The sequence below is a fragment of the Bartonella sp. AP280QHHD genome (assembly GCF_042196125.1).
Lineage (GTDB): Bacteria > Pseudomonadota > Alphaproteobacteria > Rhizobiales > Rhizobiaceae > Bartonella.
This window is the reverse complement of sequence record NZ_JBHIPQ010000015.1, coordinates 120997-178667: the sequence shown is the minus strand read 5'-3', so window position 1 is coordinate 178667 and position 57671 is coordinate 120997. Positions and strand designations below refer to the sequence as shown.

53 protein-coding genes, 1 tRNA gene and 3 pseudogenes are annotated in these 57671 nt (G+C 39.7%); 27 read left to right on the top strand and 30 right to left on the bottom strand.

Annotation, left to right across the window (positions count from 1 at the left end):
- Positions 1-191 precede the first annotated feature (191 nt).
- The 8 genes from ruvC (at position 192) to tolB (ending at position 9495) form a co-directional block, all read left to right on the top strand.
- Positions 192-707, top strand: coding sequence for a crossover junction endodeoxyribonuclease RuvC (ruvC, locus tag ACFIMK_RS01900; protein ID WP_375613206.1), 516 nt, complete (start codon positions 192-194; stop codon positions 705-707).
- A gap of 13 nt (positions 708-720) precedes the next feature.
- On the top strand, positions 721-1335 hold the full coding sequence (gene ruvA / locus ACFIMK_RS01895; protein WP_375611757.1) for a Holliday junction branch migration protein RuvA: 615 nt from the start codon (positions 721-723) through the stop codon (positions 1333-1335).
- 13 nt (positions 1336-1348) lie between these two features.
- On the top strand, positions 1349-2443 hold the full coding sequence (ruvB, locus tag ACFIMK_RS01890; RefSeq protein WP_375613207.1) for a Holliday junction branch migration DNA helicase RuvB: 1095 nt from the start codon (positions 1349-1351) through the stop codon (positions 2441-2443).
- Between the two features lie 211 nt (positions 2444-2654).
- Positions 2655-3095, top strand: coding sequence for a tol-pal system-associated acyl-CoA thioesterase (gene ybgC / locus ACFIMK_RS01885; RefSeq protein WP_375611759.1), 441 nt, complete (start codon positions 2655-2657; stop codon positions 3093-3095).
- A gap of 1734 nt (positions 3096-4829) precedes the next feature.
- The gene (gene tolQ, locus ACFIMK_RS01880) at positions 4830-5543 is read left to right on the top strand and encodes a protein TolQ (protein ID WP_375682906.1); all 714 of its coding nucleotides are present in this window, start codon (positions 4830-4832) and stop codon (positions 5541-5543) included.
- Positions 5544-5558: 15 nt separating this feature from the next.
- Positions 5559-6011 (top strand): protein TolR, encoded by a 453-nt coding sequence (tolR, locus tag ACFIMK_RS01875; protein ID WP_375674840.1) that lies wholly within the window; start codon positions 5559-5561, stop codon positions 6009-6011.
- A 926-nt stretch (positions 6012-6937) separates the two neighbouring features.
- Positions 6938-8131, top strand: coding sequence for a cell envelope biogenesis protein TolA (locus ACFIMK_RS01870; RefSeq protein WP_375682922.1), 1194 nt, complete (start codon positions 6938-6940; stop codon positions 8129-8131).
- A gap of 38 nt (positions 8132-8169) precedes the next feature.
- Entirely contained in the window at positions 8170-9495 is a 1326-nt protein-coding gene (gene tolB, locus ACFIMK_RS01865) for a Tol-Pal system beta propeller repeat protein TolB (RefSeq protein WP_375645667.1), read from the top strand.
- A 1077-nt stretch (positions 9496-10572) separates the two neighbouring features.
- Here tolB and ACFIMK_RS01860 read toward each other — a convergent pair.
- On the bottom strand, positions 10573-11319 hold the full coding sequence (locus tag ACFIMK_RS01860) for a YebC/PmpR family DNA-binding transcriptional regulator (RefSeq protein WP_254492472.1): 747 nt from the start codon (positions 11317-11319) through the stop codon (positions 10573-10575).
- Positions 11320-11687: 368 nt separating this feature from the next.
- On the opposite strand from ACFIMK_RS01860, the gene ACFIMK_RS01855 reads away from it, so the two are divergent.
- From ACFIMK_RS01855 to ACFIMK_RS01805, 11 genes and pseudogenes are all read left to right on the top strand, one after another.
- On the top strand, positions 11688-12383 hold the full coding sequence (locus ACFIMK_RS01855) for a DUF1013 domain-containing protein (RefSeq protein WP_375611764.1): 696 nt from the start codon (positions 11688-11690) through the stop codon (positions 12381-12383).
- 202 nt (positions 12384-12585) lie between these two features.
- Positions 12586-13107: a peptidoglycan-associated lipoprotein Pal gene (pal, locus tag ACFIMK_RS01850; protein ID WP_375611765.1), complete on the top strand. Its 522-nt coding sequence runs from the start codon at positions 12586-12588 to the stop codon at positions 13105-13107.
- Positions 13108-13159: 52 nt separating this feature from the next.
- A complete protein-coding gene (locus ACFIMK_RS01845) occupies positions 13160-15370 on the top strand; it encodes a tol-pal system protein (RefSeq protein WP_375693510.1) in 2211 nt (736 codons plus the stop codon).
- A gap of 18 nt (positions 15371-15388) precedes the next feature.
- Positions 15389-16876: a tRNA lysidine(34) synthetase TilS gene (gene tilS, locus ACFIMK_RS01840; protein WP_375682905.1), complete on the top strand. Its 1488-nt coding sequence runs from the start codon at positions 15389-15391 to the stop codon at positions 16874-16876.
- A 114-nt stretch (positions 16877-16990) separates the two neighbouring features.
- Entirely contained in the window at positions 16991-19153 is a 2163-nt protein-coding gene (ftsH, locus tag ACFIMK_RS01835) for an ATP-dependent zinc metalloprotease FtsH (protein ID WP_375682904.1), read from the top strand.
- A gap of 551 nt (positions 19154-19704) precedes the next feature.
- Positions 19705-21078: a phosphoglucosamine mutase gene (gene glmM / locus ACFIMK_RS01830; protein WP_375668265.1), complete on the top strand. Its 1374-nt coding sequence runs from the start codon at positions 19705-19707 to the stop codon at positions 21076-21078.
- A gap of 957 nt (positions 21079-22035) precedes the next feature.
- A pseudogene (locus ACFIMK_RS01825) lies at positions 22036-22236 on the top strand (HigA family addiction module antitoxin).
- Positions 22237-22433: 197 nt separating this feature from the next.
- Positions 22434-22622: an antitoxin VbhA family protein gene (locus ACFIMK_RS01820; protein ID WP_375638282.1), complete on the top strand. Its 189-nt coding sequence runs from the start codon at positions 22434-22436 to the stop codon at positions 22620-22622.
- Positions 22609-24126, top strand: coding sequence for a type II toxin-antitoxin system protein adenylyltransferase VbhT (gene vbhT, locus ACFIMK_RS01815; protein ID WP_375668264.1), 1518 nt, complete (start codon positions 22609-22611; stop codon positions 24124-24126). The genes ACFIMK_RS01820 and vbhT overlap by 14 nt, the downstream gene beginning before the upstream one ends.
- A 168-nt stretch (positions 24127-24294) precedes the next feature.
- On the top strand, positions 24295-24414 hold the full coding sequence (locus ACFIMK_RS01810; protein ID WP_375674852.1) for a type II toxin-antitoxin system RelB/DinJ family antitoxin: 120 nt from the start codon (positions 24295-24297) through the stop codon (positions 24412-24414).
- 599 nt (positions 24415-25013) lie between these two features.
- The gene (locus ACFIMK_RS01805; RefSeq protein ID WP_375613217.1) at positions 25014-25157 is read left to right on the top strand and encodes a hypothetical protein; all 144 of its coding nucleotides are present in this window, start codon (positions 25014-25016) and stop codon (positions 25155-25157) included.
- A gap of 181 nt (positions 25158-25338) precedes the next feature.
- Here ACFIMK_RS01805 and virB11 read toward each other — a convergent pair whose 3' ends face one another.
- From virB11 to ACFIMK_RS01720, 17 genes are all read right to left on the bottom strand, one after another.
- Entirely contained in the window at positions 25339-26391 is a 1053-nt protein-coding gene (gene virB11 / locus ACFIMK_RS01800; RefSeq protein ID WP_375622633.1) for a P-type DNA transfer ATPase VirB11, read from the bottom strand.
- A 17-nt stretch (positions 26392-26408) separates the two neighbouring features.
- Positions 26409-27587 (bottom strand): type IV secretion system protein VirB10, encoded by a 1179-nt coding sequence (virB10, locus tag ACFIMK_RS01795; protein ID WP_375682903.1) that lies wholly within the window; start codon positions 27585-27587, stop codon positions 26409-26411.
- Between the two features lie 27 nt (positions 27588-27614).
- The gene (gene virB9 / locus ACFIMK_RS01790; protein WP_375682902.1) at positions 27615-28466 is read right to left on the bottom strand and encodes a P-type conjugative transfer protein VirB9; all 852 of its coding nucleotides are present in this window, start codon (positions 28464-28466) and stop codon (positions 27615-27617) included.
- Between the two features lie 2 nt (positions 28467-28468).
- Positions 28469-29140 carry a virB8 family protein gene (locus ACFIMK_RS01785; RefSeq protein WP_375613221.1) on the bottom strand — a complete coding sequence of 224 codons (672 nt, stop codon included), beginning with the start codon at positions 29138-29140 and terminating at the stop codon, positions 28469-28471.
- Positions 29137-29424 (bottom strand): type IV secretion protein VblB7, encoded by a 288-nt coding sequence (locus ACFIMK_RS01780; protein WP_375632018.1) that lies wholly within the window; start codon positions 29422-29424, stop codon positions 29137-29139. The genes ACFIMK_RS01785 and ACFIMK_RS01780 overlap by 4 nt, the downstream gene beginning before the upstream one ends.
- 6 nt (positions 29425-29430) lie before the next feature.
- A complete protein-coding gene (locus ACFIMK_RS01775) occupies positions 29431-30366 on the bottom strand; it encodes a type IV secretion system protein (protein ID WP_375682901.1) in 936 nt (311 codons plus the stop codon).
- A 26-nt stretch (positions 30367-30392) separates the two neighbouring features.
- Complete coding sequence (locus ACFIMK_RS01770; protein ID WP_375641196.1) at positions 30393-30797, bottom strand: EexN family lipoprotein; 405 nt, start codon at positions 30795-30797, stop codon at positions 30393-30395.
- 294 nt (positions 30798-31091) lie between these two features.
- Positions 31092-31496: an EexN family lipoprotein gene (locus ACFIMK_RS01765; protein WP_375682900.1), complete on the bottom strand. Its 405-nt coding sequence runs from the start codon at positions 31494-31496 to the stop codon at positions 31092-31094.
- A gap of 295 nt (positions 31497-31791) precedes the next feature.
- Positions 31792-32196: an EexN family lipoprotein gene (locus tag ACFIMK_RS01760; protein WP_375682898.1), complete on the bottom strand. Its 405-nt coding sequence runs from the start codon at positions 32194-32196 to the stop codon at positions 31792-31794.
- Complete coding sequence (locus ACFIMK_RS01755) at positions 32196-32576, bottom strand: EexN family lipoprotein (protein WP_375682897.1); 381 nt, start codon at positions 32574-32576, stop codon at positions 32196-32198. Before ACFIMK_RS01755 ends, ACFIMK_RS01760 begins: the two co-directional genes overlap by 1 nt.
- Entirely contained in the window at positions 32576-32983 is a 408-nt protein-coding gene (locus ACFIMK_RS01750; protein WP_375631996.1) for an EexN family lipoprotein, read from the bottom strand. Before ACFIMK_RS01750 ends, ACFIMK_RS01755 begins: the two co-directional genes overlap by 1 nt.
- 2 nt (positions 32984-32985) lie before the next feature.
- Positions 32986-33366, bottom strand: coding sequence for an EexN family lipoprotein (locus ACFIMK_RS01745; protein WP_375682896.1), 381 nt, complete (start codon positions 33364-33366; stop codon positions 32986-32988).
- Positions 33366-33632 carry an EexN family lipoprotein gene (locus tag ACFIMK_RS01740; protein ID WP_375682895.1) on the bottom strand — a complete coding sequence of 89 codons (267 nt, stop codon included), beginning with the start codon at positions 33630-33632 and terminating at the stop codon, positions 33366-33368. The genes ACFIMK_RS01745 and ACFIMK_RS01740 overlap by 1 nt, the downstream gene beginning before the upstream one ends.
- 24 nt (positions 33633-33656) lie before the next feature.
- Positions 33657-34427 (bottom strand): type IV secretion system protein, encoded by a 771-nt coding sequence (locus ACFIMK_RS01735; RefSeq protein WP_375612515.1) that lies wholly within the window; start codon positions 34425-34427, stop codon positions 33657-33659.
- A complete protein-coding gene (locus tag ACFIMK_RS01730; protein WP_375650061.1) occupies positions 34424-36784 on the bottom strand; it encodes a VirB4 family type IV secretion/conjugal transfer ATPase in 2361 nt (786 codons plus the stop codon). The genes ACFIMK_RS01735 and ACFIMK_RS01730 overlap by 4 nt, the downstream gene beginning before the upstream one ends.
- Positions 36781-37107: a type IV secretion system protein VirB3 gene (locus tag ACFIMK_RS01725; RefSeq protein ID WP_375668252.1), complete on the bottom strand. Its 327-nt coding sequence runs from the start codon at positions 37105-37107 to the stop codon at positions 36781-36783. The genes ACFIMK_RS01730 and ACFIMK_RS01725 overlap by 4 nt, the downstream gene beginning before the upstream one ends.
- 18 nt (positions 37108-37125) lie before the next feature.
- Positions 37126-37476 carry a TrbC/VirB2 family protein gene (locus ACFIMK_RS01720; protein WP_375613238.1) on the bottom strand — a complete coding sequence of 117 codons (351 nt, stop codon included), beginning with the start codon at positions 37474-37476 and terminating at the stop codon, positions 37126-37128.
- Positions 37477-37634: 158 nt separating this feature from the next.
- Between ACFIMK_RS01720 and ACFIMK_RS01715 the strand changes: the two genes are divergently transcribed.
- Complete coding sequence (locus tag ACFIMK_RS01715) at positions 37635-38378, top strand: nuclease (protein WP_375682894.1); 744 nt, start codon at positions 37635-37637, stop codon at positions 38376-38378.
- 733 nt (positions 38379-39111) lie between these two features.
- On the opposite strand, the gene ACFIMK_RS01710 is transcribed toward ACFIMK_RS01715, so the two are convergent.
- From ACFIMK_RS01710 to ACFIMK_RS01700, 3 genes are all read right to left on the bottom strand, one after another.
- A complete protein-coding gene (locus tag ACFIMK_RS01710; RefSeq protein WP_273758902.1) occupies positions 39112-39276 on the bottom strand; it encodes a hypothetical protein in 165 nt (54 codons plus the stop codon).
- A 1338-nt stretch (positions 39277-40614) separates the two neighbouring features.
- A complete protein-coding gene (locus ACFIMK_RS01705; protein WP_375682893.1) occupies positions 40615-41058 on the bottom strand; it encodes a hypothetical protein in 444 nt (147 codons plus the stop codon).
- Between the two features lie 3 nt (positions 41059-41061).
- Positions 41062-41388 (bottom strand): YqjD family protein, encoded by a 327-nt coding sequence (locus tag ACFIMK_RS01700; RefSeq protein ID WP_375612522.1) that lies wholly within the window; start codon positions 41386-41388, stop codon positions 41062-41064.
- Positions 41389-42394: 1006 nt separating this feature from the next.
- Between ACFIMK_RS01700 and ACFIMK_RS01695 the strand changes: the two genes are divergently transcribed.
- Positions 42395-43297: a MotA/TolQ/ExbB proton channel family protein gene (locus ACFIMK_RS01695; protein WP_375638298.1), complete on the top strand. Its 903-nt coding sequence runs from the start codon at positions 42395-42397 to the stop codon at positions 43295-43297.
- Positions 43294-43887: a biopolymer transporter ExbD gene (locus ACFIMK_RS01690; protein WP_375638299.1), complete on the top strand. Its 594-nt coding sequence runs from the start codon at positions 43294-43296 to the stop codon at positions 43885-43887. The genes ACFIMK_RS01695 and ACFIMK_RS01690 overlap by 4 nt, the downstream gene beginning before the upstream one ends.
- Before the next feature lie 835 nt (positions 43888-44722).
- On the opposite strand, the pseudogene dut (ACFIMK_RS01685) reads toward ACFIMK_RS01690, so the two are convergent.
- The 3 genes and pseudogenes from dut (ACFIMK_RS01685) to ACFIMK_RS01675 form a co-directional block, all read right to left on the bottom strand.
- Positions 44723-45280 (bottom strand): annotated as a pseudogene (dut, locus tag ACFIMK_RS01685) (dUTP diphosphatase).
- A gap of 89 nt (positions 45281-45369) precedes the next feature.
- A complete protein-coding gene (dut, locus tag ACFIMK_RS01680; protein WP_375682892.1) occupies positions 45370-45900 on the bottom strand; it encodes a dUTP diphosphatase in 531 nt (176 codons plus the stop codon).
- Between the two features lie 259 nt (positions 45901-46159).
- The gene (locus ACFIMK_RS01675; protein WP_375682721.1) at positions 46160-46969 is read right to left on the bottom strand and encodes a VIT1/CCC1 transporter family protein; all 810 of its coding nucleotides are present in this window, start codon (positions 46967-46969) and stop codon (positions 46160-46162) included.
- A gap of 1331 nt (positions 46970-48300) precedes the next feature.
- On the opposite strand from ACFIMK_RS01675, the gene ACFIMK_RS01670 reads away from it, so the two are divergent.
- The 3 genes from ACFIMK_RS01670 to ACFIMK_RS01660 all read left to right on the top strand — a co-directional run bounded on the left by ACFIMK_RS01670 (position 48301) and on the right by ACFIMK_RS01660 (position 50501).
- Positions 48301-48939 (top strand): hypothetical protein, encoded by a 639-nt coding sequence (locus tag ACFIMK_RS01670; protein WP_375682891.1) that lies wholly within the window; start codon positions 48301-48303, stop codon positions 48937-48939.
- A gap of 294 nt (positions 48940-49233) precedes the next feature.
- Positions 49234-49446, top strand: coding sequence for a hypothetical protein (locus tag ACFIMK_RS01665; RefSeq protein WP_375682890.1), 213 nt, complete (start codon positions 49234-49236; stop codon positions 49444-49446).
- A gap of 848 nt (positions 49447-50294) precedes the next feature.
- Positions 50295-50501 (top strand): hypothetical protein, encoded by a 207-nt coding sequence (locus ACFIMK_RS01660; protein WP_375630961.1) that lies wholly within the window; start codon positions 50295-50297, stop codon positions 50499-50501.
- 42 nt (positions 50502-50543) lie between these two features.
- Here ACFIMK_RS01660 and ACFIMK_RS01655 read toward each other — a convergent pair whose 3' ends face one another.
- Positions 50544-51068: a type II toxin-antitoxin system PemK/MazF family toxin gene (locus ACFIMK_RS01655; protein WP_375613249.1), complete on the bottom strand. Its 525-nt coding sequence runs from the start codon at positions 51066-51068 to the stop codon at positions 50544-50546.
- 164 nt (positions 51069-51232) lie between these two features.
- Between ACFIMK_RS01655 and ACFIMK_RS01650 the strand changes: the two genes are divergently transcribed.
- Complete coding sequence (locus ACFIMK_RS01650) at positions 51233-51367, top strand: hypothetical protein (protein ID WP_375613250.1); 135 nt, start codon at positions 51233-51235, stop codon at positions 51365-51367.
- On the opposite strand, the gene ACFIMK_RS01645 is transcribed toward ACFIMK_RS01650, so the two are convergent.
- Both ACFIMK_RS01645 and ACFIMK_RS01640 read right to left on the bottom strand, forming a co-directional pair.
- Positions 51364-51936, bottom strand: a complete 573-nt coding sequence (locus ACFIMK_RS01645) for a disulfide bond formation protein B (protein ID WP_375668247.1) — start codon at positions 51934-51936, stop codon at positions 51364-51366. The genes ACFIMK_RS01650 and ACFIMK_RS01645 overlap by 4 nt on opposite strands.
- A 12-nt stretch (positions 51937-51948) precedes the next feature.
- Positions 51949-52554: a YqaA family protein gene (locus ACFIMK_RS01640; RefSeq protein ID WP_375638304.1), complete on the bottom strand. Its 606-nt coding sequence runs from the start codon at positions 52552-52554 to the stop codon at positions 51949-51951.
- A 221-nt stretch (positions 52555-52775) separates the two neighbouring features.
- Here ACFIMK_RS01640 and ACFIMK_RS01635 point away from each other — a divergent pair.
- A tRNA-Leu gene (locus ACFIMK_RS01635) sits at positions 52776-52860 on the top strand.
- 2142 nt (positions 52861-55002) lie between these two features.
- Here the strand turns inward: ACFIMK_RS01635 and ACFIMK_RS01630 are convergent.
- The 3 genes and pseudogenes from ACFIMK_RS01630 to ACFIMK_RS01620 all read right to left on the bottom strand — a co-directional run bounded on the left by ACFIMK_RS01630 (position 55003) and on the right by ACFIMK_RS01620 (position 57598).
- Positions 55003-55890 (bottom strand): outer membrane protein, encoded by an 888-nt coding sequence (locus ACFIMK_RS01630; protein ID WP_375621582.1) that lies wholly within the window; start codon positions 55888-55890, stop codon positions 55003-55005.
- 625 nt (positions 55891-56515) lie between these two features.
- A pseudogene (locus ACFIMK_RS01625) lies at positions 56516-56734 on the bottom strand (lyase family protein); the annotation flags it as partial.
- Between the two features lie 672 nt (positions 56735-57406).
- Positions 57407-57598, bottom strand: coding sequence for a hypothetical protein (locus ACFIMK_RS01620; RefSeq protein WP_375682889.1), 192 nt, complete (start codon positions 57596-57598; stop codon positions 57407-57409).
- Positions 57599-57671 lie beyond the last annotated feature (73 nt).

Sequence of the window (57671 nt, the reverse complement as noted above, 5' to 3'; positions counted from 1 at the left end):
TTGATTGATTTCAGTTATGCTTCATAAAGTGTATTCCATAAAGATGCTGTTCGTTGTGTGTTATAATTGTATAAATTTGGGGGATATGATTATCTTTTTACTGGTTTTGTCTTGGGTTGCTGGTTTCTTTGTGGTCTTGTCTTTATTCACATCTTTATTCACAGGGGGGAAAAGTGTATAGACTGTAGTTTATGGCAGAGACGATTCGTATTATAGGCATTGATCCCGGATTACGGCGTACAGGGTGGGGCGTTATCGATGTTGCGGGTAATCGTCTTCAGTTTATTGCAGCAGGGACGGTTTCTTCTGATGTACAGTGTGAGCTGGCTTCCAGACTATGTCAGATCCACAAAGGTCTTTCAGAGGTTGTGCATCAATTTATGCCCCATGAAGCCGCTGTAGAACATGTATTTGTCAACAAAGATGCTACAGCAACTTTAAAACTTGGCCAAGCGCGTGCAATTGCACTGCTGGTTCCTGCGCAAGCAAATCTTCCTGTTTTTGAATATGCGCCCAACAAAGTGAAAAAATCAGTTATTGGGGTTGGACATGGGGCTAAAGAACAAATCCATATGATGGTCAAAGTTCTCCTCCCACGGGCTGAATTTGATAGCAGTGATGCGGCTGATGCTCTTGCTCTTGCTCTTTGTCATAGTATGCACCGTAACAGTATTGACCGATCTTATCAGGCAAGGATGGCGATATGAGTGGGGTGGAAGCATGATTGGCAAATTAAAGGGCACTCTTGAACATATCTTTGATGATCATATCCTTCTTGATGTTCACGGTGTGGGGTATGTTGTTTTTGTGTCAAATCGGCTGCGTCCTTCTTTACCCTCTGTTGGGGAGGCGTTAAGCCTTTTTATTGAAACGCATGTTCGGGAAGACGCAATCCGCCTTTTTGGTTTTGCTACAAGAGCTGAACAGGAGTGGTTTTGTCTTCTACAAAATGTTCCTGGAGTAGGGGCAAAGGTTGCTTTGGCAATCTTGGGTACTTTATCGCCAGATGAACTTGCACAGGCTATTGCTTTAAACGATGTTGCGATGATTAGTCGAGCGCCAGGCGTTGGTAAAAAAGTCAGTGAAAGAATTGTGGGTGAACTGAAAAGTAAAACACTCCCCTTTGAACAAGCTGTCAAGACTGTTTCGGTTTCTCAGCGTGAGATGACCAATCAACCTGCGCATGATGCGCTTTCCGCGTTGATGAAGCTAGGGTTTGAACGGGAGCATGCATCTCGTGCTCTTGCTCTTGCGATGAATGCTCTTGAGGGGGAAACTGTTTCTTCTGCCCTGCTGATCCGCCATAGTCTCAAATTGCTTTCTTCTCCTACTTAAAATCAAGGTAACAATGCATAAAGATGAAGATAAACGCCTTCTGGGTTCCGCCCCCCTTCCTAACGATCCAGATCGTTCCTTGAGGCCACAAGTTCTCGATGACTTTATTGGTCAAGAAGCGGCGCGGGCTAATTTAAAAATATTTATTGAAGCAGCAAAAACGCGGCAAGAAGCGCTGGATCACGTTTTGTTTGTAGGGCCACCGGGGTTGGGAAAAACAACGCTTTCACAGATTATGGCAAAAGAATTAGGCGTTAATTTTCGCTCTACTTCAGGGCCGGTCATCGCTAAAGCAGGAGATTTAGCCGCTCTCTTGACCAATCTTGAAGAACGTGATGTCTTGTTTATTGATGAAATTCATCGCTTAAATCCGGCGATTGAGGAAATTCTTTATCCAGCCATGGAAGATTATCAACTTGATTTGATCATTGGGGAGGGGCCGGCCGCACGCTCGGTGAAAATTGATCTGGCTAAATTTACTTTGGTGGCAGCAACCACACGTTTGGGGCTTTTAACCACACCTCTACGAGACCGTTTTGGCATCCCAATTCGTCTCAATTTTTATACGATAGAAGAATTGGAATATATTGTGCAGCGTAATGCACGACTTTTTGCCGTTAAGATCAGTGATGATGGTGCTCATGAAATTGCACGCCGAGCACGCGGGACGCCTCGTATTGCCGGACGGCTTTTACGGCGCGTTTGTGATTTTGCTCTGGTTAAACAGGCAAAACAAATTGACCAAAAAATCGCCGATGAAGCCCTTTCGCGCCTTGAGGTTGATCATCTTGGGCTTGATCCGCTTGACCGCCGCTACTTGCTCCTGATTGCGGAAACTTTTTTAGGGGGACCGGTGGGGATTGAAACGATTGCTGCTGCTTTATCAGAACCACGCGATGCCATTGAAGATATTGTTGAACCGTATTTGCTCCAACAAGGTTTTATTCAAAGAACCGCTCGTGGACGCATTCTAACTGAAAAGGCTTGGAGCCATTTAGGGCTTTCTGCTCCAGCCTCTACAACGTCTATACAAAGGCGTTCTCAACTTTCTGATGCTCAAGACAATTCATCACTTCAGACGTCTTTATGGGATGGGGAAGATGACTAAGACATTCTCTTTATTAAAAGAAACTATGTGAATATTTTATAGCAAGGTCATAAAATACAAGAGACGTGCCTTCTTTTAGCATATTCTGGCTAAAAAGGTTTGGCACTATTAAAGATTTTTTGCTTTTCACAACTTCAACACAAAAATGTGTTCAATCTTTTGATTGATAGATAATTTGCTATATTAGATGATTTTATGGGATATGAAGTCGATGACAGAAATAACACCTTTTAAGAGCAATCATACAAACGCTTTTCATAATTTTCAGGTCCGCGTTTATGTTGCGGATACAGATTTTTCCGGTGTAGTTTATCATGCGCGTTATCTTGAGTTTTTTGAACGAGGACGTTCAGAGTTTTTACGGGATACCGGTTTTAATAATAAGATGTTAGCAGCAGGGGGTGAGGGGGAAAAACTGTTTTTTGTTGTTCGTCATATGGAAATTAATTTTTCAAGACCCGCTAAAATTGATCATCTTTTAGTCGTTAAAACACGTGTTACTCATATCCAAGGGGCCCGCTTTTTTATGGAGCAATCTATTTTGCATGAGATGACTACGTTGGTAACAGCCAAAGTTGAAATTGCTCTGATTAATGAGGAGGCAAAACCGCGACGTTTACCCAAAGAACTTTTTGCAAAAATGCTTGGTTAAAAGTGTTATTCATTGAAACAGCCGCTTCAGGAGAGATCAGCAGATATAAAGTAATCTATAATCTAAGACTATACATTTATCATAGCCTAGATGTTTTCTAACAAGGTTACACGATACAGCAAAAGAAAGCACCTCTGCTACAATAACTACAATAAATTGAAGATGATATCCCACAAAATTAAACACGCCCTATCCATGTTATGATTCAAAAACAATGTCATATCATCCATTTTCTTCTATAAACTCAAGATATTTTCTTTTTTTTGAAGAAAGGTTTGTTGGCATCGGAAAGCAGCGAAAAAGTACAAAATATAAAAAGAAATAAAAATGGATTAAGATTTATTTTTATAAAAATGCACATACCCAGCGCAATATTGCAATAAAGTGATAATAAGCCATTAGGTCGAAAATTGTCTTAAAAACACCCAAAGGGTGTTTTTAAGCAATTTGATTTGTTTTTTTTACTGGATTGTCATTTGGCATCACAAGAGCGCGTGTTTCATCCATTTCTATCTATAATGCATCACTTTATGTGCGCTTCTAAGCGTAGTAAATGAGTGAGAGATCAATGTATACAAAGCAGAAATGCATTCTTGATTTAAAGTTTCAAAAGCATATTATTCTATATAATATATTGACTTAGAAAGATAAATTATCACTTCTCACGGGTACAAACCCTAATAGAGGAATAGAATAAAATACTTTACATTTCAAATCTGTTCATGTTGAAACAATTAAAATCATTTGCTTACGCATCATAAGAGAGCAATAAAAATCATTGAAAAAATTGTAAAAATGTTCCTTATGTATCATTTTCAATGCAATAATGATCAAATATCGCAAGTGAGCAAAGAGAGCGAAGAAGCTGGTTTTCATGAAGTAAAGACGTGAAAAGGCTTTTTTCATGTCACGGAAGCTTGTACGTTATACCATGGTGCCAGAGAGATGATAGGCATTGAAAGGGGCTAATTCACAACACAATGAGATTACATGAGACTTACACTAGATTATATAGGACTTATAATAGGGGGGGTGCATGGGGGAGGCGCATTGTTGTGAGGTGTGGTAGGGTGGTTTAGTATCGTTTTTTGTGCCCGATGGTGTACCCCGTATTCAATTCGATGGAAAATGAGAGAAATAATAGCCTGAGGCAAAGCGTCATCTTTTATGATGATAACATATTTATTTACAATGATAATTCATTGCGTTGTCACTTTCAGATAATTCTGAAACTTGTAAAATTTTTTCTTTTCAAGCTCTATTGCCGCGAATTAATCAAAAACATTTTCTTACATGTCACAAGCGGAGTTGGTGAGTGGATACAAAAATACTTAAGAAAGGAATAAAATGCTTCTTATGAATCTTTTCAAGTGCTAAGACTTATCGCTGTATTTTAAGCTTAAAACGCGTATGATGATTTAGCGTTCTTTTCATAAGCGTAAAGATGGTGGTGCATAATAGATTTTATATCATGCATTTTTATGTCTTTTATTTTTATAGCATTTATGGAGAAATCCTTATCGTTATATTTTTCATAAATGCTGTTGTGAAATGAGGGGGGTGTGCATTGAGGGATGTCTCTCGTCATAACTTTTTAAGGAAATTTAAGAAACAAGTCTTGTTTTAGCGCATGGATTTATGTGAGACTAGAGTCTTTACTTAAATTTAGAAACTATAAAATAATCTGTTTTATAAATTTTAAAAATGCATCTTTCATTTAGAGGGACAAAAATTATGCCGCATTTAGAACTAACGAATCCAGAAACAATTGGAATGTTGCATTTGTTTATGCAAGCGAGTTGGATCGTGAAAGGTGTTATGATCGGGTTGCTGCTCGCTTCTATCTGGAGTTGGGCAATTATTTTTGATAAAATTTTTACGTATCGGAGAATACGGCGTGAAATAAAGCAGTTTGAACGCACATTTTGGTCTGGCAAAGCGCTAGAAGATCTTTATGCATCATGCAAAAGTCAACGTACCAATAGTATATCCGCAGTTTTTATGGCAGCAATGGTTGAATGGAAAAAATCTCTTGAAAAAGGGACCCATACATCGAAAAGTTTGCAGAGCAGAATTGATAAGGCTATGGATTTGACGCTGGGACGTGAAAGTGAAAAAATAGAATCAAAATTAAGTTTTCTTGCGACACTGGGATCTGCGGGACCTTTTATCGGACTTTTTGGAACAGTTATTGGTATTATGGAGTCTTTTCTTTCTATTTCAGCTTCTCAAAATACATCACTTGCCATTGTCGCGCCAGGGATTGCAGAAGCGCTTTTGGCAACCGCTATTGGTTTGTTTGCAGCAATTCCAGCTGTTATTGCTTATAACAAGTTGACTCATGAAAGTGCGCGCATCATTGCACAAATAGAAAATTTTGCCGATGAATTTTCAACAATTGTATCGCGGCGTATTGATGAAACACGCGCAGCACCTTCCTCTTTATAAAAAGGATCTTATCCCATGGGTTTTTCTGTTGCTTCTTCTTCTCGCAAAAATACACGTAGGCGGCATCATTCACGAAGCCAACTGATGAGTGAGATCAATGTCACTCCTTTTGTGGATGTTATGCTGGTCTTGTTGATTATTTTTATGGTCTCTGCCCCCCTTTTAGTGAACGGTGTTCCTCTAGATTTGCCTCGTAGTCAAGCGGGTCCCGTACGAGCTCAAAAAACACCTCTTACGGTTTCACTTGACGCGCAAGGGCGCTTTGCCATTAATCAAGATTACTATGAAACGTCACAGGCCCTGATTGCACACCTGAAAACTCTTCTGGAAGCAGATGCTACACAAAAAGATCAACGGGTTTTTGTGCGGGTTGCTAAAACTGTTGAATATCAGCAAGTATTAAAACTGCTGGCGGATATTCAAAAAGCGGGGTTTTCTCAAGTTGCGTTAGCAAGTTTAGCACAATAAATAATAAGTAATAAAATTGTGCATAACCGGTTGTTTTTAAGATGTTTTTAAAAGAGCATAGAGTGATTAAAAATGAAAAAATGTAAGGCATAAGTAAGGCATAAAGAATGAACAAAGACTCTTATCATAGTATGAAACGAGGCTTGGCTTTATCCCTTGTGGTCCATGTCATTTTTCTCAGTTGGGGAGCCGTTCAGTTTACAAACTCTGTCTCTTTACCACAACCGTTGGAAGCAATTCCCATCACTCTTGCTCCTTTGGTGGACGAGTTTTCCTCTCAACAAGGAGCCGTGAAGGCTCCTATCCGTGCAATCCCTGCCGTCAAACCAACTATGCAACCACAAGAGAAAGAAGATGCACGCCATATTGGAGAGGGACAAATAGATAGTCTTGCACCGTTTCAACCAGAGGAAAAGCTGCGTCCCGTTGAAACAGCATCGCCACCATCAAGCGAGAACACGTCAGAAACATTTGCACCAGAACTTACAAAACCAGAATTATTAGAAGCAAAAACAGAGGATGCACCCAAGGTTGCGCCTGAGATGCCTTTGGAGGCACCACCGGAGGATGCACCCAAGGCTGCACCTGAGATGCCTTTGGAGGCACCACCGGAGGATGCGCCCAAGGCTGCACCTGAGATGCCTTTGGAGGCACCACCGGAGGATGCGCCCAAGGCTGCACCTGAGATGCCTTTGGAGGCACCACCGGAGGATGCGCCCAAGGCTGCACCTGAGATGCCTTTGGAGGCACCACCGGAGGATGCGCCCAAGGCTGCACCTGAGATGCCTTTGGAGGCACCACCGGAGGATGCGCCCAAGGCTGCACCTGAGATGCCTTTGGAGGCACCACCGGAGGATGCGCCCAAGGCTGCACCTGAGATGCCTTTGGAGGCACCACCGGAGGATGCGCCCAAGGCTGCACCTGAGATGCCTTTGGAGGCACCACCGGAGGATGCGCCCAAGGCTGCACCTGAGATGCCTTTGGAGGCACCACCGGAGGATGCGCCCAAGGCTGCACCTGAGATGCCTTTGGAGGCACCACCGGAGGATGCGCCCAAGGCTGCACCTGAGATGCCTTTGGAGGCACCACCGGAGGATGCGCCCAAGGCTGCACCTGAGATGCCTTTGGAGGCACCACCGGAGGATGCGCCCAAGGCTGCACCTGAGATGCCTTTGGAGGCACCACCGGAGGATGCGCCCAAGGCTGCACCTGAGATGCCTTTGGAGGCACCACCGGAGGATGCGCCCAAGGCTGCACCTGAGATGCCTTTGGAGGCACCACCGGAGGATGCGCCCAAGGCTGCACCTGAGATGCCTTTGGAGGCACCACCGGAGGATGCGCCCAAGGCTGCACCTGAGATGCCTTTGGAGGCACCACCGGAGGATGCGCCCAAGGTTGCACCTGAGATGCCTTTGGAGGCACCGGAGGATGCCTCTAAGGTTGCGCTCAAGCCTGCGCACAAAAATGAAGAAATGATATCGCCAAAAGAATTGGCTCCAACGGTCCCAAAAGTACCAGCAGAGCAGATTGTTCATCAAGCGCCCAAAATTGTACTTCCAGAAAAATCTCTTCTTCCACAGTTTAAACCAAAGTTTGACGGAGAATTTCCAAAGAAGAATGAGGCTGCATTGAATCAAAAGACGCCAAAGCTTAACAAGAAAAACCAAGAGAAACAGACCATTGAAGATATTTTAGCTCTGGAGGAAAATAATTTGCTCAATCGTGCGCGGTCACAAGGAGGGGGAGCAAAACGTTCTCATACACCAGAAGCTTTGGGTGCAAGAAAAAATATTAATGATACCACAAAAATGGCACAAACATTGGTCAATATTGTGGGGGGATGTATTCAACAGAAGCTTAAACTTGTGGCGCTTGGCGGCGATTTAAAAAATCGTCCGGTCGTGCGGTTGCGATTTTATTTAGACCGTGAAGGGATGGTTGTGGGCGATCCTATCATTGATCCCGTAAGCGGCCTTGAGAGTCAACAAGCTATTATGATAAGGCAGGTGTATGCTGCTGTCTTTTCATGCCAACCTTATGCAGATCTCCCACGTGATCAATATGATCTATGGGGGCAAGGTTTTGACTTTAATGTTGATCCCCTCCAAGAAATAAGATGATAAACGAGAAAAAAGCGCTTAACGAAAGGACACATTCCATGATGACTATAACGAGACATAAAGTTTTTGCTTGGTTTATTGTCACTTGTGGGGTGTGGCTTTCAAGTATTTCATCGGGTTATGCGCAATTGAAAGGAACTATTTCGAGCGCTGATTTTAATCCCATTCCCATTGCAATTACAGACTTTATTTCCAATGATTCGATTGGGTTGAAAATATCTGCTGTGGTGACAGCCGATCTCGAACGGTCGGGGCTGTTTTTACCGCTTGATAAAGCAAATTTTTTTGAAAACATTTCTAATCCTAATAAACAACCACATTTTGCTTCTTGGCAGAAAATAAAAGCGCAAGGTTTAGTTACTGGGCAAGTCATGAGAGAAATCGATGGACGTTTGAGGGTCGATTTTCGTTTATGGGATGTGTTTGGACAAAGACAATTGAAAGGACGGCGTTTTTATACTGCGACAGAACGTTGGCGGCGTGTGGCACATATGATCGCAGATGAGATCTATAGTGAGATGACAGGAGAAAGTGGTTATTTTGATACACGAATTGTTTTTATCGATGAAACAGGTCCTCAAAATGCACGCATTAAACGTTTAGCAATGATGGATCAAGATGGAGCAAATTTGATTTATATGTCTGATGGAAGTGAATTGGTGCTTACACCGCGGTTTTCACCAAAAAGACAAGAATTGACCTATATGGCTTACGAGGACAATCAAGTACCTCATGTTTATCTCCAACAAATTGAAATGGGGCAAAGAGAGTTGATCGGAACGTTTAATAACATGACAATTGCTCCGCGTTTTTCTTCTGATGGACAAAAAGTTATCATGAGTTTGTTACAAAATGATGGGAGTGCCAATCTTTACACTATGGATTTACGAACCCGTACGATGACGCGACTTACAACAACTTCTGCTATTGATACTTCTGCTTCTTATTCACCGGATGGAAAACAAATTGTCTTTTCTTCAGATCGTAGTGGAAAGCCGCAAATCTATAAAATGAATGCGGATGGGAGTGATATTCAGCGTATTTCTTCAAACGATGGGAGTTATTCAACACCTATTTGGTCTCCACGGGGTGACTATATCGCCTTTACAAAACAATTAAGCGGACAATTTTCTATCGGTGTTATGCGCCCTGATGGACAAGGAGAACGAATTTTAACCACGGGGTTTCACAATGAAGGACCAACGTGGGCCCCCAATGGTCGTGTACTGATGTTCTTTCGCAAAAATCCCGGTATGGGACCAAAAATTTATACGATTGATATTACGGGTCGCAATGAACGACAACTTCCTACCCCCAATGATGCTTCAGATCCAGCATGGTCGCCTTTGCTCAATGTACAGTAAAACAAAATGCTTAAAAACAGAATATAGAAGGAATATAGTCTACACAGTCTCAAGTTTAAACAATCTCAATAGTTTTTTAATTATTTAAAAGAAGGAATTGATTATAGTGGGCATGGGGAGTTATGTAGGTTTCATCTATCATCTACGGTTGTTGATCGATAATGGAATTTCCTTGGGGGAAAATGCTTAAAAAAATTCAAAACAATACCTTGAAAAAATAGAGCCGAAAATTCTAAGATCTCTAGATTTCAATTTTTTATTCAAAGTGTCGCTATATATATTTTTTTAAACTTCCTCTTCGATTTTGTTTGTGAAGAGTCCTCTTGTCAGGGGGGCTGTTGCTCTTTGATGTGTTTTATTCAAGTACGCGGTTGTTTTAGGTCTGAATATTGATTGATTGGTAAGAGCAAAAGGACAGATTTTTAAGATAAATGACGTTATTTTAGAAATATACGATGCCATAAAGTTAATGCCATAAAGTCAAAAATTTATCCGCAACAGATTAGAGAGATGTACCAGCTTTTTATACAATACTTTGCTAAACAATCAGCTCTGGCTTTCCATTTGCTTATTTTTATTCTGTGATGTTGTAAAAACACTGCTCTTTGAGGTGTGGGGATATAGGGCGTATAAACCTCCTTGATATATTCTAAGTGTTTTTAAGTGCGTGGCGAATATTTAGGGGAGTGCATGTTTGTTGAGCCTTAAGTTTCAAGTGAATTTTATGAGTGATTCGTCATAGGAATACGTTAGGAAAATCCCAATTGTTTAGAGGCTAGATCATTTTCATCACTTGAGGGTGGGGAGAGGAGGTTAATCTTAAAGAACAAAAAGATCAAATAGAGAGGGGATATAGGGATAATCTTTGGGGCATGTAAGAAAGGCGTGAGGCTACAGAGTTTTGTATGCTTTTCTTTTTGGGATTATGTTTTCTGCGATTGATTGTGGTTTCTTGTTGCATCAATGGCTTACCCCGCTATTGACGCGGGGCTTTTATATGTGCGGATAAAGAGGAGGGGTGACAGATGCTTTTGAAGCCCTCATGCATGAAGAGAAGGCTTATGCAAATGATGGGAATTATACAGACAATTTTGCCAAAATCTCATCACTGACATCAAAATTTGCATAAACATTTTGCACATCATCATCTTCTTCTAATGTTGAAATTAGTCGTAAAACGGACAAAGCTTTTTCTTCATCTATTGGTGCAAGGGTGGTGGCTTTCCAAATCGTTTTAATCGATTCTGCTTCACCAAGTTTTGCTTCAAGTGTTTTGGAAACTTCACCAATATCTTCAAATGCGCAGGTAATATGATGTCCGGTTTCTTCTGATTGCACATCTTCGGCACCGGCTTCAATTGCTGCATCCATGATGTTATCGGCTGTTCCTGCTTCTGGCTTATAGATTATTTCACCAATCCGATTAAACATGAAACTGACCGATCCTGTTTCCCCTAAGGCTCCTCCTGATTTTGTGAAGGCGGCGCGCACATTTGAAGCGGTGCGGTTGCGGTTATCAGTTAAAGCTTCAACAATGACGGCAACGCCGCCTGGTCCATAGCCCTCATAGCGTACTTCATCATAATTTTCGACATCGGCGCCTGACGCTTTTTTAATCGCGCGTTCAATATTATCTTTCGGCATCGATTGTGCTTTGGCATTTTGAACAGCCAGCCTTAAACGTGGGTTCATGGCTGGATCAGGAGCACCTTGTTTTGCTGCTACGGTAATTTCGCGCGCAAGCTTAGAAAATATTTTCGAGCGCATTGCATCTTGACGCCCTTTACGGTGCATAATATTCTTAAATTGTGAATGGCCTGCCATAGTTTTCCTTCCTATTTGAGGGCTTTTTTGCCAGTTGGATACTCCTTAGAATTTAAGGCGATAAAGCATGCATCCCACCAGAATAAATGTGCCACAGCATGAGGTGAAATAATCGAATAAACCCTTTATAAGAAAATTCATCTTAAAGGTAAAGACACCTTAGTTGAGGATCATTACAAGAGAGATCTCTTGTCGTTGAGCAAAAATAACGCTATAACAGAATGTAATCTCATAGCAAAATGGTTTATTCCATGCCGCGCTTTGTTTTAGGAGTGGTTGGAGAGACCTAAACATATAAAAAAGTTCCAGTGCTCTTGAGTGGGCGGTAACCTGCCTCATAGAAGAGGCGCAGAAGAGGATTTATAAAAATGGCAACGCAACTTTTGATGCCCAAAGCAACAGCTGTTTGGTTGGTTGATAATACAGCTCTTTCTTTTGATCAGATTGCAGAATTTTGTAAATTGCATGTCTTGGAAGTAAAAGCTATTGCCGATGGTGATGCGGCTTATGGTATTAAAGGTTTAGATCCGATTAGTTCTGGGCAATTGACGCGCAGTGAAATTGCACGGGTGGAGGCTGATCAAAACGCACGATTGAAAATTTCTCAATCGAGGGTGCATATTCCTGAAAAAAAACGTAAAGGGGCGCGCTATATCCCTCTTTCTCGACGCCAAGATCGTCCCAATGGTATCCTATGGTTGGTGACGAACCATCCCGAGTTGAAAGATGCACAAATTGCACGGTTGATTGGGACAACAAAAGCGACAATTGAACAAATCCGCCTTAGAACCCATTGGAATAGTGCAAATTTGGTTCCTCTTGATCCTGTAGGGCTTGGTTTGTGTTCGCAAATCGATTTAGATTTTGAGCTCCAGCGTGCGGCGAAAAATCGCCCTGTTGCTGCAGAAGAAGATAGGTCGTTGCTTCCCGCTTCTGTGACGGAAAACGCTGCTCTAGAGGAAAATGAGAGTGAAGAAAATCTGCATAAGACTTTTGATGCTGATAAAGTTTTTGCAAAGCTGAACGCGCTGCAAAAAAATCGTCAAGATCAAGATGATGCATAAAAAGCCATGACGCATAAGGGAAACATTTCTTATGGAAATGTTAGAGGAATGGCTGAGGAGAAGAAAAATTGGCAGAGACTTAAAAGTAAAAATGAGGACGAAAAAACAGAAAAAATTTCTTCTTCATTAGGAATTAACGGTTATTCTTAAAAATATTTTTAAGAATTGACCCTTCTTTACGAAATTCAAGGAGAAACGGACTATGCGCTCTACCAAAAAAACCATCTCTCATTCCTTAGCTATCCTCTTTCTTTTCTCACTATGCCTGGGTGGGTGTGGCAAAAAAAATGTTGGTGCACTTAACGGTATGAATGGCGCTTATATGAATGATGCTGGTTTGAATCAGGTGTCACCAGGCTCAGGACAAGAATTTACGGTTAATGTGGGTGATCGCGTGTTTTTTGGTCTCGATTCTTCTTCACTTGATGCTGATGCTGAACGTATTTTAACGCGCCAAGCAGAATGGTTGCTTCATTATCCTTATTATTCTATTATGATCGAAGGTCATGCTGATGAGAGGGGAACACGTGAATATAACTTGGCACTTGGACAGCGCCGTGCTGTTGCTGTGCGAAACTATTTGGTGTCTCTTGGTGTGTCCGCACAACGGATTCAAACAATTTCTTACGGAAAAGAAAGACCTGTAGCAGTATGTGATGATATTTCCTGTTGGAATCAAAATCGACGTGCTGTGACAACGTTGAGTGACATGAATAATCATTAAAAAGAAGATTGTTTGTTTCAACTATTCAATAAGCTCTTAAGGGGAAAAAAGAATGTATCGTAAAATCAATTGGAAAACACTCTTTTATATGGGGGTTTTCATAGCTTGTTCTACTTCACTTGTTCAAAGTGCGGCACGAAAGGCTTCCGAATATCCTGCACATGATACGGATAAAGTTGATGCAGTTGATAAGGCAACTGATGACGTGAAGAAAGCACCTGATGCAGCCGATAAAGCAGCATCTGATGTGGTGGAAAAAGCCACTGACGCTGTTAATAAGGCTGTTGATGCTGTGAAGGAAGCACCTGAAGCAGCTGATAAAGCAGCATCTAGCGCGGTGGAAAAAGCCACTGATGCAGTTGATAAGGCAACTGATGACGTGAAGAAAGCGCCTGAAGCAGCCGATAAAGCAGCATCTGATGCGGCGGAAAAAGCCACTGACGCTGTTAATAAGGCTGTTGATGCTGTGAAGGAAGCACCTGAAGCAGCTGATAAAGCAGCATCTAGCGCGGTGGAAAAAGCCACTGATGCAGTTGATAAGGCAACTGATGACGTGAAGAAAGCACCTGAAGCAGCCGATAAAGCACCATCTAGCGCGGTGGAAACAGCCACTGACGCTGTTAATAAGGCTGTTGATGCAGTGAAGAAAGCACCTGAAGCAGCTGATAAAGCAGCATCTAGCGCGGTGGAAAAAGCCACTGACGCTGTTAATAAGGCTGTTGATGCAGTGAAGAAAGCGCCTGAAGCAGCCGATAAAGCAGCATCTGATGCGGCGGAAAAAGCCACTGATGCTGTTGATAAGGCAACTGATGCTGTTAAAGAAGCGCCTGAAGCAGCCGATAAAGCAGCATCTGATGTGATAGAAAAAGCCACTGACGCTGTTAATAAGGCTGTTGATGCTGTGAAGGAAGCACCTGAAGCAGCTGATAAAGCAGCATCTGATGCAGCGGAAAAAGTGACTGATGCTGTGAAAGAAGCGCCTGAAGTAGCCGATAAAGCAGCATCTGATGTGATAGAAAAAGCCACTGACGCTGTTAATAAGGCTGTTGATGCTGTGAAGGAAGCACCTGAAGCAGCTGATAAAGCAGCATCTGATGCAGCGGAAAAAGTCACTGATGCTGTTAAAGAAGCGCCTGAAGTAGCCGATAAAGCAGCATCTGATGTGATAGAAAAAGCCACTGACGCTGTTGATAAGGCAACTGATGCAGTGAAGAAAGCACCTGAAGCAGCTGATAAAGCAGCATCTAGCGCGGTGGAAAAAGCCACTGACGCTGTTAATAAGGCTGTTGATGAAGTGAAGAAAGCACCTGAAGCAGCTGATAAAGCAGCATCTAGCGCGGTGGAAAAAGCCACTGACGTTGTTAATAAGGCTGTTGATGCTGTGAAGGAAGCACCTGAAGCAGCTGATAAAGCAGTATCTGATGCGGTGGAAAAAGCCACTGACGCCGTTAATAAGGCTGTTGATGCAGTGAAAGAAGCACCTGAAGCAGCTGATAAAGCAGCATCTGATGTGGTGGAAAAAGCTACTAGTGTTGCGGAGCACCAAGGGATTATTTTAGAGAATCAACAGGCTTTATTTAAAGATTATGATTTAGATAAGCTTTTGCATAAGATACGAATGGTGCTTGAGCATAACAGTTTAAAAAATGTTAACAAGCAGTTTCACGAGCTCTTTGATACAGAAGTCTCTTCTGTTTATTCTTGTTCTTTTGAAAAGTCTGCTGTAGATGAAAAATCTCAGACTGTAAAGGAAGAGATGGAGCAGGACCATAGTACAGGTGACCAGACAAAGGTTGCTGCTGTGGAAGCTAAGGTGGAGAGCCATGACCATGAAAACAGTCAACCTTTTAACAAAGCGCATGAAGTAAGTGCTCCAATTGAAGCACATCAGAGTGACAATCTTTCTTCTTCTAAAGCTTTGTATAAGGAAGGGTATGATTTTATTCGTTCTGCTAACTATGTTGATGCTGAAAAAAGCTTTTGCGCTTTTCAAAATCGTTACAAAAAAGATTCTTTGAGTGATGATGCTTTATTTTGGTTGGCCGAATCTTTGTTGGGGCAAAAACGCTATCATGAAGCAGCACAAGTTTATCTTACCGCATGGTATGCAGATAAAAAGAAGCTCTATACCTCTGAGATTTTGCTGAAATTAGCAAGAAGTATGGTCGCTCTTGAGCCAAATAAAGACGATTGTGCTCATTTTGTGAAAAAATCAAAACGTCAACAAACATTAGCATCTGTTTTTTGTAAACCTGCAAAATAAACAGCGAGGTCGTTTTCGGTGTGCGTTAGACTGGCAAGAAATCTCTTTAAAACATCGGATTTTATTCAATGTCAGAAGTTGATTCTTGCCGTCTCAGGGGGAAGCGATTCTTTGGCTTTGATGTTTTTGGTCAAAGAGCATTTGGAAACTCTCGCATTTCCTCCAGAAATGATTGTTGTCACGGTTGATCATCAATTGCGTAAAGAATCGATGCGTGAAGCAGAAACTGTTGCGAAAATTTGTCGTGTCCATGATATTCAACATATCACTGTGCGATGGGAAGGCGAAAAGCCAAAGACGCATATTGCTTCCAGCGCGCGTGTTGCACGCTATGATCTCTTGGTTAAAGAAGCACAAAAACAAGGCGCATCACTTATTATGACGGGGCATACACTCAATGATCAGGTTGAGACCTATCATATGCGGTATCAACGTCTCCAAAAGAATAGAGGTGCTTTATATAGTGAAGCTGTTGCTATGCGCAATGAGGTTTATGCCAGTGGTTTTGCTGGTGCTTTGCGCGGTGAAGCCGAGGGTATACGTGATGAGGATCATACCAGAAAAACGAGAAAAAATATTGCCGAAAAAAACTATGGTCCCCTTTATGAGCGCGGTTTATCCTGTATTCCGCGTGAGGCGTTGTTGCATAGAAAAGTGCGTTTGATTCGGCCACTCCTTGGTGTAAAACGCCAAACATTACGGAATTATTTACGCTTACAAGGACAAACATGGATTGATGATCCAACCAATGAAGATCGCAATTTTGAACGTGTGCGCGTGCGTCAATCTCTTTCTCCACAAAAATTGGCTTATATTGCTCAAAAAATAAATGAAGCCGCATTGCAGCGTCGTCAACAAGCCAAAAATATTGCTGATTTGATCTTAGCGCTGGATATTACTGTCCAACATGGGCGTTGTTTCATAGCAAAGCCTGCGCTGTTTTTACAGAAACATTCCAGTTTTCCTTTCGTGGTGGGGCTCTTTGCTGTGCTGATGGGAGGGGGATTTTATTTGCTCCCCAATCAGAAATTAAGCATGCTTGTTCAAAAACTCTGTCTCGATTCTCCAGAAAAGAAGCGTTTTACTTATGCGGGTTCTGTTATTGAATATAACAAGCACGGAATTTCTTTGTGGCGTGAAGGGCGAAATATGAAAGAGGCTATCGTTGAGCCAGATAAAACTTTTATATGGGATGGGCGCTATCATATCACAAATCATGGATATGAGGCTATAAAGGTTGGAGCCGCAAATTTAGAACAGCTGAAATTTTTATTAAAAAATAGCGATTTTGAGCTTGAAAAGCCTCATTTTCCCTCTTTACAATCGCTGCTGATGATCTCAAATCATAAAGGGTATGATATTCCAGAGTTGATTTCTCAAGCAGTTGTTCATAAACATGTTATCGTCAAGCGGATTATGGCACCTTTCGATTGGCTTTCCTCACGAGAAGATGCTGCCTTGGTGAATGTTGTGGAACCTTTTTTTAATATTGAGGTGAAAAGATAAAGGAAAATTACTCTAAAAGAAAATAAACAGCTTCTCATCCCTTGGCAAGGGGCTGACAAGGTTATATGTTAAGGGGAACTGTTTGAAATCTATATTTGATTAAGTGGGCTGAATATGAATTCCAATTACCGCTCTCTCCTTATTTGGGGAGTTATTGCCTTGATTTTGATTGTGTCGTTTTCTCTCTTTAATGGAGATAGCCAACGTTCTGGTGGTGGAGAAGTCTCCTATTCTGAATTTTTGCAAAAAATTGAGAATAATGAGTTGAAATCTGTGACCATTCAAGGTCAAAAATTAACAGGGAAAACCATTGAACATAGAGCTATTTCAACCTATGCTCCTCGCGATCCAGGTTTGATACAAAAGTTGGAAAGCAAAAACGTCAATGTTAAAGCTATTCCTGAAAGCTCTGGAAATAGCATTTTCCTCAATCTCCTCTTTTCCTTATTACCTGTTATTATTATCGTGGGGGCGTGGGTCTTTTTTATGCGGCAAATGCAAAATGGATCACGTGGTGCAATGGGATTTGGGAAATCGAAAGCAAGATTGCTTAATGAAGCGCAAGGACGTATTACCTTTAAAGATGTTGCTGGCGTTGAAGAAGCAAAGCAAGATCTTCAAGAAATTGTTGAATTTTTACGCGAACCACAAAAATTTCAACGCTTAGGGGGGCGTATCCCACGCGGTGTTTTGCTTGTTGGTCCTCCAGGAACCGGTAAAACTTTGCTAGCACGTTCTGTGGCAGGTGAAGCCAATGTGCCATTCTTTACCATTTCAGGGTCTGATTTTGTTGAAATGTTTGTTGGTGTTGGGGCAAGCCGTGTGCGCGATATGTTCGAACAGGCTAAAAAAAATGCACCTTGTATTATCTTTATCGATGAAATTGATGCTGTTGGACGCCATCGGGGGGCTGGTCTTGGCGGTGGAAACGATGAACGTGAACAGACCTTAAACCAGTTGCTTGTCGAAATGGATGGATTTGAGCCCAATGAAAGTATTATTCTTATTGCCGCAACAAACCGTCCTGATGTGCTTGATCCTGCTTTATTGAGACCAGGGCGTTTTGATCGGCAAGTTGTTGTGCCAAACCCTGATGTTTCTGGGCGTGAGCAAATCTTGAAAGTGCATGTGCGCAACGTGCCTTTAGCGCCTAACGTTGATTTGAAAATTTTGGCAAGGGGAACACCAGGATTTTCCGGTGCGGACCTGATGAATCTGGTCAATGAAGCTGCTCTTATGGCTGCGAGCCGTAATAAAAGAGTTGTCACGATGCAAGAATTCGAAGATGCCAAAGATAAGGTGATGATGGGGGCTGAACGTCGTTCAACCGCTATGACACAAGAGGAAAAAGAACTCACTGCTTATCACGAAGCAGGACATGCTATTGTGGCTCTTAATGTGCCGGTTGCTGATCCTGTCCACAAAGCAACAATCGTTCCAAGGGGAAGAGCATTGGGAATGGTGATGCAATTGCCTGAAGGCGATCGCTATTCTATGAGTTATCGGTGGATGATTTCTCGTTTGGCTATTATGATGGGTGGACGTGTGGCTGAAGAATTAAAGTTTGGAAAGGAAAATATCACCTCCGGTGCTTCTTCTGATATTGAGCAAGCAACGAAATTAGCACGTGCAATGATCACACGGTGGGGATTTTCTGATCTGCTTGGAAATGTAGCTTATGGCGATAACCAAGATGAAGTCTTTTTGGGTCATTCTGTTGCGCGAACACAAAATGTCTCTGAAGAAACAGCACGCATGATTGATATGGAAGTGCGTAAGCTTATTGATGATGCCTATAAAAATGCGACAAACATTTTGAAAACAAAAAGAAAAGAATGGTTTGCTTTGGCACAAGGTTTGTTGGAATATGAGACTTTAACGGGAGCTGAAATTAACGAAGTTATTGCAGGAAAGCCTCCTTCACGCACACAGAAAGATGAGGGTGCTGCGCCACGGGGGTCTTCTGTTCCAAAAACTGGAAAAATGAAGACAGAGACAACAGTGGTGGATGAAAAAAACGCTGAAGCAGTCTCTAAAACAGCGCCTCATAAAGTAGAGACCGATAAAGGCGAGGCAGACAAAGCAGAGGCAGCTGTTGGGAAAAAAACAGCAAAATCCAGTAATGTTGCGCTTAAGGAGGCTCAGTCTAAAGAAGTGCAATCGGATGAGACTGAGAAAAAAGCACAAAGCACAAAAGGTACTACAAAATCAGTCAACCGCTCTAAAAGTAATGCTGAAAAGAAGTCCAATACTGCGGGACATGATAAAGAAAAATAAGAATTATTTAATATCGCTTGAGTGACGATGTTTTAGGAAAACTTCTAATTTTTTTGAGAAAGGCGCAAGTTTTGTTTGCGCCTTTCTTGTAATATTTGCAAAAATATGGAAGCAAAAAATTAAGCAAAGCCGTTGTATTATGACGGCTTTAGCATGCTACAAGGCGAGGTGGACTGTTGCTTTTCTAATGTGGTAGGGTTGTGAGGTTAGGCGATAGATTTCCTTGCTGATTTTGTAGGGTATGAGGTTTGGTGCTGGGTTTCTTTACGGATTTAGCAAGTGTGTGAGATTATCCGTTGGTTGTATTAAAGGGGTGTATAGAGCATTTTGAGGAGATAATATTGCTTTTATGTGGAAGGGTGTAAACATAATTGCTTGAGAGTGGTTTAGATGTGTAGATGGTGAATAGGGGGCTTGATTGTTTAAATGCATGAAGGTTTAGATCAATGATCTGATTTTATACGGGGAGCGGGGGGACTATTGTACCAAGGGGGCTTGTTAGGGGTTTAAGGAAAAGCCAAGGGAAGAATTATATATTAAAGGAAAGAGGCATGGTGCAAAAATATTTTGGTACAGATGGAATTCGGGGGAAAGCCAATTCATTTCCTATGACACCCGATTTTGCCATGAAGGTGGGGATGGCTGTAGGGGTTTTATTTCGCTCACAACATCAATCTCATCGTGTGGTGATTGGCAAGGATACACGATTATCTGGTTATATGTTGGAAAACGCTTTGGTTTCAGGATTGACTGCTGCGGGGATGGAAGCTTTTTTATTGGGTCCAGTGCCAACCCCTGCTGTTGCAATGCTTTGCCGCTCTTTGCGAGCGGATCTTGGGGTGATGATTTCTGCTTCTCATAATCCGTTCTATGATAATGGAATTAAACTTTTTGGTCCTGATGGTTTTAAACTTTCAGATGATATGGAAGCCAAAATTGAACAATTGATCGATACAGATCTTTCAAAATCTTTAGCAAGTTCTGCCGAAATTGGTTATGCAAAACGGGTTGAGGGGGATATTTATCGTTATATTGAATATGCCAAACGAACTTTGCCGCGTGATGTTCGCTTAGATACTGTGCGTATTGTTGTGGATTGTGCCAATGGGGCTGCTTATAAAGCGGCTCCCCGTGCTTTATGGGAATTGGGGGCTGAGGTTTTTGCTATTCATGATGAACCCAATGGGACCAATATTAATCAAAAATGTGGATCAACCGATTTAAGCTCTTTAAAACGAAAAGTGCATGAAGTGCGTGCTGATGTGGGGATTGCTCTTGATGGAGATGGAGATCGTGTTCTCATTGTGGATGAAAAAGCACAAACGGTTGATGGAGATCAGTTGATTGCTGTAATTGCTGAAAATTGGCATAAAATGGGACGATTACGGTGCAATGGTGTTGTCACAACGATTATGTCAAATCTTGGACTAGAGCGTTTCTTGAATAGCAAAGGGTTGCACCTTGTAAGGACAAAAGTTGGAGATCGTTATGTTGTCGATGCCATGCGCCAAAAGGGATATAATGTTGGTGGTGAGGCTTCTGGCCATATCGTGCTTAGTGATTTTGGTACCACGGGTGATGGCTTGGTGGCTGCATTGCAGATTTTAGCTTGTATGAAGGAAAGTCAAAGCCCTATGAGCCAATTGTGTAAACGGTTTGAACCTGTACCGCAAATTTTAAAAAATGTAACGATTAAAAATAAAAATATCTTGAAAAAAAATCCCGTCAAAGCGGCCATTGATCAAGCAGAGAAGCGGTTGGGAAAAGAGGCACGGCTGGTGATCCGCGCTTCTGGAACGGAGCCGGTTATCCGCCTTATGGCTGAAGGCGATGCACGAGAAGTATTGGACACTGTCGTGACAGAGTTGATGGATATTATTATTCATCATGATGTACGCATGGGGACTGCACTTGAGGAATCTTGAATTTTTTGAGAAAATTATCAGATCATCTTTGAATAAAGGTCTGATTTTAATGCGGGATTTTGGCAATTACAAAAGGTATGATTATTAACTCTGTTAGTGATGTAATAACGGTAATGGATACTCTATCTACGAACAAATTAAATAAAAAAGGGAAAAGTCTAATTCTAATAACTACAATGCGTATAGATTTCTCTATAGTTCGTAAAATATGAAAAATATGCCTTTTTTTGATTTTCCTTTTTCTTTTACTTATTCGTAAACCGGTTATTAGTTTAACAGAGTTTGTAGGGGGTTATTAGTGTTATTCATTCTTTTTACTGGACATACAGCGGGTGCAGCGCCTCATGAACATCAAACAGCAATGGTCATTGTGGTTATATCATCTTGATGTTTCTAAGTGCCGCTGCCAATTGGGGATATGATACGCTCCTATTACGTTTAGCTCCTCCTAATTATGAACTTATACTTTTCCAATAATTAGTAGAATAATGAGAAAGAGATGAGAATGAGCAATTTTTTCACGACAGTTCTAATGTTTATAAAGTAAAAAAAGCCGTGTGATGTAAAAATAATGAACATTTTTTGTATCTTGGAAGGGTACACTCTATATTCATTTACAATTTTAAGATTTAAACATAAAAGGATTGAAGCCTTCTATAATACTGGTACGACTGAAGGGATTAGAACCGTCCATGCTCAAAAATTAAAGCGTATTCTAAGTGCTCTTGAAGGAGATGTATCGCCAAAAGATTTTGAGTTATCCGTCCTTTTGATTACATCTGCTAAAAGGTGATTTCAAGGATTATTAGTCAATTACTGTAAATGGAAATTGTCGCGTAATATTTCGCTTTGATAGCATAGATGTCGAAATGGTTGATTATCTGGATTGTCATCAAAAAGCAGGTCTAAACAATGATGAAGAATCCTTCACATCCCGGTGAATTATTGTGAGAAGATGTGATCAAAGAGCTTAGTTTATCCGTTAATGAAGCAGCAGAGTAGCTTGGTATATCTCGTGTAGCACTTTCTAGAGTTTTAAATGGAAAAGCCGCTATGAGTGCTAATCTTGCTATTAGGCTTGAAATGTCTGGTGTAAGCACAGCACGTGCTTGGCTTGCTATGCAAACAAATTATGATCTATCAAAAAAAAATCCTTAACAACAGTCCCATGATCAAGATTGCATAAAAGAGTTTCAAATGGCAGTTAAGTTTTTGCAACAGAAACGTATACAAGAGCTAAATCATGCGTATGAGCGTACAAGGTCAAAAGATGTAACGCGGGTAAGACAAGGAATAAAATCTTGTTTCTATAGTCTGTTTGGCTATAATAAATGTAAGCAAATGAGGGTTTTAATATGTTGAGTGAAGAGGAACTTAAGCTGCGTCGCCTCTATGCTGAAAATGCATTGGCAAGCCAACGTTTAGAGGGATTAGAGCCAGATCCGCTGGTTGTTGCACAAATGGAGCGTGTTATTATTGGAGAGCTTGAAACAAGTGATATCCTCAAAGATTATATGGAGAGGGTAAAACGTGGAGAAGTATAAGGGGAGCGGTGATTCTTATACTGATCCTGAAACTGGTGTGATGTATAATCGGCTTGGTATTAAAGACAAAGCCACACTGCAACGTGTAGAATCTACGATTTCTTATGTAAAATCTTTCGAATTTGTACATACTCCTATTGGTGGTAAGTTTGATCTGAATTACATGAAAGAGATTCATAGAAGACTGTTTGGTGACATATATGAATGGGCGGGACAAGTTCGTTTAGTGGATATTGCCAAAGGCAATAGTATGTTTGCTAGTTATAATCAGATTGAAAGTTATGCACCGAAGATTACGCAAAAGCTTGCAAAAGAACAGTATCTGCGTGGTCTTGGTGCTTATGACTTTAGCCAAAGGGCTGGATATTACATGGGCGAGTTGAATGCGTTGCATCCGTTTCGAGAGGGGAATGGGCGTACTCAGCGCGAATTTATGGTGCAACTTGCTCGTGAAGCTGGTTATCATATCAACTGGAAGGGTATTGAGCGACAAGAAATGACACGTGCGTCAATTGAAGCACATTTTGGTAATTCAGAATATCTATCTGCACTCATCTATAAGAACCTTATCAAGTTTACAGAAAATAAAAGGGATGATGTTTCTCAAGGTATTGGCAAAAATATTGCTTTTGGCGTTGATCTTAATAAAGAGTGCTTGGAACAACAAAAAGAGAAGATTGAAACTCCTTGGGATAGAGAAAAGACAAGTTTTGCTAAACGTCAAAAAGAAGAACTAGAACAATTACAAAATGATTTGAATGTTGTTGCAAAAGCAACAGAACGAGAGCCATACCTTGCTGCTTATACGGATAACTCTAATCTAGAACAGAAGGTGTTAAGCGCCCTTAGAAATAAAAAATCTTATGTTAATATGTTTAAGGAGTTAAACAGTCGTTTAGCATTTATTTATAGAGATCCACAAGAGGCTGCGTTTAGGATTGAGCAAACGATTTTAGCAGGTAAAGGCGATAAACTTCCTGATATTTTGGATAGGGCACCTGATAGAGCAGGCGAACTGCGTGGGTCAGATCGTTTTATCGATAAATTGAAGGCTACAGGAAAAGAACGAAAAGAAGCGCTTTATCATGTTCCTCTTGCTATTTCTTCTATTAAACTGCTTCAATCCTTTTATGAGAATTCTTATGAGACGCTGATGGTTAGTGTTACACGGGAGCGTGAACAGTTAAAAGTTGAGGTTCCGTCACTTTCACAAGAAGCAGTGACTTTTATGAAAAATGTTGAAGCTGGTTGTGATAGTTATTCAAAGATACCAGAGCAGGTTAATCAAGAGTTTTTAAAGCTACAAAGTGTTTTAGATAAACGTTTTGGACATGATGCCATTCATAAATATGGTTTTGATTTATCAAAAGCAATCCCCAAAGAACAGTCTTATAATAAAGAACGCATAAAAGAGTTTCAAATGGCAGTTAAGTTTTTGCAACAGAGACAACAGGAGAAAATCAACGCAATAGCGCGTGCAAGATCAATAGATATGATACGGTAAGGGCAAGGATAAAGCCTTATGCTGTATAAGCCCTATTAAGCCATACGGTAAAAGAGAGGTAATCAAAGGAGGTGTTTAATATGGGTGTGACAAAAGATGTTGTATGTGCCTGCATAGATAGGGCGTTAAAAAAAATCCGGTGAAATATTAGCAAGTTTAGGACTTACGGTGTCTGATTTCATCCGTATTGCTTTGACAAAAGTTGTTGATGAAAGAGGATTGCCGTTTGATATGTCTATTCTTCATGAGAAAACGCTTAAAACTTTCGAGAAAAGTAACAAGGGTTAAGAGAAGTAACAAGGGTTAAGAGAAGTAACAAGGGTTAAGAGAAGTAACAAGGGTTAAGAGAAGTGACAAGGGTAAAGAGATATAGCTGAAGATAGGTAAGATTTGTTTTGTCATTTGGATATTTGATATTTCTGATCATTCACTTCAAATTAGCTTTTCATTTACATCGTTATCGTTATGGGTGTTTCCGTATATTGAATGATGTATGCAAACCGTGATTGAAATGGCAGCTTATTGAACTTCTGTGAAAGAAGAAGGCATATCGCCTGAATAATTATTTGATATTGTTTCTTTTATTGCTACTCATTCAGATGCTGGTGGTCTTATGCAAGGTATGAGAGAAAGCCAAGGAAAGTTAGGTTTAAAAGCATAAGAGTAAAAGTGGGGGATATAAAGTTATACCCTTTTTTGGTGGTTAAAATATTCCGGTGTTGATCGAAGATATTTACAGTCAATCATCTTGAGGTAATTTGACAAAATCAGAGAGGAATGCGTTGAAGAAAATTTTTATATTGCGCCTTGATGAATATCGAAAAGAATAATAATGGATAAGGCAAGTAAAGAAGGATCTCGTATATTACAAGGTGCTCGTGAAGCTCTTGTCTGAAGCTAAAGGTGAAGCGGATACTAAATTTGGTATCTATATTCCTGCAAATGTTGATGTCAAAAAAAATCAGAAAAAATATAGGGTTATAGATATCATTTTCGGCACGTTTTGGTTTTCCTGTGGGGCGCATGCGTGATTGGGAATGGGGATGATATTTTTACTTCTTTTTACTTGTTGTTTTCGATTATTGACACTGAACTTGAAGCTATGGTGGTAATTTAGCACGCGATGATATCCGCGGCTTATAATCGTGTTTTTAAGAAAGCTCTATTGGTATAGTTTTTGCTTATAAAAAAGGGTGTGAGGGTGGCGTTTTTTTAAAAAGCATCACGGCGTTTGAAAGGGTCGTAATAGATTTCTGTTACACGAAATTTTCCTTCAAGGCGTTTACATTGGATGATGACATCAATCATCGAGATTAATAAGCCGCGGATATCATCGCGTGCTAAATTACCACCACCGTCACTTTCTTTGACTAAAAGGGTCATTTGTTCAAAGGCTGCAAGTGCTGTTGAGGCGTGGACGGTGGTAATGGAGCCGGGGTGACCAGAATTGACATTACGGATGTAGTAAAAGGCTGTACCATCACGCAGCTCTTGTAGAAGGATTCTGTCGGGGCGCATGCGTAATCCTGATTCAAGCAGTTCTTTTGCGCCTGCTTTTGCTAAGCCTTGGTTATCTTTTGAATAAAAGAGTTGGACTTTGTTGGCGTGCGGAACGACAAGTTCTGGTGTGTCTTCAATGGTGAGAATTCGTTCATAGTCAGGGATTTTTGCAATCAAAGCTTTGGAGAGGGTTGTTTTACCAGAACCGGTTTTTCCCGATATTAAGATATTTTGTTGTGTAATAACGGCTCTTTCTAAAAAGGTGCAAAAATCTTTCGCGATAAAGAGATCTGTTAGCTCTTTGTCTGTATCAGAGAGTTCGGATAACCGTTCTGTCATTTGTTGCGTGGGTGTGAAACTGGTGTTTTGGGCAACAGAAAAAAGATTGTTTTCATGTAAACTTTCAAGAGAAAAAGTGCGTGATGAAGGTTTACGAATGGTCATGCTAATGGTATTGGCTGCAACTGCTGGAGGCATAACAATTTGTATGCGTTCGTTGTTTGGCAGTGTTGCGGAGAGAACGGGGTTTTCTACACTGATTTTTTGTGTTGTGTAGGCAGCAACAACTTTTGCAATCCCTTCTAGTTCGCTGTAGGTTAGTTCTTTTAAGATGTGGGTTTGCCAACCATTGGGACCCTCAACGATTACTTCGCCAGGGCGATTGATAACAATTTCAAATAAATTGTCATCATTGAGGAAGTCATCTAAGATCTTTAATTTTGTTAAAACGATGGAGGCGCGTTCTGCATTTTTTGCTGATGGCATAATGTGACTTTATTGGCTTAATGAAAAAAGGAATAGCTGGGAGTAGAGCGGTTTCTTTTGCTCTTTACGACTAGTTTATAGACAGAGGAAAAATCGAGATCTTTTGCTACAAAGATGTTGACCAGTTCGCCTTGAAATTTTTCTAAGGTAGGAGGGATGTTGATTTGATTTTCAAGAGCAATACTGGCGGCATCTTTTCCAGTGTTGTTTGCGCCTTCAAAACCGCCGCCTCCAGAGTTGTTTGAACCTTCTTTATTGGAATTGCCTACTATTTTATTTGTTAAAACTGTTGTGGCACCATCAATAACGGTGAGTAAAAGGGAAGAGCCAAAGCGTTCCCACCAATGGGTGTTGATGTTGCCATCAAAACCGGCTCTTCCTAAACTGTCGGTTGCGGGTGAGGCAAGGTCGATGATGACACCGGTTGGGGTTTTTGCTCTTGTCCAGAGTACAAAGAGGCGAGATTGACCTTGTTTTATCCCTCCGCGGTATTCGCCAATCACTTGGGTTCCTTTATCAAGCAAAACAACGCGCCCATTGTCAGAGAGGATATCACGGTTGATGATGCAGCTTGCAAAGCCTGGTTGCTCACTGTTTAATGCGGTTTCTAAGATACAGGGAATAGAGGTTCCCATGGCGATGATAAAGTTTCTATTGCCGATGAGTTTTGCTTTTGCTTTTGTTTCTTCTGTTTTGGTAGGCTTTAAAAGGGTTGCAAAATTTTGTGTGTCTTGAAGGGCAGGAGAATTTTGCGCATTCGCGAGATTTTCAAGGGCATGGAATTTGTCAAAGGGGTTGAGAGTCGTGTTGACGATGTCTTTTAATTGAGATTTAGAGCCTTTGGCAAAAGCGAGAACAGGGGCACGTCTTGCGGCATCAAGTAGTGGGTCATCTTTTTTGGGTTCTTGTGCGAGTGGTTGTGGGGGTGGTAAGGTTATTGGCGCTATGTTTGCACGCGGGTCAGAGGGGGCGAGCTCTAAAGGAGCGAGGGAATTGTGAAAGTTTTGTGCTTGTTTTTTATGAGCTTTTGCGGTGTCTTTTTGTTCTGTGGGGGAGGATAAGATGTTCCAGAGCACATAGCCGCAGATTCCTATACAGGCTATTGCGACAACTATTTTTTTGCCAGCGGTTTTGGCGCTATTGTTTTTGCCATCCCCAATAGATCCGCGATCTTCGATGATTGGTTTATCACTCATGTGTTGTCCCCTTCAATTCCCGCTTATTTAAAGATCTGATGCAATTTTACGTTCAACAGATGGTGAGGTTGTTCCGGTATTTGGATTTGTGCCTTTTGGTTGATAGGCTTCGTTAAAGACGCATAGGACGTTTTTTCCCTGTCTTAGGGTGAAGCGTGCGCTAATGGCATGGACAATCACCATGTTGCCTCTCGTGGTTTTGGGAACCAGCGATTCTGTACCGTCATTGCTGACAATGTAAATGGCAGGGATTTCTTGGTTGTCTGGAAATGTAAATGTTGTTGTTTTGCCATTGTCATAAACGGAGGAGGGTTCGAGCACGCTTGATCCTTGAGCGGTGTAAGCCCAATTGCGTGGTCCGTAGGTTTCAGAAGCGTTGAAGACATTATCAATGCGCTGGGCTTGTTGTTTTTCTTGTCGCATAAGTGCTGCGAGTCTTCTTTGTTCTGCTTCTTCTTGTGGGTAGCGAAATTTCACAAGGAAATATGTTTCTTGTCCAGATGAAATTTCTCCATCTTTAATGATGAGTTCAAATTGATAAGAGCGCTTTGAGCCATCAAGCTTTGTGGTGACGACTTGGAGATTGGTAATGGGTTGGACTTCTCGCGCTTTGAGGAAAAGAATATTACCCGCTGGTGCAACTTCCCATGCAACGCTGTTGCCAATCGCTACATGAGCAATTTCTTCATTGGGAGAAAATTCTATTTGTACCGATGAGCGTATGGAGCCAATAATTTTTGTGACATTATAGGCATCATAGTTGATAAAGCGAATGCGGCTATCGCTTGGCGCACGAGTGGGAAAAATACTGGCATGGCTAGGCGTTAAAGAAAGGGTAATAGCGATGTTAAGAATGAAAAAAAGAATTTTTTTTGTCATGATCAGTTGACCACTTCCGGATCGGTTCTATATTCACTAACAATAAACCCTAGAGGATTTATCAAACGGTTTTGGACAGAGATAGGGGCATTGATATATTCAAAGGTAAGTGTTGCAACCCAGTGGGTGATGAATTCTTTGTTGTTGTCGTTGTCATGAATGGTTCTGTAGTAACGCACTTGGGCAACATCGTCATTGATAAAGGAGATTGATTTTATTGTTATTGTAACAGCGGCGTGTTTATAGAGAATTTGAGGACTTTGGGGATTTCTTGCTCCATACCAGCTGGCAAATCTTTCCTGTTCTTCAGAAGAAGAGAGGAGGGAGACGGTTTGGAAGTTGTGTTGTGTTTCTTCTGTGGTGAAGCCTTCACGGGAGCGGACATATTTTGCAGCAAAGTAGCGTGTGATTGCTTCGTCGACATTGGTGGGACCTTCTTTTAAGGCTTCCACAACTTCGGTGATGCCGGTTGAATTGTCGACGCGGATGACAAAAGGCTCCACGGTTTTAAGGGGTGTGAGGGTGATGACCGCGAGAGAAGACAGTATTGCAACAGCAACGGCGATGCCGGCAATGGCAAGCGAGACGCGGGTGGTGCGGCGTGAGGCGAGCATGCGATCTTGATCGAACGAGCGCGCTTCAGCAATGTATTGTTCTATGTCTTTTTCTTTCATGCTTTTTGCCCGCAATTTTTGTAAGATTTGATTTCTTCATCCGTTAATTTTTGTGCCAGAAGCATTTCCAGCTTCCCTTCTTTTAGGGGTGAGGGGGTGTTGTTACTGATGATAATGGGTGTGGGCGTGGGTTTTTTCCCTTCCCAATTCCACATTGATCTGTTGAGTGGACGTTTAGAATATCCATCACACTTTGGGAGTGACTTCAGTGTGTTTGGTGAAGACACACAGCCACTGAGAAAGAGAAATGGTAAGATAATCCCAATTTTTTTAAATTCCCGCATTTGAACTTAGACCTTTTTTAATAGTGATGCTAATTTTTTAACGCCCTTTGCTATCGTGTTGGCTGTTGCTTTAGCAGCTTTACCTGTTAGTTGAGCCGTTGTTTTAGCGACTGGTCCTGATCCTGTAAGAGAAGCCCCCCCAGAGGCTAAAGCTGATGCGATATCAGGGAGTCTGAGGAAAAGATGAATACCACCAATACCAACAACCAAGAACTGAATTAAAGTAGTGATGATATTGTCAACACCTCCTGAAAAAACTTTCATTGAAATCTTGACATATAAACCACCAAGCAGCACGACTAACACATATAAAATGATGAAGTTTGCAACTTGCCCTAACCATGCTTCTGTGAATTTTCTGGTTGAGGAAAACATATAGAGGCTTATGAAGAGTGGTCCTATTGATATGACAAGAAACAAACCCAATTTAGCAAATAATGAAACAACAAAACCGACTAGACAAAATAAGATAGCAGCAACTAGGCAGATAAAACCAGCAATCCATGTCGCAATAAACTTCCCCATTTGAGTCAGACCTGTGTACTGGTTTGCTGCGTCCAAAACCTGTGCTCCAGCTTTGTTTATCATATTGTCCCATACATTTCGATCCACATGTGCTCCTTGTGTGACATTTGCAATGGCATTTGGCAGATCATGGAAAAATATACCACTGACCCACTCATTATAAACATCGGCTTTTGTAGCAAGTGCAACAACGATGCCCAGTTTGAAAGTTGTCGCTATAAACTCCCATAAGGGCATGGAAGAGCGCCCATAGATGATATTGTAGCCCATAAATATAATATAGATTGTACAAGACAGCTTAAGCGGAGCACCTAAGCTTAATGAAAGATTGGAAATGGCGTTATTCATTGCGTCTGTAAGGGGATCCATCAACATATTATCTATCTTAGTAAAGATGCCTTTGCTTTCTACTGCCATTGAGATGCTCCGCTCTTCATTATGTCTTAATGGTTATTTTGTTGTTCTTCTGCCGCGCGCTCTTTTGCTCTTCGTTCTTCTTCAGCGCGTGTTTCCGCTCTTTGTTTTTCGAGTATTTTTTGAGTATTAGCTCTCATTTTTTCAATCCAAGCTTTTTGTTCAGCTTGAAACTTTTCATCTATTTTGCGATTTTCTTCTTCAATTTTACGGCTTCTTTCTGCTGCTTTTGCTTCATATTCTTTCTGAAGTTCTAAAAATGCTAACCGCATGTTTTCACAATTTTTTGAAGTTCCTGCAAATCCACATTTCGCATCCCACTCTAGGCGTAATTTTTCATCTTTTTTAAATTCTGCGACGCTATAGGTTTTTTCACAGCCAGCGGTGATGAGCCCTGTGCAAAGTAGCAATGTTGTTATGAGAACTTTATTCATAGATATTTCCCCTTCTTTCTTTCAGTTTTTGAGGTTTGAGCACAATCTTTAAATTATGCTTGTGTTATCGGTTTTTATAACCAGTGATGATAAATCTAGAGCACAAACATAATGTTGCCATAAATCTATTGTATAATCTGTAAGGTTCTTTAAGTTGAGCAGCTAAAGCGCAATAGCGATGTGTAATGGTGCTATCCATTATTTTTGTAAGGGGATCCATCAACATATTGTCTATCTTAGTGAATATGCCTTTGCTTTCTACTGCCATTGAGATGCTCCGCTCTTCATTATGTCTTAATGGTTATTTTGTTGTTCTTCTGCCGCGCGCTCTTTTGCTTCTTGTTCTTCTTCAGCACGTCGTTTTGCTCTTTGTTCTTCTAATTTTTTTTGAGTCTCTGCTCTCATTTTTTCAAGATCAGCTTTTTGTTTCGCCATAAATTCTTCATATCTTTTGCGATCGTTCTCTTCCGCTTGACGCTCTCTTTCTTCAGCTTTTGCTTCATACTCTTTCTGAAGTTCTAAAAATGCTAACCGCACGTTTTCACAATTTTTTGAAGTTCCTGCAAATCCACATCTAGCATCCCACTCGAAGCGTAAATTTTTATCTTTTTTAAATTCAGCGACGCTATAAGTTTTTTCACATCCAGCTGTGATGAGCCCTGTGCAAAGTAGCAATGTTGTTATGAGAACTTTATTCATCAATATTTCCCCTTCTTTCTTTCAGTTTTACAAGTTTTGAGCACAATCTTTAAATTCTGCTTGTGTTATCGGTTTTTATAACCAGTGATGATAAATCTAGAGCACAGACATAATGTTGCCATAAATATATTATAGAGTGTACAAAGCTCTTTAAGTTGAGCAGCTAAAGCGCAATAGCGATGTGTAATGGTGCTATCCATTGTCTTTGTAAGGGAATGCATTACAGTATTATCTATCCAAGTAAATACACCTTTGGTTACTATTGCCATTGAGATGCTCCGCTCTTCATCGTGTTTTAATTATTATTCTGTTGTTCTTCTGCCGCGCGCTCTTTTGCTCTTCGTTCTTCTTCAGCGCGTTCTTTTGCTTTTTGTTCAGCTCGGAATTTTTCATTCTCAGCTCTCATTTTTTTAATTCTGGCTCTCATTTCAGCTTCGGAATCTCTAATCATTTTTTGAAACTTTTCATCATCTTCACGCTCTCTTTCTGCTGCTTTTGCTTCATATTCTTTCTGAAGTTCTAAAAATGCTAACCGCATGTTTTCACAATTTTTTGAAGTTCCTGCGAATCCACATTTAGCATCCCATTCTAGGCGTAATTTTTCATCTTTTTTAAATTCAGCGACGCTATAAGTTTTTTCACAGCCAGCAGCGATAATTCCAGTGCCAAGTAGCAATGTTGTTATGAGAACTTTATTCATTATTTATTGTCCTGTTGTTGTTTAGCTTTAGCGCGCTCTTCTGCTTCTCTCTTGGCTTGTTCTTTTGCTTTTTGTTCAGCTTTCCATTTTTCATGTTTAGCTTTTTGTTCAGCTATAAGTTCATCTATACCTTTCCTATACTCCTCTGCTGCTTTACGACTTCTTTCTGCTGCTTTTGCTTCATATTCTTTTTGAAGTTCTAAAAATGCTAACCGCATGTTTTCACAATTCTTTGAAGTTCCTGCGAATCCACATTTCGCATCCCACTCTAAGCGTAAATTTTTATCTTTTTTAAATTCAGCGACGCTATAGGTTTTTTCACACCCAGCTGTGATGAGCCCAGTGCAAAGTAGCAATGTTGTTATGAGAACTTTATTCATTATTTATTGTCCTGTTGTTGTTTAGCTTTAGCGCGCTCTTCTGCTTCTCTTTCTGCTTGTTCTTTTGCTTTTTGTTCTTCTTCAGCTTGCCTTTTTTGATATTCAGCTTCTCTTTTTTCAAGATCGGACATTATTTTAGCTCTAGCTTTTTTTAATGCTTCATGAAGGTTCTCTTCCGCTTGACGCTCTCTTTCTGCTGCTTTTGCTTCATATTCTTTTTGAAGTTCTAAAAATGCTAACCGCATGTTTTCACAATTTTTTGAAGTTCCTGCAAATCCACATTTAGCATCCCACTCTAGGCGTAATTTTTCATCTTTTTTAAATTCTTCTACGCTGTAGGTTTTTTCACATCCAGCTGTGATGAGCCCAGTGCAAAGTAGCAATGTTGTTATGAGAACTTTATTCATGATTAATGACTGTCCTGTTGTTGTTTAGCGCGCTCTTTTGCTTCTTGTTCTTCTTCAGCACGTCGCTTTGCTTCTTGTTCGGCTCGGAATTTTTCATTCTCAGCTCTCATTTTTTCAATCCAAGCTTTTTGTTCAGCTTTAAATTTTTCATCTATTTTGCGATTTTCTTCTTCAACTTTTGCCTGACGTTCTTTCTCAAGTTCAGCGCCTGCTACTCTTAGGTTTTCACAATTTTTTGAAGTTCCTATCCCTCCACATCTCGTGACCCATTCATCAAATAATTTTGGATTTTTTTTAAATTCTGCGACGCTATAGGTTTTTTCACAACCAGCTGTGATGAGCCCTGTGCAAAGCAGCAATGTTGTTATGAGAACTTTATTCATTATTTATTGTCCTGTTTCTTTTCAGATTCTTGTTTATCGTCATTTGTTGAGCCAAAGCCTCTCCAATTTTTACGGGTTTCAAATTCAGCTTGCTCTGCATTTTTACAATTTTTCGAATTCAAATCCCCTGACGTCAAACATTTCACTAATACTTCTTCCATCAGTTTTTTATTTTTTTTAAGTTCTTCTACGCTGTAGGTTTTTTCACATCCAGTGGTGATGAGCCCTGTGCAAAGTAGCAATGTTGTTATGATGATCTTGTTCATATTCAAGCCCCTCTTTTTTACTCTTTATTGACCACGCATTTTTTGGGCTAAAGCTTTGGTTCGTGCTTTAAATTCTTCTATTTCACGTCTTTCTGCCGCTTTTTCTTCTGCTTGTTGAATCATTGCGGCGGCTTGCATTTGAAGGACTTGTGTTTGGAGTTTTGCTTGTATCGCTTCTAGTTGTGCTTGAATGCCTTGAATTTTACCCGCATCTTCAGTACTTCCAAGTTCGTCAAGAAGCTTGGTAATGTTTTTTTGTGTTTCACTGGCTTCTTCGTAGACGTCTTGTCCTTTTGCTGCTTGTCCTACTACGCGCTGTTCAGCTTTTTTCACTTCCTGTGTGTAAAAAGCATCTACTGCCTCTTTTGAGTCTGCGCCCCCCGCGGGCTCTTTGTATTTAAGTTCTTCTTGCCATTTTTGCGTGTTTTTGCTGCCGCCGCCACCGCCACCGCCGCCACCACTGCCCATTGATTGTTGAAAGTGGTTAAAATCTGAAGGAAGGGCGCCACTGCTCCCTTGCTTGTTAAACATCTCTTTCAATCCCGAAATGTCAGGCTTGACATTTAAGGAGTTATATAACTGTTTCGCTTGATCGAGTTGGCTCTTTAATTGCTCAAGCTGTTGTGCACCTTGTTGAATTTGTTGTTCTGCTTTTGCAACTTGTTCTCTCAATCTTTTGGCTTGCTCTATATTTTCCAGCAGTATTTTATAATCAAAGGGACCACCTCCAAATGCATTTGCTTGAGGTCCAAAAGAAATTGCGCAAAGAGCTGTTGCCAATAAAAGTTTTTTCATTGCTTTGACCTTTCTTGAAAAATAGGAAGCCATTTTTCTGGAGATTGTCCAACTTCATCCATAATGGTCTCTAGGAGTTCAATATTCTTGGTGGTGCCACTTAAAATGGCTATTTCATCATCAAAGCCGCGTAAATTTAGCTCTGCTACAACTGAACTTTGTCCTTGTTTGATGAGAAAACGCCGTGACTCACGGCTTAATTCTGATTGTATCAGGTTAAATTCTCTGTCCGATAATTTAAAACCTTCTACATAATCCCCATGATTGCCCTTTTGATTGGGAAAATAAATCTGTGTGGGGCATTGCTCTATAATGGTGTGAGCAATGGTCGAATTGATCGCATCTTTGGGAGATTGCGTTGCAAACAACATCAAACCATTTTGTTTACGGATAGTTTTCAGCCTGTCTTGCGCAAAGGCTTTAAAGGAATCATCCTCTAAGGCTTTCCAAAACTCATCAATGACAATGATAATACGACGTCCATCAATCAGAGACAAAATCCTATGAAAAAGATACATCATCAAGGGTGGACGAATTTCATTATTGTCTAAAAAATCCGTCATGTCATAACCAATAAATTTTGCATCAATGCCAATGTCGTCATCAGGATTGTCAAAAACCCACCCTAAGGCATTGCCTTTACACCATCTTTCTAAACGACCCGCTATCCCCTCCCTGTGCGTGGTGTCAAAAAACATTTGTAAGGCCGATATTGTCCGTTGTTCTTTGGGTAATAAGGCAAGTTGGTCAACAGCAGCAGAAATATCTTGTCTTTCTGATTCACTGATCTTTTGATCTTCAGACGAAACAAGCTTTATAATCCATTGGCGTAAAAAAACTCTATCTGCTGGATTGTTATAGTCTAAGCCTTTTAGCGGTGCTATGCCTGTCGGTCTACCATTCTTCAAGGGCATATAAGTGCCGCCACCCGCTCTGACAAAAAGTTCTGCGCCCCGATCTTTGTCAAAAAAGACCATATTGGGATCATGCTTTTGAAGTTGCGCTAAAAGAAAATTGACAATAACCGTTTTCCCAGAACCAGAGGGACCACAAACAAACGTATTGCCTAAATCACCAAAGTGAAAGTTAAAATAAAACGGTGAACCAGCAGAGGTTTTCATCAAGGCGACCGCTGGTCCCCACACATTGCCATCTATTTTCCCAACCGGAAAAGAATGAAAAGGAGAAAGCGCTGCATAATTGCGGCTTGTTATTGCACCAGAGCGGGTGCGATAAGCATAATTGCCAGGCAATTGTGCCCACCAAGCTGCTGCTAACCCTAAGTCTTCCCGCGCAATCACAGCCCCACCATCTGTAAGACGAGAACGCGCTTTGGCAAGATTATCCGCTAACTCTTGCGGCGTATCAGCAAAAACTGCCAATGATAAATGATGCTCCCCTAAAACAAAACGATTGGATTCAAGATCATCAAGCGCATCATCCAGTTCCATAATTTGTGAACCTGCTCGATCTCCTGCATTGACCATTTGATTCTGTTTGCGCCCCATAATCTGTTTGGCAGCATTTTTGCTCTTGAAAATAAAAGATTGGGTGAAAATAAACTCAAAGGGAAGGGTGAGCAAACCATCCGCCATGCCTACCCTGGTTTTTGCTGGATATTCTTTCCAACCAAACATGCCCGCAAACCGCTGTCCCGCCTCGGTGCGTATTTCTATGATCTCTTTCCCAAAAATGAGACGGTCTGAATAAACAGTCGAAGCTATCGTCCCCCATGTGAGAGGGATACGTTCACGACGACCTCCCACCAATTGGTGGATAAACTCACTTTGCTGCGAATAAATATTGCCTTCATGTTCATAAAGACTCAATCTTCTTGCACCATAACGCTCTAAATTTTGAATAAGATCTGTGGTAATATCTTCAAGCTTGCGAATGGACTCTGCATCAACTTCTGTCTTTTCTTGCTTGGCTTTGCCTAAACGTTTGAAAAACTCCACTAATTTATCCGTTTGATCAACGTGTGGATTCCACAAAATAGAAAGATAAAGCTCATTGCGATAAAGCTCCTGTGAAATCATCCGGTCGCGATATTTATCATCTAATTGCTTGGCAAATGCCGATCTGAAAGTCCCATCCGGATAAATCGTTTCACGCTTTCTGATAATATGGCTATAAAGCGCTATCCGTTCATCCGCTATGTTTTTAAACAGATTATTGAGCTGTTCGTGAAGCACATTCAGATCAATAATATCCGCTGTCTCAAAGTTAATCCCTTCAAGTTTAATAACGCTCATGAGAGCGCGTGAATCCAACGCAATGATGTGCTTGTTGACATGGCGCACATAAGGAATGATCGCCTCTGGCTGCTTTTCACGTTTGCGCTCTGTTCTATTCATTGTAATTCCTCATAATTACGAATTAATCGTAATGGAGAAATACTTCCCCCACCCCATAGACTCGAATTTCTGGCAAAAATACTTGTCTTTTGCCATGTCAGAAGAATACGAAATTTGTTATGGTCATGCTTTAGGATTTCCTTGAATATGAAATGCAGCATCACACCAAAGGTTAGAAGAAAAATATTGCCTGCCATAATGAACAATATCATCGTTCCTATCCCATTTAATCCCATAGCTTCCACCGTCACGCCCGCAATCATTGCAGGGCGCGTGCAAGCAAGAAATAACGTATCTTCTGTTAGCTTGTCGTTCTCTTTCATGGCTTTGAAAGGCAAAGTTTAATGGGAAAACATTGATACGATTTGCGTTGCACCCATAACAATGCCGATGCCAACACAAACAAAGAAAGCTTTACGCATTTCAACATAACCAGCAATCCATGCAAGCCCAATACCAGCAACCGCAATGGTTGCAATTGATGTTGCAATTTTTCCTGTTAAAGCTTCAATTATTTTATCAAGAGCAGTTTCAATTTTTCCGAAGCCGCCATCAGCAAATGCTGGTTCACTCAGTGCCATGAAGGCAATAAACAGCATCAATGCTGCTGTTAACCATTTTTTTTGGGTGTTGGATAGAATAGTTTTTTGTAAGGTATGTTCATTAATGAACGAATTATTCATGTTTTTCATGAAAATTCCCCCGCTTTATGTTTAAGTTGATCATAAAATTAATATTCAAAATATTAATCGGGAATCATATAAATGAAAAAAATATTTTTTTCTATCGATAAATTAATAATATTTAATCTTTTATTATTTAATAAACAAAAAATATAGTAATATTCAAAATGATACTTTTAAAATGTTTTCGAGCAGCGCCTAAATATATTGTCTTAATTTGTATTATTATTTTAGGATACTTTTATTTCAGTCAACATACTGAAAATATTATGCAATTTTCTCTTTTTGAAGGATCAGAAAAGACAATTGGAAACCCCGTTCAAAATCCGAAGTCACAATTGGTTGATTATGCAAACCAACAAGACGCAATCCAACAAAATGTGGTGTTGCATTCAGAACCAATCGCATCACAATTTTATGAAGAAAATGTGCCGGTCTATTCCGGTGCTATACAGGTCACAAGTGGTGTGACCTTTAAAATGATTACGCTTGTAGATGATGGATGGAGAAAAAAGATTATCCGTGATATCCGATTATATGGTGTGGAAAGCTGTGAAACACGACAATTTGCCTCACGCAACGGAGTTAAGTGGCCTTGCGGTGCTTTTGTTACGGCTTGGCTTGTTTCAAAAACAATTGATAAAAAGGTTACTTGTCGGCAAGCACGTGTCGTTCAACAGGTTCATTATGCACAATGTTTTGTAGATGGGGTTGATCTGGCGCGGTTGGGGCTGGCAGAAGGGTTGATGGTGTTGACAAAAGATCAGCATCATTTTCCATCCCCCGCAGACTATAAAACTCTACAATCTGCTGCTCAAAAAGCACAAAACGGTTTATGGTCGAGCCAATTTCAACAACCAGAAGATTGGCGAAGAGATCATGGGAGCTATAATCCCATTGACCATAATTAATATTGACCATTATTGATAAAGCGTCTTTTCAAGCGCTATTTAAAAATCAAGACAATATTCTACTGCAAATCTTATCAGAAAAAAGTTAATGATAATCCACACAGTCCTTGGTGGACAACGCTCGTTATGAAAATTTGTTGTGTTTAAAATATCCTTATAGGTTGTTTACTACAGTGCTATGGGAGAGCGCGTTTCCTTGGCTATACGTCATTTCGTTTTGCTTTTTAAATGAAAAGCTCTTCGCTTCTCAAACTCTTAATAATCGCACCCCAAAATCATGACATCAAACCTGCATTTAAATGAGAAGGCTAAAAGCCTTAAGTTTTAAAGGCTGGGAAATTCTGTAAAAGCGTATCGTTAGGCGCACGTGTGCCCCTTATCAATAACCAAAAGGCCTATCTTGTTCTTTTCTCACGCGGCTTTGAGATCATGATTAAAGAGAAAGCTTATAGGGGGATAAGTCAAAAGAAAGTGATGAAAATAATAAGGTATTTTAAGTGATATATATTTGAAAATATTATAAAAAAGACAAGAAAAGATAATAAATGGGTATTTTGTTATATAAATACTTAGCGTTAAGCGGATAGGTTATGAAAAGCCTTTCCAAAGTTTTTAAAACTGATTGTCTTCATACGTGTTAAAGTGTACAATGACGTTGTCAGGTGTGAGTTACACAAAATACTCTTTTAGTTAGAGATTGATAACTCACATTTTATTGTCGTGGGGTATTTATTTAATATGCATGTCCACGATCTGTATCTGGCGATTTTGTTTCAAAAAACTTTTTAGCTTGTTCTTCTTGTTGGGCTCTACGTTTTTCCTCTTCACTTTTACCACAACCTGTAATATTCAATCCTATAGTCAATAGAGCCAAGCATATTAAAATAAATTTTTTCATTTTTCCCCTCTTTAAAAATTATATGTATTAATCTCATCAATTATATCGGAATACAGATTTAATTATCGTGATCTTTTGTTTTTTATTAGTATTGTTAATGGAAAAATATGTGAACAGTTTATTGTAAATATCTTATAAGTTTATCATAATAAAAAATTAGAAGGAAAGAGCCAAAACCTAATATAAAGGAACAAATTGTAATGTTTATTAGTGCTTTTGACCAACCTATTGATAATATCATAATAGGAATTGTAAACAATCCCACAAACCCCATTATCATTATAAGGCTTAGTATCAATCTTAAAGGACCACGAAGCCATAAAAGCAAAAGGACGAGCGCCTCTTTGCTTATTTGTGATTTTGACATTATTTTCCCCTCACGCGCTTAAATCAAGATGCTCCACAATATACACAGTACGATAAATGATACAAGTTATTTTGTTATAAAATCTTCAAGATCTGTTTGATGTTCAACGGATGAAATATCCGGTTTGGTAGAAGATGATTCTATTTGATATTCTTTCATAAAAGCAACTTTTTCTTCTTTGAAGAACAGAATAGGATTCACTCAGTATTGATTAGGCAATTTTGGTTTTAAAATTCCTTTTTGTATGAGCTCTCTTAAACCGTTGTGAAAAGTTCTGTCGACCATATCGCGCTTTTTTCCATTTATACCCCCATCAAACCAAATTAAGGTAACGCTGCTGGGATCTTCGTTTGTTGATTTATTAGATCGATATTCTTCTAAAACTATTATCAAAGCACGATGTCCTGTACGAGATAAATTACAAATTGCTTGAATGCCATCAGCAAATATTTCTATAAAATTTTCTTTCTTTATTTTTTCTGTGACGTGAATTGTAGGTATGACCTCTGTTCTATTCGTATCAGAGTTGATAAATTTTTGTTGTGTAATGGACGTTTTTACAACTTTCTTATCGGTAAAAATTTCAGATTTTTTGAAAAAAGAATTTTCATACGGGGAATATTTTTGCTTTATAAATTCAAATCGATGACGTGACCTTTGGTTCTGAAAAAAGCTTATGAAAATATAGAGAAAGGCAGAAACGGAACATCATTTCCTTCAAAAAACAATAAATGGCTTCGAATTAAACTAGGACTTCTAATGCAAGCATTGCCTTATGTTGTTATGTTCATGAAAAATGGGTTGCAATCTGAAAGAGAGTGTAGCGGTTCTATGGAATTTTTAGCAAAATGAAGGGGATTTTTTTCAGGTATTTGAAGAAGCTAAAGAGACTATGAGGAAAAAAATGTGCTTTCTTTTGTTATAAAAGAAAGCACACTGAGGGGGAATTTAGAGTGACAGTTTTACATATTTTACTTTGAAAAGCGGTCTTTTTTATCTTTTTTCCACAAAAAATAAGTTGCAAGTCCGAGAATGGGAACACTCAATTTGGCAAAAGGGAGATGTTGACTGAGAGCTGCAAGGCTGGAAACAGTCGCATCTGTCATGAGTTTGTGGCGTTGTTCTTCTGTCTTTTTTTGTTGGTCATAGCGTTGATAAGTTTTGAGAACGCGACTGATAATAAGACCTAATCCCGCAAGAGAAAGACAAATTAAAAACATGATACTGGCGGCAGCAAGAGGCTTCATAACAGAACATAACGCAATAAAACCGATGGTACATAAAAAAAGCAAAGACATGAAGAATGAAATGCCAATAAACCCATAAAAAATTGCTTGAAGGCGTACTTGCTTGACTGTGCTTTTAAGCCCTCCACCGACAAGATGGTTTAAAAGAGGCGCGATAAACTTATGCATTGCTTAACGACGTAGTAATTGAGAAAGAATAAAACCAACCCCTGCGGCAAACAAAACGCTTTTGCCAGGATTTTTGCGAACGCATTGATTCATGGTTTGTTCAAGATCACTAATTTTGTCTTTTGCTTGAGACATCATGTCTTCACCACTTTCTTTCGCTGAGTGATATAGTTTTTCCGCTTTGTCTTTGGCGGCGTTGAATTTGTTTGCACCAAGATCTGTTAGGGTTGAGGTAATCCCTGAAATTTCAGTGCGTAACGTTTCTAATTGTCCTTGTAGGTCTTTTTCTACGGCTGATTTATCGTGCTGTGTTGTTTTATTATGGGCCATGGTATTTTTCCCTCTTGATTCATTATATTTGTATTGGTGTGTTCATAGTGATCATTTGCATTGGAGTGAAAATTTTCACTGCTTGAGTAACGCCAAAAGCTTTTTTTGGTTCCTTTCATTTTGTCGAATTTAAAATTGTTTTTGATAAAATAAATCTTTCCTATACGATATGCTTTGTCTGTAAAGGGTCGCATCTGTTGAGAATTGTCTTATGCTTTTGCAGTAATTTAGCACCATTCTTCAGTTTCTCGTGGCGCAGTTTTTTATAAAAGTTTTTTAAAAGTGTGCTGAGGCTTATTTTTTAAGCTTGTGACAGGTAAAAAACATCGTTGTTGCGATTTTGCGGCAGAAGTACTGTCATTTTTATACTTTTGCAGCAAAGAAAAAGAAAATAATATTGCGGCTCTTTGCTCTCTATGTATTTGGGGGCAACACGCGCTCCCCATGATACTTTTGGTCAGTTTAAGAATATTGCGATCGTTCTTTTTTAAAAACGTAAGGTATATTTTTATTTTAGGATAGGAGAGGTACTTTAGTGTAGGGGTTGTTAGAGAAGTGCATGTCCTTTTCTTTAAGAGTTTTATGATATTTTTGCTGCTTGTTTCATGTAAGCAAATATTTTGTTGGATTTAAAAGAGCCGCAGAAATGAGAAAAGCTTTGCGATATGAGAGATTTATTTAACAGGAACGATGATAAATTATTCTTATAAATTAAAATATTATATGCGATACTTCTTGTAAGTTTATCATTTTGCCTAATTTATGCAATAAATTGATTGGGTAAGATAAACTTGTTGAATTGTTAGAGAAAAATTTCTTGAGTAATTTCTTTAGAATTAAGAGAGAGCTTGTGAAATAAAACTATACTTGATTTATCAAGTTTTCTTTCTTAAGAGGAATACACAAGTGACGTTAAAAGGGTAGTGGCATTGTGGAACAGTGATGCTATGCGGGGTGACGATCCAGCTCATAAATAAAGATAAGAGCACAAGAATGTGAGATAAAAATGGAATCTGAAACAGTCCCTTTAGATAAAACAGTCCCTTTAGATAATATGTCTGCTGTATTGACAGTGCATGATTTTTCTCCTCTTTCTATGTTTATGGCTGCTGATTGGGTGGTAAAAGCCGTTATCATTATTTTGTTATTTGCTTCACTTATGTCTTGGACAATTGCTTTTGTGAAAATTGTTGAGATCACTTTGGTAAAACGAAGAGTACGTCATGAACTTCAATTGGTTCTAAATGCTCAGACTCTTACGCGTTTGGCAGCTAGCTTGAAAGAAAGCAAAGGAGCTGGTGTGTTTTTTCTCAAAGAAGTCCTTAAAGAGGTGTATCTTTCTGCACAACAGGTTCATTTTTCTGCTCCTGAAGGGATAAACGAAAGCTCTGGTGAAAAAACCAGTACAGAGGAAAGGGCACAAACGATTGAAGATATTCTCTTTTATGAGGAGAGCAATCAATATGAAGATGTTTCCCGCGATGTTCGCGATGCTAGGGTTCGTGATGTTCATGAAGGTTTAAAAGAAAGGGTTCATTCACTTTTGTCACGCTGCTTGCTGGCTGCTACACGCCGTGTTGCATGTGGAAGTGCTGTTCTTGCAACTATTGGCGCAATTGCTCCTTTTGTTGGTCTTTTTGCAACTGTTTGGGGAATTATGAATTCTTTTATTGGGATTGCTCAGTCTCAAACAACGCGACTTGATGTGGTGGCGCCTGGAATTGCTGAAGCCTTATTCGCAACGGCTGTTGGGCTTTTTGTGGCTATTCCCGCCGTTGTTATGTATAATAGCCTTATGCGTGCTTTGAGTGGTTATCGTAGTGATTTAGGTGATATCGCTGCTGCTCTTGAAAGGCTCTTGAGCCGTGAACTTGATAGACAAAGACAACAGAAAAGTCATAAAAAATGAAAGCAAGCCTTAATAATGATTGGGATATAGACGAGAGTGGGTTGCAAAGCGAAATCAATGTGACCCCTTTTATTGATGTTGTATTGGTGTTGCTTATTGTTTTTATGGTTGCTGCGCCTTTGGCAACATCTGCCATTTCCGTTCAGCTTCCTTCTATAACTCAAGCACCTTCAGTGGTTCAGTCTGATGAACCTCTTTATGTTACGTTGCAAAAAGATCGTTCTCTTTACATTGGTGATCATCTTGTAGAACAAGCAGCTTTGAGAGAAGCTTTGTTGAGGGAAACGACGCAAAATTTAGAGGCAAAAATTTTAATCAAAGCGGATAGCGAAATTGATTATGGTACTGTCATCGATTTATTAAATCAAATACGTATGGCTGGATATCATAAAATCGGTCTTGTAGGATTGCAAAACTCTACCAATCTTGTCTCAAGAGGTGAGATCAATAATAAAACAACAGGGGTAGCGAACGCTGCTGTCGATGGAGCGGGTGGTAGCGCGGGTGGTAACGTTGTGGGGCATGTGGATGCCGTAACAACGAGCACTACGGGAAACGCTAATATTCCAGCCGATGTCTCTGATCAGTGATAAAAAACAGCCTTTGTTGCAGGAAGCAAAGCATATTACTCAAAGTCGTAGAGTGAAATTGATGAGGGTTCCGCGGATTTATTAAACCAAACACGCATGGGTTTGATATTACGCAGGGGGTTCATATATCGAATCGGTTTTTTTAGGATTAAACTCTACTCATCTTGCCGCAAGAGGTGCGATCAAGAAAACAGCAGAGGCGATTGTTGTGTGTCTTAATACATCTTAAAGCCTTTTTTGCGGCGGTGTTCATAAATGGTATAACGGTAAAGCCCCCGTAAAATAATCAAAAAACCTATCAAACATCACCATCTTTACGCTTAACAAAAGAGCAAGCGAGCACCATTATCGTATTTATATTTTTTTCCAAGACAGTGTTAATATACGTATTCATTGTAGGCATTTTTTCAGTTTTTATCTGTATGCTAATCACGTTTGGAATGTGAGAAACATGCTTTTGATTGATTTAATATAAATAGGCTTGCCATGAAACAATCTTACAGTATTGAGATTTCTCGTTTAAGTTGAAAGACAATTCATTATTATTATAAATCAATATGATGTATAGATTGTCGACATTACAAGCAGTGTGTGAACGCTCAATGGTTAATGCCAATTTTTTTGTTATGGGGGAGGGGTATCGGGCGATAATGAAGTTTTGTATAGCGTGAGAGACGTAATTGAGAGATGATTATTTAGAGGGGCGTTTAGTGAAAAAACTTTGAAAGCAAATGCGCATTCCCTCTGCACTTTAAAAGCGCAAAGAATTTCCAGTGAAAGAGTGGTTGGAATAAGTATGTGTGTTATTTTGAGAGTAGCGATTTTTCAGAGCCTCTTAAGTGTGTCCTGTTGAACCAAAACCTCCTGTTCCACGGCTCTCGTTATGGCTTTGGGTATTTTGCTCTGGTTCAATGGCGCAAACATTAACTTGGGATACAGGGGCGATGACTGTTTGGGCAATGCGCATGCCCCGTTGGATTGAAAAGTCTTCTTGGCCTAAATTGATAAGAAGGAGTTTGACTTCACTTCCGGATAGTCACACCCAATCGTTCTTGGAGTGTTGAGGCATGTGATGCCCGTGTTTTAAGGCTAAGCCAGAGCGTGGACGGATGCGTGCTTCAAACCCAAGAGATAAATGAAAAATGAGACCTGTTGGAATAAGTGCCCGCTGCCCAGAGGCAAGAACAAGCGTTTCTTCTTTACCAATTGCTGCTTGTAAATCCAAGACCGCAGAATCAGCCGTTGTGTAGTGAGGAAGCTTTCTTGTCCCAAGTGCAAGATGCTGAACGGATAAAGTCAAGGGGGGTGTGAAGATTGAGAAGAGACAGGAGAAGAGTAAGGATACTTGTTTAGAGGGGCGTTTAGTGAAAAAACTTTGAAAGCAAATGCGCACTCCTTCTACACTTTAAAAGCCCAAGGGACTTCTAGTGAAAGAGTGGTTGGGTATGTGTTATTTTGAGAGTAGAGATTTTTCAGAGCTTCTTAAGTGTGTCCCGTTGAACCAAAACCTCCTGTTCCACGGCTCTCGTTATGGCTTTGGGTATTTTGCTCTGGTTCAATGGCGCAAACATTAACTTGAGATACGGGGGCGATGACTGTTTGGGCAATGCGCATGCCTCGTTGGATGGAAAAGTCTTCTTGGCCTAAATTGATAAGAAGGACTTTGACTTCACCACGGTAGTCACTATCAATCGTTCCTGGAGTGTTGAGGCATGTGATGCCGTGTTTTAAGGCTAAGCCAGAGCGTGGACGTATTTGTGCTTCAAACCCAAGAGATAAATGAAAAATGAGACCTGTTGGAATAAGTGCCCGCTGCCCAGGGCTAAGAACAAGCGTTTCTTCTTCTCCAATTGCTGCCCGTAGATCAAGACCCGCAGAACCCGCTGTCGCGTAGCAAGGAAGTTCTAAACCTTGTCCGTGTGCAAGACGCTGAACAAATAAAGTTTGGGCATGTGAAGATTGAGAAGAGACAGGATGATTGTTTAGAGGGGCGTTGGTTTCAGTGTGCGACATGATCGAGGCATTTCCAAAATATGAGGTCTAGAAGAAAATGATACTTTAACAAAAGATATCTATAAAACCAAGTCGATAAAGGTGTGTGGATATAGGTTGTCCCCAGAGCTTGCTTATCATCTTTGGCTGACCTAAAATATTCCACAACACCACCTAACATCATCAAAGGCATTTTTCAATAATGGCATCATCAAGGATGGCTTATGCCTAGGGGCATGCGCTTATTTGAGATCTAAATTATGGTTACAGATAAGATTTTTTAGATACTACCGATAAGTATACCCGTGGCAAAAACCAGAGCTCCCCCAATGATAACCTGTAAAGAAGCGCGCCAAAAGGGAGTTGACATGAATTTGTTCTGAATCCAGACGATGGCGCCTAGTTCGAAAAAAACAATGATAAAAGCAATAATTGTCGCTACATAAAAAGAGTTGATTAAATAGGGAAGCGTATGGCCTAATCCTCCTAATGTGGTCATAATGCCGCTGGCAAGGCCTCTTTTTAATGGCGAACCACGCCCTGATAATTTTCCGTCATCATGGGCTGCTTCTGTGAAACCCATTGAAAGTCCCGCACCAATTGAAGCTGAGAGCCCTATCAAAAAAGTTTGATGCGTGTCTCCCGTGGCAAAAGCTGCGGCAAAAATGGGGGCAAGGGTGGAAACAGAGCCATCCATTAACCCTGCTAGACCTGGTTGAATCCAAGTCAAAAGTGTTTGTCTTTGCGTTTTCGAAGGTTTTTTTATGGTGTGATTTGCCGCTGTTGTTTTTTGGGAGGGATGGCGGTTCTTGCCTTTCACAAGAGAAGTTTTGTCACATAATGAACCGATAGTGTTTGCACGATTATGGCAAGAAAGGCACAAAAGTTGCTTATAATTTTTAAGCTCTTGAAGCCCCATGGCGGTAAAAACCGCGGCTTCCTTAGAGGAATAAGGTTCTAGAGCTTTTGCATATTTTAAATAGAGCGCCGCATGTTGCTCTTTTAATTTGAGCGCTTTAAGTATCACGTTTTGTGCTGAACGAAAGGACAGAGCTTTACGTTGTACAAATGAAAAAAACAATTTCAACATTTTCTGTTCCTTTGCACTTTAGAATAATTCTAAAACATAAGAAAAATAAACCGAAAGTCAATCTAAAAGTTCAAAACTGAAAAATTGCAAAAAGGTTGCAGTAAAAAAATGCTGGGGTGCTATGAAAGTAAAGCTGGCAAATAAATTCAAGTACAGGAAGATTTATTAAGTGGGAGATTTATTAAGTGGGGTCGAGAGGGGGGCGTGAAAGCATTGAGAGAAAATATGCTTTATTATGGGACGTTTTCAATGGAGCATTCTAATGTATTGTGAATATATGGAAATAAGCGGGCACGATCATTCATTTGACGGGTTCAAAAGACGATAACAATCTTTGGAATTTGAGATAATTCTTTAAAAGAGACTTTTTCAAGGGACAAAAGTCTCTTTCATGAGGGCGTCCGTGAAGAGTATAAAAGAGTAAAACAGTAAAGCCTTCATACAATAATATACACTCCATTGAGCCTTCTTATCTTTACGCTGCATAAAAGATATTGATTTATAATGATAATCTAGCGTTATTCATATTGAATTAGCCTCCCGAATAACGTGGGATTCTCTCATTTCAAATCTGTTTATCTTAAATCAATCAAAATTACTTGCTTGCACACTACAAGCGGGGTTGGTGTGTGGGTAAAAACTATAGAAGAAAGGACTAAAAATGGCTCTTATGAGCCGTCTTAAGAGCCAAGGGCTGTCACAACATTGGGGGCTGGCAAATAGATGGTGCTGGCTTGTTACTTCATAAAGAGCAAGCTTGCATCATCATACACCTTAGCTCCCAGTGTTGCGACAGTCTTTAGCACGGTTCATTATAGGCATGGCATTTTATTGTACAGTTTTACGCCACTCATTCTGCTTGTGGAGGTGTAAGACAGTATTCTTATAATATTTACGCGCATTTTAGCGTTGTTACAGCTTTTGCATTTAGGTGGATTTGTTAGCGTGTAACGAATTATCTTTTGTGCTGTAATTGCAGGGGCAGGTTTAAGGGTGGGAGTGTATAAATGAGAGAGATATTATCATATCAAATTGTTTGATCACGCATAAAAATTTATGCTTTATGAAGGGGCATTTATCGCCTTGTAACTTGCCTGATATCTTGTATGAAAGCCCAAAATTCAGTAGGATTCCTCTCATTTCAAAACTTCTTATATTGAAACAATTCAAATCATTTTCTTGTGGATCACAAGGAGGGGTGTGGTTGTGGGATTATTAAAAAGTGTGATAAGCGTGCAATGTGAGGGGAGTATAATCTCTGTGTCAGTGAAGGAGATTGCTCTTAGCATTTTAAAAAATATGTTAAGTTTTGTAGAAAAAGCGGGGAATATATGGAAATTGATGAAAGTATAGAATGGCTTTTACGTTCTCAAAAACTAACAATACTGCAGGCAGCGTTATTGATAGCGGGCTTGAATCCAGGAAAGTGTCTGTTTTTCAACAAATTAGAACCAGAAAAAGGTGATATTTACGAAAGTAACCGTCGCGTATCATTAGAAAATACTGCTAATTTCCGTGCAGCCTATCATGCTATCGTTCAAGCGGGAAAAAGCAATCAATTAAAGATAGAATGGTCGTATGATCCTTTTGGTGATATAGATGCAGATTCCTCATATGTTCGCGTTGATGATTTAAAAGAATGGCTTTCATTGCGTGGTAAGAGACCTAAAGTTTTTTTCCCTGAGGATAATTTTGCTGAGACTAAGGATCAAAAATATGCGTTTCAAGATCCAACGCATCCACGTTATGCTCCAAAGCTTGCTGCTATTGTTGCGGCATGGGAAGCGGTGAGTGAGGCTGAGGGTGGTAAAACTGTTAAAGGAACGCTTATAAAGTGGCTTAGTGACAATGCCGTTCAGTACAAGTTGGTGGATGATAATAATTTACCAAGAGAGAAGCTCATTGAGGAATTAGCGGCTGTTGCGAATTGGGAACCTACCGGAGGGGCGCCTAAGACACCTGCCAATTAATTTTATCAAAAGAAAAAAAATAAAAAGATCAGTAAAATTGTGCTGCTTTTTTTGATAATTTTGAAGGTAATCTCTTTTTCTGGGGGATATTTTTACTTTTCTTCCCTAGATTATAAGTAATTGTTTTTCAATGAAAATAATTTTTATAGTGTTCCTCTGACTGTTCAGGCGGGGGAAAATAGACATTTTGGGGCAGTAAAATTTACCCTGTAGTTTTCGTAACTTACCTCTCTATTTTTGTTTGATTTTTTTGGTCATTTTAAAATCCATTATAAATTGAAATGAGAATGCAACATGAGAAAAATATTTTCTTTTTTTACGGTGCGTGGAAGTGCAAAAAATCCTCAAGTCAATGCACCGATAAATACACCGATATTGGAGCAGCCTGTTGCCGATGAGGTGGTGCGTAAATCGTTGAGAGTAGGTGTATTGTCGTTTTGGTTAAAGTTTGAACTTACCCTTGTTATGGAAAAGGTCAAAGCTGAGCGTCATGTGCGCTCTCCATAAAGAAATCTTGTCATCTATGAGCGAATGAGGATTTCTCTTGAAAAATTTGCACAATAGTAAAACTCGTTAGCAAAACCCGTTCTTTGGCGTAACAAAAAGGATGTCATAAATGATTATCTCATCATAAATATGCTTTAAGAATAACCCTTGCGTGGCGAAAGTCTATGGCGTAGTCGCTATAGACTTTTGCTCCGTGTGTGGTGATCAATGCTCTTGTTTATCTCTTGTCAATGCAAGTGCCCATGAAAGTGATGGGTGTCTATTGTTCCATTGTGATGCTTGGTTGTTCATGTTTAGAAACGACAAGTGTATTAAATGTGATAGGGTTGATAGAAAGGAAAACGTATCCTGTAAAAATAGGTGTGTCTTTAAAATAAAGCTGATAAACGAAATTATTTTTTTATCTACCTTTTATATGGTGAGAAAAAAGGCATTCAAAGTGCAAGCATAAGCAGTTCAGCAGTAAATCCCAAAATAGCTTAACATATATCGTTTTTCGGAGAAGAGGGAAGAAAATCTATCTGCAAAAGCTATGTTAGCTCGTGTGACCGGTGAAATAATGTGGTTAGGGCAATAAACAATTGTTTTTGGTGAAGAGATAGAAATCGGTTGGGTGTTGATTTCTGGTTTATTAGAGAATTTTCTTTGTTATCTCGTCAAATACGATCGTTTGAGGTGTGGTCATATAAAGCGAAGCTTTTTTTCAATCTTGGAAAGATATTCCCATTGCGGAAAATCATATAAAGTTTAAGCAACGGCAGCACGATTTTTTGTGCAATGAAATGATAAGTATGTACAATATCTCGGTAATCTCCATGGGAAACTTTACCGGATCCAAGGTGTGGATATTGTCTTCTGCTTACCCCAAATCGCAAATATTTCAAAACAACAACGGTGGAGCAAAACAACAACGGTGGAGAATGAATGTTGGGTATGTTCTAGGGAAGGTTGCAAAAAATGGCAGTTTTCAAAAAAATACCAAAAATGACGAAAGGAGCGGTTTCCCACTCCTTCGTTCCTATCTCCCCTTGCGGGGAAGCGGCCACCATTACTGATGCCGTGTATGGTGATATAGATACACTTATTTTTCTCAAAAGTCAATAGTGTAAATGCGGTAAATATTTGAGCATCAGAGCTACAACTTTATGAAAATCTTCGCAGGATAATCTTGGAACGGTACGTGAGCAACTTAAACGACTTACAGAAACTGTTGTGACATAATTGCAGATAATCCATGCTTTTTTATTCTCTATAGGAGATTGTATTGGATACGCAGCGGGATTATTGGGTTGTGATTTCGTTGAAAAAGGTAAAACTGTCACATTTCCATATAATTTTGCATTCTTAGAAAGCACTAAAACAGGCCGCTTTTTCCAAAATTCAGGGAGTATCGAATCATGAGGAAAATCACACCAAAAAACTTGTCTGATGCGTGGTGCCGATTTGATTCGTGGTTTTATATGAGGTGGTTTTTCGTAAGGCGCATTTAAATCCCTTTCTTTTATATGCTCACGCCATGCATTATGATCATGTTCCATCATAACACATGGTTCTTCAAGTTTGGTTATATCTAAGGAAATAGGTGATAGGGTAGAAGGCTCTGTGTTTTTATCTTCAGCCATAGCAGACCATTTATATTTATTGGTCCCCTCACTTATTATTTTACGGCTTTTCTATCACGAGTTTTTATCAAAATGTTGCTTATAAGTACAGAGAGGTGAAACCATAAAATGGATGTATCTGCTTATTTTTGTCTTTTGAGTACAACGCTAGAGGAGGGATGTTGGTGACTCGTTGGTGTGGGTGGGTTGGTTTGGCGGTGGGTGGTTTTGGGTGGGGATTGGTGATTGGAGGGTTGTTGGTAGGGGAAAGCGATTGGAGAGAACGAGTGCACGCGGTTTCGTTTCTATTTTATGGTTAGAGTTTTTTATGGATTGAAAGGAGCCCTTTTGAAGTAATATAGAGGCTTATAAGGGAGAAAAATAGGCTTGAGACGACATTCCAACCGGCAAATGAAAGAAAAAGAAAGCGTGCGGATGCTTCAGAACAAGAAGGGGGATGAATGCTATTTAATTGGTTAAGCAGCTGGTTAATGTCTGAGGTTTTTCTGACTGCGCTTAAACCACAGCTGAGGGGAGCTTCCCAAAAGCCATATTCAACACCCGCATGATAAACGGCTAAAACAAGGCTGATGCACATTAAGACAAAAACACACAAAAACAAAAGTTGTATCCAAGCAGTTATGCGAAAAAAATATGCCCCAAAACCTGCTAAGAGCAAAAATGGTATGGCTCCATAATAAGGAAAACGCTCTATGAGACATAAATCGCAAGGAAGATACCCTCCGAAATATTCAAAACCAAGGGCAATCCCTATTGTGGCAGACAAGCAAAAAGCGAGAAAAAAAGCCCATAAACTTTGTTCTTTTCTGCTGGGTTCAAGATGAAGGTGCTTGTGTAAAAGTGGGTGAGAAGACAAAACGCATGCCATTAAGTCTGTTCCTTATAAAAGCTTCCTGTTTAAAAAAGCTATGAAAATCCCATAAATTAAAAGGAGGCTAACACAACCAATGAGAACAATCCATTTGAAATGCTGTACTAGAAAATTCATTGCTTTTTGTCCAAAATGTTTAATCAGCCACGCGAGAAGATAAAAACGAGCGCCTCTGGAAAAAATACAAATAAGAATGAAAAATTCAAGACGCACACTCATAACACCGGCCAAAATTGTGACAATCTTGATGGGGGGAAGATGAAAAAAACCTGATGTTATCAGTAAAATGATTAGAAATTGCAGGGTTGCACTATTTTTCAGAGATTCAAAACTTTCAACCTTACCATAAATTTCTAAAATGGGTTTGGCAAGGGTATCATAGGCAAAATGTCCGATAAACCAACCGGCAATGCCTCCTAATACAGAACAGATCGTCGCAATCAAAGCATAGCGATAAACCCGTTTTTGATGGATAAGAAGCATCGGAATATATAAAACATCTATGGGAATTGGAAAAACAGAACTTTCAATAAAGGCAATGAAACCAAGCCAGTGTGGTGCTGTACGCCGATTTGCTAAAGAAATCGTCCAAAGCTTTAATTTGTTTAATATCATGAGGCTTTTATAAGTTTAAGAGGTAAAGACTTTACAAATGAGATTGCTATAAATCCGGTAGAGAAATCCAATAAAGAAAGTATTTCATAAAATAGATCAGAAAATGATATGAATTCTTAAAAAATGAGAAGTCTTCTGTTGACGAATCTGTTCTTCTTCATATAGTGCAAAGGAATAATCGACAAGTCTGTCTTTTATAGTCCTGTCTTTTATAGCAGTGTGCGGGTGTGGTGGAACTGGTAGACGCGCCAGACTCAAAATCTGGTTCCGAGAGGAGTGTCGGTTCGAGTCCGACCACCCGCACCACTTCATAAATATTTTCCTTTATCCTGTTATGGCGCATCACGTTGTTTTATAGAACATGGGATTTATAAAACATGGAATTTATAGACCGTGTTCAATGTTTTGTATGTTGAATGAAAAACCTCGAATACCGTAGGATTCTCTCATTTCAAGTCTGCTTATAGTAAATCAACCAAAATCATGTCGCTCGTGCGTTACAAGCTAGATGAGCTCGCGTGGAGTGAAATTTTACAAAAAATGAATAAAAATGCCTCTTATGCCGTTTCAAGGGCATCATTGGAGGTAAAGTGTATGATGGATGGTGCCAGCTTGCACTTTTATGAAGTGTAGAGATGGTGCTCTATAGATTTTATATTCTTGTAGGTGCTGTCGTAAAATGGGCTTGAGGGTTTTGAGAGCTGTTTCTTTAAAACACGCATGTGAATTGGCAACCCAAGTGTCTTGAATTTGAGTGTGTTTGGTTTGAAGCGTTGTCGTATGACATGAGGGGCGTGATCGCCAAAAAGATATGTGAGCAACAAAAACATGGGGTAGTGCGTAATCTCCACTCTTTAAAAGACAGGAGCTTTAGAGGCTTAAAAAATAGTGCTTTAGAGGCTTTATAGATTTTATATTCTTGTAGGTGCTTTCGCAAAATGGGCTTGAGGGTTTTGAGAGCTGTTTCTTTAAAACACGCATGTGAATTGGCAACCCAAGTGTCTTGAATTTGAGTGTGTTTGGTTTGAAGCGTTGTCGTATGACATGAGGGGCGTGATCGCCAAAAAGATATGTGAGCAACAAAAACATGGGGTAGTGCGTAATCTCCACTCTTTAAAAGACAGGAGCTTTAGAGGCTTAAAAAATAGTGCTTTAGAGGCTTTATAGATTTTATATTCTTGTAGGTGCTTTCGCAAAATGGGCTTGAGGGTTTTGAGAGCTGTTTCTTTAAAACACGCATGTGAATTGGCAACCCAAGTGTCTTGAATTTGAGTGTGTTTGGTTTGAAGCGTTGTCGTATGACATGAGGGGCGTGATCGCCAAAAAGATATGTGAGCAACAAAAACATGGGGTAGTGCGTAATCTCCACTCTTTAAAAGACAGGAGCTTTAGAGGCTTAAAAAATAGTGCTTTAGAGGCTTTATAGATTTTATATTCTTGTAGGTGCTTTCGCAAAATGGGCTTGAGGGTTTTGAGAGCTGTTTCTTTAAAACACGCATGTGAATTGGCAACCCAAGTGTCTTGAATTTGAGTGTGTTTGGTTTGAAGCGTTGTCGTATGACATGAGGGGCGTGATCGCCAAAAAGATATGTGAGCAACAAAAACATGGGGTAGTGCGTAATCTCCACTCTTTAAAAGGCAGGAGCATGAGAGGCTTAAAAGATTTTGCTTTAGAGGCTTTCGAAAGTCGTAAAGCAGAGGGAAATGGTAAGATTGGAAATTGGTTTTTACCTTGACAACTTCATGTTCTCCCTAAATGAAGCTGTCTTCTCGTTACAGAAATTACATAAACAGAGAACCGCAATATTCTCTCTCCACTCTTGGCATATAATAGCGGTAAAATACTGTTGTTTGAAGTGTGGTCATATAGGGCATACTTCCTTGAAACGTTACAGTATTTTTTTCGGTGTGTGTTGGATATTCTTCAGTGTTTGTCTTGCTTGAGATTTAAGGGCATTCCATGAGGAGGAGCCCAAAGAAGCCCGCCCAATATCCCCCAATATCCCCCAATATCCCCCAAGAGTCTCCAAGGGTTTTTGTGCTTTTATAAACGGACATGGTGTTTAAAAATGGGTGTTTAAAAATGGGTGTTTAGAATCTTTATCCTTTAAGAGCGGGGAGGCCAAGTCAACATCATCTTATAAAACTGCAATTGATGCACAATATCCATATTTATTTTAAAGAAATATCTCTTAAATAACGGCTCTCATTTATTTTACGATGGCGCCCAGTGGTATGATGGTAAAGCTTTTATATTCCAAAGGCATTACATGAAAGGCTGAGAGGATAGAAATTTGCTTTAAGAGAGGGAGAGGCTTTATTGTTTCGTGACTATTTGTTTAAAGTTTAGTACAGGTTTTTAGAATCTACGTCTTTTTAGGGGGAAAGGGGCATTAAAAAACCCCGTTTTTAACAGGGTTTTTTAATCGTTCAACTTTTCTAAAAAACTTAGAATTTATAAGCGATACCAAAGCGAACATCATGCGTTTGAGAAGAGATTTTAAGGTTATCGTTTGCAAATTTCTTTTTAAAAAAATCTGAATAACGATATTCTGTCCGCATAATGATATTATCTGTCATTGCAAGATCAAAACCACCACCAACAGTGTAACCAAACATTGTTTTTGTCTCATCTAACACATTGCCAGAAGCAAAAATTGTCGAATCTTCTTGCGATTTTGATAAAAGTGACATGATATATTGCATCTGTCTATAGGCTATACCCCCTGCAATATAAGGCATAAGACGATGGGAAGCAAAACCTATGCGCGCGCGCGTGGCACCAGACCACGTTTCTTTCAATGTTACACTGCTAACAACAATGTCACCATAGTTGGATATCGTTTCACCCTGAGCTGCAGGTTTTATGATAGGAATCCCAGCTTTTTTAAAGGCAATGTTAATGGAGTTTGATTCATCTAGAATTTTCTTTCCATTGTCTGTTTGGGTGCTTTTCCTCCCAGACCAGACCATGTCGGTATCAAAACCGAAAACAAGATCTCCCAGATCAATATTAGAACCTGCATACAAACCTGCTCTCAATCCTGATAGTTTCGGTGATAAATCTCTATCAACCCAAGCCCACTTTCCGTCCCTGGCTTCTTGTGCATAATTTAGAGTATTTTTATTGGAAAAATATCCAATTTGTCCTCCAAAATAAAAACCAGACCAAGAAAAAGGCGCAGAAACAGTAACCGGTGAAATACGTGATGACGAAACATCTTGCAATGAAACCTTCGGTTCTGATTGCTTAAAGATTACTGTATCTGCTGCTTGCGCTGTTGAAGCGGTAATGAAGGTGAAAATAGATAGTGCAACTAAACATTTTGTTTTCATAAAAACGTCCCCAATTTATTTCAGATACAAATCGCATTATATACGAATTGGTTAAAAAAATCTATATTTAATATCATTATGAAAACTAAAACATTCAAAAACTCTATAATTATCCATATTTAAGCGTTCTTGAAACTTGTTTTCATGCTATTATCCCGCGTTTATATTGATTTTTCAGTATTTTTATATACTCTTTCAGTGTTCTCTGTGTTTTAGAAAAAATTATAGTATAGTAAACAAGCTTTCTATTTGTTAAAAAAATATTACTTTATATATATTAAAACACTTTTTGTTATTAAATGTATTATCCATTATGATTGACACCAATGTGCTTAAATATTCAATTTATCGTAAAAATGCATATTGGCACCGTCATATTCGTTGCTCGTTTTTGATATTGCATAGCTTTGTATTGCGGTAGCCTTTTGAGCACTCGAGGGGATGGGCGACTTTATTTCTTTTTTATCTATATGCCACTTTTGCTTATAATAATCTAAGCGAATAGTTTTGATTGATTGAATGGAATACGAAGAATCAGAAGGAGTAAAGTGCGAGAATCTCAAGTCTCATGAGGTTTCTTATGCGCCATGTAAAACGGATAAACTCTCCGTTCCGTTCGCTTAAAGCCGGAACGTGGATGAGAGCCTAAAAACTGAAAGTCGTTGGCTATTTTAAAGAGATTAGCGCGTGCATTCAGGTTTTTGTGGAAATGGGTGAGGGCGCCATAATGGGCAAATGCCTCCAATTTCTTGCGAGCTGTCAAGGATATCCCGTCAAAGAGTGGATTGTTTCAGCAAAGGTCAAAACCTTTCGGTGCATTGAATTTTGTTCCAACAGCTGTTCCTCTATTGAGCACCCCCATCTTCACGCTTCATAAAAGAGACATTTTTCAATGTTCCTAAACCCATTTCATGACAGCGATTGTGAATGATATAATAATAAATCTATTGAGCACTCCCATCTTCACGCTTCATAAAAGAGACATTTCGCAATGTTCCTAAACCCATTTCATGACAGCGATTGTGAATGGTATAATAATAAATCTATTGAGCATCTCTTTTACGCTTCATAAAGGAGCACGCCGGTACCATTACTATATTTGCCAGTTCGTGGGGTGTTGTGACAGTCCTCTCCACAATGTTGTGACAGGAGGCCCCTTTGTCCGTTGTGACAGTCCTTGGCACTTGAGGTGGTTCATTAGAGGCGTTTGTAGTTCTTATCGGATACAATTTCTATTCACATATTCATTGCGTTTGTGATGTGCAAGTCAGTGATTTTGATTGATGCAACATGGGACCGATTTAAAATGAGAAAATCTTACGGTATTTAGGATTCTCGTTCAATATGGATAACGCTAGATTATCATTATAAATAAACACATTATCTCATTGAGATAAGAGTTATCTACCCAATGTTATCAATAATGATAACATTGTAAAGCGTAACTACGATGAATTCATTAATCTTTTTATACTTTGATTGAAATTATGTCTATTAATACCGATTTTTTTTGAGCTCATTCTGTTTGGTTGATAGCTAATAGATTTTCAAAATCAAAACGCGAAGCTAGAATGAAAAACACCTTAAGGTCATATCCATTTAAATCACTTTCTGCCAGTATAGCTATTGGATGTTGAGCTATGACTATCCATGCCTTTCCAAAACCGTTGTGCCTTTTAAGTACAATATAAGCAACAAAACCACCCATAGCATAAATGCGGATCAGAGCCTAAAATGAACGCTGTGGGTAATTGTTATCGGTCATCATCGGGGTGTTTACA

Excerpts from the sequence above, each read along its gene's own strand:
- ruvC (WP_375613206.1), top strand. The coding sequence starts at position 192 with ATGGCAGAGACGATTCGTATTATAGGCATTGATCCCGGATTACGGCGT.
- ruvA (WP_375611757.1), top strand. The coding sequence starts at position 721 with ATGATTGGCAAATTAAAGGGCACTCTTGAACATATCTTTGATGATCAT.
- ruvB (WP_375613207.1), top strand. The coding sequence starts at position 1,349 with ATGCATAAAGATGAAGATAAACGCCTTCTGGGTTCCGCCCCCCTTCCT.
- ybgC (WP_375611759.1), top strand. The coding sequence starts at position 2,655 with ATGACAGAAATAACACCTTTTAAGAGCAATCATACAAACGCTTTTCAT.
- tolQ (WP_375682906.1), top strand. The coding sequence starts at position 4,830 with ATGCCGCATTTAGAACTAACGAATCCAGAAACAATTGGAATGTTGCAT.
- tolR (WP_375674840.1), top strand. The coding sequence starts at position 5,559 with ATGGGTTTTTCTGTTGCTTCTTCTTCTCGCAAAAATACACGTAGGCGG.
- ACFIMK_RS01870 (WP_375682922.1), top strand. The coding sequence starts at position 6,938 with ATGCCTTTGGAGGCACCACCGGAGGATGCGCCCAAGGCTGCACCTGAG.
- tolB (WP_375645667.1), top strand. The coding sequence starts at position 8,170 with ATGATGACTATAACGAGACATAAAGTTTTTGCTTGGTTTATTGTCACT.
- ACFIMK_RS01860 (WP_254492472.1), bottom strand. The coding sequence starts at position 11,319 with ATGGCAGGCCATTCACAATTTAAGAATATTATGCACCGTAAAGGGCGT.
- ACFIMK_RS01855 (WP_375611764.1), top strand. The coding sequence starts at position 11,688 with ATGGCAACGCAACTTTTGATGCCCAAAGCAACAGCTGTTTGGTTGGTT.
- pal (WP_375611765.1), top strand. The coding sequence starts at position 12,586 with ATGCGCTCTACCAAAAAAACCATCTCTCATTCCTTAGCTATCCTCTTT.
- ACFIMK_RS01845 (WP_375693510.1), top strand. The coding sequence starts at position 13,160 with ATGTATCGTAAAATCAATTGGAAAACACTCTTTTATATGGGGGTTTTC.
- ftsH (WP_375682904.1), top strand. The coding sequence starts at position 16,991 with ATGAATTCCAATTACCGCTCTCTCCTTATTTGGGGAGTTATTGCCTTG.
- glmM (WP_375668265.1), top strand. The coding sequence starts at position 19,705 with ATGGTGCAAAAATATTTTGGTACAGATGGAATTCGGGGGAAAGCCAAT.
- ACFIMK_RS01820 (WP_375638282.1), top strand. The coding sequence starts at position 22,434 with ATGTTGAGTGAAGAGGAACTTAAGCTGCGTCGCCTCTATGCTGAAAAT.
- virB11 (WP_375622633.1), bottom strand. The coding sequence starts at position 26,391 with ATGCCATCAGCAAAAAATGCAGAACGCGCCTCCATCGTTTTAACAAAA.
- virB10 (WP_375682903.1), bottom strand. The coding sequence starts at position 27,587 with ATGAGTGATAAACCAATCATCGAAGATCGCGGATCTATTGGGGATGGC.
- virB9 (WP_375682902.1), bottom strand. The coding sequence starts at position 28,466 with ATGACAAAAAAAATTCTTTTTTTCATTCTTAACATCGCTATTACCCTT.
- ACFIMK_RS01785 (WP_375613221.1), bottom strand. The coding sequence starts at position 29,140 with ATGAAAGAAAAAGACATAGAACAATACATTGCTGAAGCGCGCTCGTTC.
- ACFIMK_RS01780 (WP_375632018.1), bottom strand. The coding sequence starts at position 29,424 with ATGCGGGAATTTAAAAAAATTGGGATTATCTTACCATTTCTCTTTCTC.
- ACFIMK_RS01775 (WP_375682901.1), bottom strand. The coding sequence starts at position 30,366 with ATGGCAGTAGAAAGCAAAGGCATCTTTACTAAGATAGATAATATGTTG.
- ACFIMK_RS01770 (WP_375641196.1), bottom strand. The coding sequence starts at position 30,797 with ATGAATAAAGTTCTCATAACAACATTGCTACTTTGCACAGGGCTCATC.
- ACFIMK_RS01765 (WP_375682900.1), bottom strand. The coding sequence starts at position 31,496 with ATGAATAAAGTTCTCATAACAACATTGCTACTTTGCACAGGGCTCATC.
- ACFIMK_RS01760 (WP_375682898.1), bottom strand. The coding sequence starts at position 32,196 with ATGAATAAAGTTCTCATAACAACATTGCTACTTGGCACTGGAATTATC.
- ACFIMK_RS01755 (WP_375682897.1), bottom strand. The coding sequence starts at position 32,576 with ATGAATAAAGTTCTCATAACAACATTGCTACTTTGCACTGGGCTCATC.
- ACFIMK_RS01750 (WP_375631996.1), bottom strand. The coding sequence starts at position 32,983 with ATGAATAAAGTTCTCATAACAACATTGCTACTTTGCACTGGGCTCATC.
- ACFIMK_RS01745 (WP_375682896.1), bottom strand. The coding sequence starts at position 33,366 with ATGAATAAAGTTCTCATAACAACATTGCTGCTTTGCACAGGGCTCATC.
- ACFIMK_RS01740 (WP_375682895.1), bottom strand. The coding sequence starts at position 33,632 with ATGAACAAGATCATCATAACAACATTGCTACTTTGCACAGGGCTCATC.
- ACFIMK_RS01735 (WP_375612515.1), bottom strand. The coding sequence starts at position 34,427 with ATGAAAAAACTTTTATTGGCAACAGCTCTTTGCGCAATTTCTTTTGGA.
- ACFIMK_RS01730 (WP_375650061.1), bottom strand. The coding sequence starts at position 36,784 with ATGAATAGAACAGAGCGCAAACGTGAAAAGCAGCCAGAGGCGATCATT.
- ACFIMK_RS01725 (WP_375668252.1), bottom strand. The coding sequence starts at position 37,107 with ATGAAAGAGAACGACAAGCTAACAGAAGATACGTTATTTCTTGCTTGC.
- ACFIMK_RS01720 (WP_375613238.1), bottom strand. The coding sequence starts at position 37,476 with ATGAAAAACATGAATAATTCGTTCATTAATGAACATACCTTACAAAAA.
- ACFIMK_RS01715 (WP_375682894.1), top strand. The coding sequence starts at position 37,635 with ATGATACTTTTAAAATGTTTTCGAGCAGCGCCTAAATATATTGTCTTA.
- ACFIMK_RS01710 (WP_273758902.1), bottom strand. The coding sequence starts at position 39,276 with ATGAAAAAATTTATTTTAATATGCTTGGCTCTATTGACTATAGGATTG.
- ACFIMK_RS01705 (WP_375682893.1), bottom strand. The coding sequence starts at position 41,058 with ATGCATAAGTTTATCGCGCCTCTTTTAAACCATCTTGTCGGTGGAGGG.
- ACFIMK_RS01700 (WP_375612522.1), bottom strand. The coding sequence starts at position 41,388 with ATGGCCCATAATAAAACAACACAGCACGATAAATCAGCCGTAGAAAAA.
- ACFIMK_RS01695 (WP_375638298.1), top strand. The coding sequence starts at position 42,395 with ATGGAATCTGAAACAGTCCCTTTAGATAAAACAGTCCCTTTAGATAAT.
- ACFIMK_RS01690 (WP_375638299.1), top strand. The coding sequence starts at position 43,294 with ATGAAAGCAAGCCTTAATAATGATTGGGATATAGACGAGAGTGGGTTG.
- dut (WP_375682892.1), bottom strand. The coding sequence starts at position 45,900 with ATGTCGCACACTGAAACCAACGCCCCTCTAAACAATCATCCTGTCTCT.
- ACFIMK_RS01675 (WP_375682721.1), bottom strand. The coding sequence starts at position 46,969 with ATGTTGAAATTGTTTTTTTCATTTGTACAACGTAAAGCTCTGTCCTTT.
- ACFIMK_RS01670 (WP_375682891.1), top strand. The coding sequence starts at position 48,301 with ATGGAAATTGATGAAAGTATAGAATGGCTTTTACGTTCTCAAAAACTA.
- ACFIMK_RS01665 (WP_375682890.1), top strand. The coding sequence starts at position 49,234 with ATGAGAAAAATATTTTCTTTTTTTACGGTGCGTGGAAGTGCAAAAAAT.
- ACFIMK_RS01655 (WP_375613249.1), bottom strand. The coding sequence starts at position 51,068 with ATGGCTGAAGATAAAAACACAGAGCCTTCTACCCTATCACCTATTTCC.
- ACFIMK_RS01645 (WP_375668247.1), bottom strand. The coding sequence starts at position 51,936 with ATGGCATGCGTTTTGTCTTCTCACCCACTTTTACACAAGCACCTTCAT.
- ACFIMK_RS01640 (WP_375638304.1), bottom strand. The coding sequence starts at position 52,554 with ATGATATTAAACAAATTAAAGCTTTGGACGATTTCTTTAGCAAATCGG.
- ACFIMK_RS01630 (WP_375621582.1), bottom strand. The coding sequence starts at position 55,890 with ATGAAAACAAAATGTTTAGTTGCACTATCTATTTTCACCTTCATTACC.
- ACFIMK_RS01620 (WP_375682889.1), bottom strand. The coding sequence starts at position 57,598 with ATGGGTGGTTTTGTTGCTTATATTGTACTTAAAAGGCACAACGGTTTT.